We start from the raw sequence: 57,293 nt of genomic DNA on the forward strand, positions 1-57,293 counted from the left end.
CAGCGAAGCACGGAGTTGTCGGTCTGATGCGCACCCTCGCCAATGAGCTTGCACCGCAAATGATCCGGGTGAACACAATCCACCCGACCGGCGTCAACACGAAGCTGATCAACAACGATCACGTCCGCGAGTTCCTCGAGGCGCACCCTGGGTGGGACGCCAACATGGCCAACGCGCTTCCGGTGGACATGGTCGAGCCCGAGGACATCAGCAATGCCATCGTGTGGCTGGCATCCGAGGAAGCCCGCTACGTCACCGGGGTCAGCCTGCCGGTCGACGCCGGTTTCGCCGGACGCTGACACCCGCATTGCGCGGTGCACCAGCAATGTTCGGGGAGCCAGGCGAGCCGCACCATTCGTCACCGTCGGCGGCCGCTCATGCGGCGAGGAGTTAGTACGAGGTCCCGCCCCGCCGCGTGAGTGGGCGACAACAGCGGTCGGTTAAGAGCGTGTCTCATGTGGATGAAGTGGCGTATGGGACATAATGTGACGCGTGTTAGATGGGTTGTCACTGCGGTTGGTGCCGGATGCGTTGTGGGAGATCGTCGAACCGTTGATTCCGCGATTCGCCGCACGGCCGCAGGGAGGTGGCAGTGCGCCGGTGGAGGATCGGGCGGTGTTCACCGCGATCGTGTACGTGCTGACCAGCGGATGTGCGTGGCGGCATCTGCCGCCCTCGTTCGGGGTCACCGTTCCTACCGCGCACCGAAGATTTACCGCCTGGGCGGAGGCCGGGGTGTTCGAGAGACTGCACCGCGAGGTGCTCGACCGGCTCGAAAGCGCCGGTGAACTCGACTGGACGGCCGCGATCCTGGACGCCGCGAGCGTCCGGGCGAAAAAGGGGGATCGCTGACCGGGCCGAGTCCGGTCGATCGCGGCAAGAAGGGGTCGAAGATCCACGTCCTGTCCGAAGCCAACGGCATCCCGCTGGTCGTCGATGTGTCCGCGGCGAACACCCACGACAGCACCCTGCTGCAACCGATGGTCAGCGCGATCCCGGCGGTGAAATCCCGACGCGGGCCGCGCCGTCGCAAACCCGGAAAGCTTGGCGCCGACAAGGGCTACGACTACGACAAGCACCGCCGGTGGCTGCGCGAAGAGAGAATTGTCCCACGCATCGCCCGCCGCGGAATCGAGAGGAACGACCGGCTGGGCCGATACCGGTGGAAGATCGAACGCACCATCGCCTGGCTCACCGGCTACCGACGTCTGACCATCCGCTACGAACGCCACGCCGAGCACTTCGCCGGATTCCTCCACCTCGCCGCGGCACTCACTTGCTTCAAGAAACTTCCCACATGAGACAAGCTCTAAGCCCATCCGGTCAATGCCTGGAATCGAGCGCACCTCACCGGTTCGTCAGAGAGAGCAGATGCGGTTATGCCCGAACACCTTCAGCGCGGCGATTTGTCGACCACGACCGGACGGGACCGCCCCGTTCTGCATCCCGGCCCTTTGCGGCGCGAGCAGGATCAGGCAGCGATAGAAGCCGACGTACGCAACTACCGACAGCTACATCGGCAAAAGAGACAAACCGCCACGACCCGCCGCCCTAGGGTCGTCCGCGATGAAACCGAAGTGTTCCTGGTATTCGCCGACATCTGGGCACCGTTCGGCGGGCCGCCCGAGGCGGAGCTGTTCGTCACCTACGGAATCACCAGGGCGACTTTCTTCGAGCGGCTCTGGCAGATCATCACTTCCATGAAATGCGATCGGAGTGTCGCGCAACGGCTCTCGGCCGCCTACCCGCCTCCGCCATCCCTGTAGAAGGGCCCACCGGGGAGCGGGTGCACGATCCCCGGGCGGGCGGACAAGGTGAGCGGACAGGGCAAGCGTGACCACTGAGTTATCGGTACAGTCGGCGCGACTGGGTGCCCGTCGGCAATCGCTGGCTTTCCGGCCGGAGTTGTGGGCGGGTTGCTCGAACACCCGCGACGTCATCCGGCGTCGGCCGTCGCCACCAACTCGTCGATCGCTTCGGGCGCCAAGGCGTCCTCGATGACCGCCAACGCGGCCCCGCGCAGCCCGGCGTCGTCGCCGAGACGCGCGCGGGTAATGACCGAGGCGCGAGCGGAGGACGGAAGTGCCGTCTTGTAGATCGACTCTTGCATCCCGACGAGGAACTGGTCACCGGCATCGACCAGGTATCCCCACACCGTCACGACGTCGGGGTTGAGGAGATTGATGACCGACGCCATGACCTCACCGACGTGACGGCCGGCCTCGCGCACGGCTTGGCCAGCCGGAACGATCCCGGCATTCGCCAGGTCAGCTACGTCGCGGGCGGTGTGCGCCTCGAAACCCTGCTCCACGAGGGCAGCAGCCAAGGCTGGTCCACCGGCAATGGTGTTGAGGCATCCCCGGCTCCCACATGGGCAGGGCCGGTCTACGCCCGCGATCTTGGTGTGGCCGATCTCGCCCACCATTCCGGTGGCCCCGCGCACCACGTTGTGATTGATCACCAGACCGCACGCGACAACAGTTCCGACCTTCAACGACACCAGCACGTTGGCGTCGCGCCATCCCGTTCGGTGCTCTCCGATCGCCATCAGGTTGACGTCCCTGTCCACGAACGACGGTGCATGAAAGGCCTGCGACAGGCGTTCCGCGAAGGGGAAGTTCACCCACTCGCGACTCCCACCCGATCGGTTCGATGCAGGGGCCGTGGAGATTTCGACGTCGCCTGGAAGTCCCAGCCCCACGCCGTAGACATGGCCGGCGGAAATCTCGAGTTCCGCCAGGGCATCACCGAAAACAGTGCAGACCATCTCGACCAACGCGTCCGGGCCGCGGGAGACGTCGAATTGGACCTGGGTGCGCCAGAGGATCTCGGCGTCCAGGTCCGTGATTGCGAGCATCGTTCCACTCATACCCACTTGGGCCACCAGGGTGACGCCGGCGGCCGCGTTGAACGCCAACAGGCTCGCGGGCCGGCCTCGACCCGGTGAGGTCTCGCCCCCGGTCGTCAGCAGCCCGATCTGCTGGAGAATGTCGAGTCGATCGTTGACAGTCGACCGGGCCAGGCCCATCGTTTTCGCCAACTCGGTGACGGTCTCGACCTTCCCGAGCCGGACCAGGTTGAGCACCTCGCCGGTCCTCGCCATCCGGCCGCCGGACCGTTTCGCAGGTGGCGACCCGTTACCCCCGCCCGGAATGCGTCGTTTTGTGCGCATCGCCGGCGACTCCTGCAGGGATCCGCCACCCCCATTTAGCGTCATGCGATCAGCATATACGCCGACGCGAGTACTCATCTAGCCTGTTGACGAAACAGTTCGACATGATTATGGTTGTTTTCGACATATATTGTCATCGTGGGCTGCCCCCGTGCGCCACCACTTTCGCCGCGCCGTGCTGCCGCCGGGTCCGCTGACCGTCGTTCGAGCCACCGGTGCGGACCATCACACAGAGGAGATCTAGATGAACGTCCCCCATGCGAACGAACTCTTTATCGGTAGCCGTTGGGTGGCTCCACAGAGCAGTGAACTCGCCGATGTCGTCGCGCCCTTCGACGGACGGGTGATTCGCCAGCTGCCTCGCCCTACCGTTGACGACGCAAAACTCGCCGTCGCACAGGCCCACGACGCCTTCGACTCCTGGGCTGGGTTGACCCACGACGCGAGACGCGAGATCGTCGCGAGGTTCTGTGGCGCGCTGGACAAGCGTCTCGATGAGATCGTCCGAGTCTGGGCACTCGAGGCCGGTATGCCGTTCCGCAACGGCGACGAACTCACCAGGGCCGCCTCGGATCTGTGGAATCGGGCGCTCGACGAGTCCCGGACCGCTGCGTGGATCGAGACTCGGGAGACCTCGATGGGACGCATCGAGGTCCGCCAGGAGCCGATCGGACCCGCCGTGGGGATTGTGGCGTTCAACGGCCCGCACATGCAGTTTGCACTCGCAATCATCCCGGGCCTGCTGGCCGGGAACACGATGATCATCAAGCTGCCGCGCGAATGCCGGATGCTCGGTTACCTTTTCGCCGACGCGGCCGCCGACGCCGACTTCCCACCTGGCGTTCTGAGCATCCTCGCCGGCGACGCCGACGTCAGCCAGTACCTCGTCGAGCATCCCAGGATCGCGGCCGTCCACTTCACCGGTGGCACCGAGGTCGGTATGTCCGTCATGCACGCGTGCGCCGACCGCGTCGCCAACGTCGTGCTGGAATTGGGCGGAAAGTCCGCCGCGATTGTCGCCGCCGACGCCGACCTCGACATTGCAGTCCCAGCCCTCGTCGACGCGATGGCCCTCTACAGCGGCCAGATCTGTGTGGCCATGACCCGACTCCTCGTCGCCCGAGAGATCCACGACGACGTCGTCGACGGACTCGTCGCCGGCCTGAAGGCACTGAAGATGGGCGACCCCGCAGACCCCGAAACTACCTGGGGTCCCCTCGCGGCAACGCGTTTCCTGAACCGCGCCGAAAGCTACATCGAACGGGCCGTGGCAGGAGGCGCGACCATCGCCACCGGCGGTGTCAGGCCCCGCGGCTTGGAAGGCTACTTCCTCGAACCCACCCTGCTCACCAACGTCACCAACGACATGGAGGCTGCCCAGAACGAGATCTTCGGTCCGGTCTTCTGCGTCATCCCGTTCGACACTCTCGATGAAGCCATCGCCATCGCGAACGACTCCAGGTACGGACTCTCCGGGTCGGTGTTCACCACCGACGAGCAGGCGGGCCTGGACGTCGCCCGTCGAGTGCGATCCGGTGTCTTCGTCATCAACGCCACCTTCCCCTGCCTGGCGGCACCCTTCGGCGGGGTCAAGCAGTCGGGATTCGGTCGCGAAGGCGGTCCCGAGGGACTGTTTTCGCTCACTCAGAGCAAAAGCATCACCCTCTCCAGCGCAGGAGACGCGTCCGCTTAGCGGTACAGCATCCTGCAGTCACCGGTGGGCCGCCGAGCGACACGCTTGGCGGCCCACCGTGTGTCGGCGGCGTCGTGAGCGAACATCACCGCTTCGTCTCCCATGTCACATCGAAACGGAGATGTGATAGAGATCTCGCGAAACCATTGACGTCGACAATCGACGTCAATAAAGTGAAAATCGACATTAATCGAGGCGGCGGTCAGTGCCATCGAAACGACCGGCAGCCGGGCCCACAGTTCTTCCCATCACACATCCCAGAGGTGCAGCATGACCCCCGCGTCCGCACGTAGCCGGAACCCCAAGCCGGAACATCCCTCACAGCCCAGCCGCCGCCGATACGCGGTGGTGGCCGCCGCACTCCTCGTTGCGGGCGCTGCCACCGGGTGTACCTCGAACTCGGCTTCTAGCGCCGCCGGCGCGGACTGTGACACGACCTCGTACGACGCCGCGATCGCGGCCTATACCAGTGGCGGCGTCATCGGTAAGGGCCCCTATGGTGAAACCTCCGCCCCGGCAACATCCATCGAACTCACCGACGCCGAGGTGGCCCAAATCCGCGCCATGAACGCCACCGCGGCGGTTGTCATGCATTTCTCCGGGGACAGCTGGAGCAACGCCCAGGTCGAGGCGCTCAAGGCCGAGTTCGACACACTCGGCATCAGAATCGTTGCCCAGACCGACGCCCAGGCGGATCCCGCCAAACAATTTTCTGATATCGAAACCGCGCTCTCGGCCAAACCGAACGTCATGGTCTCGATCCCGTCCCTCGACCCCGTTGCACTCGCGCCCGCCTACCGGAAGGCTGCAGACGCCGGCGTCAAGCTCGTCTTCATGGAGAACCCGGCCAAGAACTTCCAGCCGGGACAGGACTACGTCTCCGTCGTCGCCACCGACAACTACGGGGCCGGCGTTCTCGGGGCACACCAAATGGCGAAAGCGCTCTGCGGCAACGGCGAAGTGGGTGTGATCCACCACGGCGCCCAAGCCCCGACGAATGTCCTGCGCGAACAGGGCTTCACCGAAACGATCGAGAAGGACTACCCCGACATCACGATCGTCGAAAACAAGGGCCTGCTGGGACCGGACTGGAAGGGCGAGGGCAACTCGAACGTCAACGCGTGGCTCACCAAACACCCGCAGCTGGGAGGAGTGTGGTGCTTCTTCGACGCCCCCTGTGAGGGCGCCATCGACGCCGCCCGCGCCTCGGGACGCGACGAACTCGCCGTCACGACCGTGGACTTGGGAAACAACGTCGCCATCGATATGGCCCAAAACGGATTCGTCACTGGGATCGCCGCCGCGCAACCCTACGACCAGGGCGCCGTCGAGGCGAAACTCGCAGCCTACGCGCTGCTCGGCAAACCAGCCCCAGCCTTCGTCGAGCTCCCCTCCCTCCCCGTCACTCGCGACAATCTCGTCGACTCATGGACGTCCCTGTATCACTCAGACGCCCCCAGCGACCTCCAGCAGGCCCTGGACAGCGGCCGATGAACACCTCGCGGGATGCATCAATCGCGGTCTCCATGCGGGACATCTACAAATCCTTCGGCAAGGTGGAAGTCCTGCGCGGCGTCGATTTCGAATTGCGCCAAGGTGAAGTCCACGCACTACTCGGTGGCAACGGCGCGGGAAAATCGACACTGATGAAGATCCTGCAAGGCGTTCACCGCGCCGACGCCGGGGACATCATCATCGACGGGCAACCAGTGGACTTCCACTCACCGTCCGATGCGACAGCAGCCGGCATCGGCATGGTCTTCCAAGAGTTCAGCCTCATCCCGAGCCTCTCGGTTGCGCAGAACATCTTCCTAGGTCACGAGCCACACAGGTTCGGACTCATCGACGACCGAAGCCTGAACCGACAGGCGAGGGCGCTGCTCGACCGCATGGGCGCCGATATCGACCCGCGCAGCCTGATCGGAGATCTCCCTGTCGGGTACTGGCAGCTCACCGAGATCGCCAAGGCACTGAGCATGCAAGCACGTGTCCTCGTGATGGACGAGCCCACCGCCAGCCTTCCGTATTCCGAGGTAGAAGCCCTGTTCACCCTCATCGGCAGGCTCAAGACACAGGGCATCTCGATTGTCTACATCAGTCATCGAATGGCCGAGATAGCACGCGTCGCCGATCGCCTGAGCATCATCCGCGACGGCCGCCGGGTTCTCACCGACGACGTGTCCGCAGTCCCGCCCGAACAAGTGGCCGAATCCATTGTCGGTCGCGAGATCCTGCACGGTTTCACCAGAACCACGCGCGACGCCGAGACCCGTCGTGAGATCACCCTCTCCGTCGAGAACCTCAGCGCGGGAACCCGTCTCGACAACGTCTCGTTCGAGGTGGCCGCCGGCGAGGTCGTCGGACTCGCCGGCCTGATCGGAAGCGGACGAACGGAGTTGGCACGATGCCTGTTCGGCATCGATCGAAGCGACTCGGGGCGGATAGTGGTCGACGGCATACCCATCCGGCCACGCCGGCCACTCGACGCCATCAAATCGGGTGTCATGCTCGTGCCCGAGGACCGTCAATCGCAAGGCCTCGTACGCGAGCATTCAGTCCGGACCAACCTGCTGCTACCCAGCCTCACCCGGCTGACCCGGGGACCGTTCATCGATGACAGCCGAGGCCGTGATCTCTGCGCGGACCTCGCGGAAAGGCTCGGGATACGCACCACCGCCATTGACCAGCCAGTCGGCCGGCTCTCGGGCGGAAACCAGCAGAAGGTCGTCATCTCCAAATGGCTGGGCCTCGGCGAGGTGGGAGTCCCGCCGCGGGTATTGATTCTCGACGAACCCACCACGGGCGTCGACATCGCCTCCAAGACCGACATCATGCAACTGGTGCTCGACCTCGCCGACGCCGGCACCGCGATCATCCTGATCTCGTCCGAGCTCGAGGAGCTTCTCGCCGTCGCCGATCGTGTCCTCGTCATGCGACAGGGGCGAATCGACGCCGACTTCGACCGCGACAACATCCCCGACGAAGAGTCGCTCCAGCTCGCCATCCAAGGAGTGTGAACCCCTATGCCCACCAAATCCGCCACCGCGAAAGCCACGTCACCCACCCCCAGGTCCCATCCTCCGGAGGGTCCGACCACAGACACCGCGGCGCTTCCCGACCCCGGACGGCCCAGCTTCGCCTCACGATTCGGCAACCTCGAGTGGCGCGATTTCGCCATCTATATCGGTTTCGTCGTGATCTTCCTGCTGTTCGCGGTCTTCTTGCGGGACGACGGCTTCCTGCTGACCAACAACTTGCTCAACATCGTCAGACAAACCGCGATCATCGCGGTCATGGCGGTCGCCGGCACCTTCGTGATCGCCGCCGCCCAGATCGATCTCTCGATCGGATCCGTTGCGGGACTGTCGAGTGTGGTCACTGCCATGACCATCTCGTCGACGGGCAGCGTCCTGCTCGGAGTCTTAGCAGGGCTCGGCACCGGTGTGGTGGTCGGCACCATTAACGGAGGCCTCGTTGCCGTCCTGGGCTTGCCGTCCTTCCTGGTGACGCTCGCGATGCTGGGCATCGCGGCGGGAGTGGCGCAATGGATCTCCAACTTCCAGCCGGTGCCCATCCTGAACAAGGCCTTCACCGATCTGTTCGGCTCCGGAGACTTCGGACCAATTCCCTCACTCCTGCTCTGGGCGGCGCTCTTCGTCCTCGTCGGTGTCGTGGTGATGAACAAGACGACATTCGGACGGCAGGTCTTGGCCGCCGGCGGCAACGAGACCGCAGCACGCTTCACCGGCGTCCGCACCAAGCGGATCACCTTCTACGTGCTGCTGATCTCGGCCATCGTCGCGAGCATCGCCGGAATGCTGTACGCCGGACGCCTTCAGTCGGGTCGGTACCAATGGGGCACCGGCGACGAACTCTCCGTCATCGCCGCCGTTGTTCTGGGAGGAACGAGCCTCTTCGGTGGATACGGCCGCGTCATCGGTTCGGCGATCGGAGCAGTCTTCATCGGCCTCATCAACAATGGGCTGATCCTCGCCGGACTGGACGTGAGCCAGCAGATCATCATCCAAGGCATCATCATTATCATCGCGGTCGCCCTCGCGAAGAAGAAGTAACCCACCCGCCCCAAGCACTCCGGACGATCGCGATCAACGGGTGGTTCATCAGAGATCACCACTACACCGTCGCCGATCTCACCCGTCAAACAGACGCGAACGCCATTTGACGGCAACATCATTAGCGAACACCCCACGATAAGGTGATGATCATATGGACGCGGATGTTCTGATCGAGATGACCGCGCTCTCCATCGCTCGACCCGGATCGGGCGCGAGCCCCGAGGCAATTGCCGCATGGCACGAAGCGCAATCACGCCACTACGAGTACAACTCGGTGCGAGCCGGACCAGACGCAGCCCGGGACAGCGCCCGCGCCGCACGAGCACACCAGCGGTCACTGCAGTTGCTCCGCGACTCGCCGCCGCAAGCCCCGCCGAGCCGTCGGAATCACCAGCGTCATGACATCGCACCACCTCGACCTCCACAGCGTCGCTGCGCCACGCGCCGGGCACCGGACCGCAGTCTGCCGCAATACCGCGAACAACGATGGAACTCCGAGGTGCGGACGACAGACGACGCTCCCAATTCGACTAGATCGCACACGCCAGGACTCGTCGGACGTCTCAGTCGGGTGTCCTCCCCGAGACGTCCGACGCCGGTGGGGACCCGCAGAACCGACGTATGCGGGTCCCCACCAACCCCTCCCCACGCCATGAGCCGATTGGGGAGGAACCGCGCCCGCGCGTGTGGCCATGGAGAGCGACCACATGAACTCTAAAGAGAGAATTGGATGAATTTCGATGTGGATGAGGAGATCGGCACCACGAAACGCGAACACGCGGATCGTGCCTGTGTCATCGGCGCGCTTGTGAAGCGTCCATCGAAACGGGATGCGGTGGGGCTCTACCTGGTGCGGTACCGATATGAGCAGGATCCAGCCCGCCGAGCCCACGCCCTGGACGCCCATGTCGAGTATCTGAAGCGAGAGGCTGAACGTGGCACAGTGATCGCGGCAGGGGCAGTGCACGATGGAGACTTCGGCTACGTACTGATCCGCTGCGACAGCATCCGAACTGCGACGGTCATCGCCGAAGCGGACCCGGTCATCGCCCTGGGCGGCGCCTCGTTCGACGCGCCGCTCGAATGGGTCGTGGACATCGGGCTGCCACCCATGACGGAAACAGCGGCAACAAACCCATGAAGTTCTCACGTTGGCCGTGAACGGCGTCGCAGCCTGACACAGGCGAAAACGTCGGTATCGCCTACTGGATGCCACTGAAGAACCCATACCAACCCTCACCGTCCCGAGCCAAGGATCCGGCCGTGTCTCTGGCCGCGATATCCTGGGATCGGGCATCAAAGAGGTGAGTGCGTGGTCGCAAATTCGGGGATTTCCCCAGTCGAGCTGATATCGCTCGAACGTTTCGCGCCTGTCGCCGCGTCGGCGTGGCGACCGCGCGCGGGTGGAATCGATGCAGCCGATGACCGAAGCTGACCCCGTCAGGACACAGCGTGAGGATGCCCCGCAAGTCCCGGCGGAGCTGACAGCAGCTGGCTTCGACGACGCACACGAGATCGGACGCGGCGGATTCGGCATCGTCTACCGCTGTGTCCAGGCCGAGCTGGACCGCACGGTAGCCGTGAAGGTCCTGACCGCGGAACTCGACGACGAGAACAAGGCACGCTTCCTGCGCGAGCAGCGTGCGATGGGTCGGCTGACCGGGCACCCCAACATCGTCAACGTCCTGCAGATCGGCGCCACCGCGAGCGGGCGCCCCTACATCGTGATGCCCTACCACCCGCAGGATTCACTGGAAACACGTATCCGTGGTGTCGGGCCGCTTACTGTGGACGAGGCGCTTCGTCTGGGTGTGAAAATGGCCGGCGCTCTCGAAACCGCGCACCGCCTCGGTGTAGTTCATCGCGACGTGAAACCCGCAAATATCCTTTTTACCGACTACGGCGAGCCGGCACTGACCGATTTCGGGATCGCACACATCTCCGGAGGATTCGAGACCGGCACCGGCACTGTCACCGGATCCCCGGCCTTCACCGCCCCTGAGGTACTCAAAGGGCAGCCGCCGAGTCCCGCCTCGGACATCTACGGACTCGGTGCCACATTGTTCTGCGCCATCACCGGTCACGCAGCGTTCGAACGGCACAATGGGGAGCAGGTGATCGCACAGTTCCTGCGGATTACCACCCAGCCGCTTCCGGACCTGCGCAAACAGGGACTTCCCGATGACGTCTGTTCGGTCATCGAAATGGGCATGTCCACTCAACCGGCTGACCGTTCGCCCTCCGCCGCTGAGTTCGGCGACGCGCTACGACAGGTTCAACGCGGTCACGGGTTCCGTGTCGACGAGATGGCCCTGCATACCGTGGCAGGCGCCGCCGAGCCCGGCGCAACCGGTACACACCCACGCACAGCCGAGGGTGCCGGTTCGACGCCGCCACCGGTTCGGGGCAAAGCTGGGAATCTGCCCTTGGAATTGACCAGTTTCGTCGGCCGTCGCCGCGAGCTGTCCGAGGCCAAACAGATGTTGCCCGACTCACGCTTGGTGACCTTCACCGGGATCGGTGGTGTGGGGAAGACCAGGCTGGCTTTGCGGGTGGCCCGGGAGGCGCGGCGGGCGTTTGCCGACGGGGTATGGCTCATAGAGTTCGGTGAACTGCGGAGCGCAGCACTGGTAGCGGACACCGTAGCTGTGGCGTTGGGGTTGCGGGTTCAGTCCGCGCGACCACTTCACGAAGTTCTGGTCGAGTATCTCGGCCCATCTCGGCTGTTGCTGGTGCTCGACAACTGCGAACACCTCGTGGATGCAGTGGCTGCACTGGCCGAGACCCTGCTGCGCGCCTGCCCGGGGCTCCGCATCCTGGCGACGAGCCGTGAACCCCTCGGCATCGGCGGCGAAGCCGCACTGCGAGTGCCGCCGCTCGCGGTGCCCGACCCCGACCACCAGCACCCTCTTCGTGGGCTGCCCCGCTACGACGCGGTAACGCTGTTCCTGGAACGGGCGAAGGCCGCCGTGCCGGGATTCGAACTCACCGATGACAACAGAATTGCGGTCGCCCGGATCTGCCACCGACTGGACGGGCTGCCGCTGCCCATCGAGTTGGCGGCAGCGCGGTTGCGGGCGCTGTCCGCCGAGCAGATCCTGGACCACCTGACCGACCGGTACCGGCTCCTATCCGTCGGCAGCCGGGGCGCGCCGACGCGCCAGCAGACCCTTCGACTGTCCATTGACTGGAGCTACGACCTATGCACCCCACAGGAACAGCAGGTTTGGTGCCGATTGTCGGTCTTCGCCGGCAGCTTCGAGCTGGATGCGGCAGAATATCTCTGCGCCGAGAACCTGACACCGGCGGATTTGCTCGATGTGGTCGCCTCACTGGTCGACAAGTCGATCCTGATCCGGGAGGAGCCCGATCGTGTGGTGCGGTACCGACTCCTCGAGACCCTGCGTGACTACGGCCGCGAGAAAGTCCGGGAAACCGGTGAGCACTCGACACTGCGCCTCCGGCACCGCGACTGGTACGAACAGTTAGCGTCCCAAGCAGAGCGCGAGTGGATCGGTTCACGCCAGCTCGAATGGATAGGCCGCCTGCACCGGGAGCAGCCGAACCTGCGTGAGGCTCTCGAGTTCTGTCTCGCCCCCGAACGAGGTGAAGCCGATGCCGAGGCCGGACTGCGGATCGCGAATACCCTGTACCCGTTCTGGCTCGCTCGTGGCCTACTCAGCGAAGGCCGCCGCTGGTTCGATCGGGTACTGGCCGCTCAGAACGGTCAGCCCACCCCGGAGCTGACCAAAGCCCTCTACACCAACGGCGTGCTGGCCGGAATGCAGGGAGATCTCCAGGCCGCCGCGACCGCGATGGATCAGGCGCAACAGATCGCCGAACGGCTCGGCGCACCCGCCATCGGTGTAGTCGCCGAGTACAGCGCCGGTCTGCTGGCCCTCTACAGCGGCGATCTGCACGGCGCCGTTACCCACAATGAAGCCGCCCTCCGAGCACGTGATACCAACGGTGATCTCTTCCGCCAGGTCGGCAGCCTGATCGGGCTCGCTCTCGCCCTCGGATTGCTCGGTGACTCGACGCGGGCGATCGAATGCCACGATCGAGTGCTCGCGATCACCGAACACCGCGGCGAGTCGCTCCACCGGGGAAGGTCCCACTGGGCCTATGGTCTGGCGCAGTGGCAAGAGGACAAACCCTCGCCAGCAACAACAGCACTCGAGCAAGGCCTGCGGCTGTCCCGCCTCGCCGACGATCCTGTGGGCTCCGCCCGTTGTATGCAGGCACTGGCCTGGATCGCCGCCAGTGGAAACCGAGCCGAGCGCGCTGCCGTGCTGACCGGCGCCGCCGACGTGTTGTGGCAGCAGATGGGCGTTCCCGCAATCACCTTCACCAAGATGCAAATCTACCAAGACAATTGTGTGCACCGAGCGCATAATGTGCTCGGTGACAAAGCATTCGAGTTGGCGTTCCAGCACGGAAACACTCTCAGTTTCGACGCCGCCGTCGCCTACGCCCTCGGCGAACAACCCGCGAGGTCGCCGTCGCCCACGGGAGCTGCGACAAGCCTCACCCGGCGTGAGCGGCAAGTCGCGGACCTGGTGGGCGAGGGGCTGACCAACAAGGCGATCGCCGCCAGGCTGGTGATCTCGCAACGCACCGCGCAGGGGCATGTCGAGCACGTCCTGGCCAAGCTCGGGTTCACCTCGCGAACGCAGATAGCCGCGTGGGTCGTACAACAGGCACAAAGTCCGCAGGACTGAGGCTCCACAGCAATTGTGCCTTCACTGGGCGCCAAGCAGATCGAACGGAGCCGGGCAAACGCTGGCGGCCTCCGTATCGCGGCGCTGCCGATGCCAACAAAGATTGTGCACAGAACTTCTGGCCACAGGGATATCCGAAGACCTCTGCACCCGCCGCACTCACAGGAAACTGCGCAGTCGACTTCTCCTGACATCGAGCGAGGGTTGCGTCCATGAAGATGCTGGACGGACCGGATCCGAATCTGACCGGCGTGTCGTAGCCCAATGAAGGCGGCCATCGAGCGGGGATGACAGCTCCGCAGATCTCCAGGCACTTGGCAAAGCTGAGATCAGTAGGCGCTATCCGCTCGGAACGGAGCGGAAGGTTCGTCTATCACCGGATCGATGTACAAAATCTTGTCCACTCGGAACCGAGCTTCTCCGGGCCAATGTCAGGTAAAACGGGAACGGGTGGGTTTTCACGTCACCGCGCCGCAAACACATAGTCATCTAACGGCTGTTCTGCAGGGGGAGCGCCAGCTCATGATCGCTGTTCGTTGGGATCACTTCCCGATGGTGGAGCAGCACGACGGAGCTCGCCGGTGGCTGCAATTCACCGCGAATCTTGGGCGGTCGACGAATACGGTGGACGCTTACGGTCGTGCGGTGGAGGATCACTTGAGGTTCTGTGCTCGGGTGGGTGCCGATCCGGCGACGGCACGGTCCGATGTGGTCGCCGCGTGGACCGGTGATCTGCATGCGCGTCCGAATATTCGCTGCGGGGGAGTGGGATTGGCGAACGCGACCATCCAGCAACGTGTGATCGCGGTGCGCGGGTTCTACGACTTCCTGGTCGAGGAGGAGATTCGTGCGCGCAATCCGGTGCGCCGAGGACAGTCGGGCCGCGGTGGTAAACGGCCCGGCAAGGCCTGGTGCGGCGGGTCGACTGCCGTGATCCCCGCCGGTGTCTCTCCCTGCCAGCCCGGGCCGGCAATGAGATAGCTGCCGCCGCCGTTGCCGGTGGTGCGGCTTCCGAGGTGGTGGAAGTTGAAGGTGTAGAGGTCGATGAGCTGAACCGAGAAGTATCGGCTCTCGTCGATGACCGGCACGGTGAGCACGACCGGCTCGGCGCGAAGGTCCAAGCCGGCCATGGAGTAGGGGGTGTCCGAGTTCCGGGTCTGGACCGTCTTGTCCTCCGGTGTGAAGACACGTCCGATGTTTCGGATCTGGTTCCAAGGCGCCTTGAACTCGGGGTCGGCGCTGTCGACGAAGTAGGAATACTGGACACGGTAACTGTCGACCATCGGGAACCCGTAGATGTACGCCTCCTTGGCGATGGAGCGCGCCTCGTCGGATGTGATGGAATGGGAAAGTTCTGCGTTCATTGCATTCACCGTCCGGTTGTTGCCTGAGCATTGATGCCGTCATTGCGCGGGAGGTTCTCACCCGCTCGCCTTCCAAGAGTCTTGTTGACGCGACCTCGCGGTGATCCTTGTTCGGCTCGTGCCCGCGCTGAGCGTGGTGTGTCAGCTGAGCGCCTTCGCCTCGAGGACGTCGAACTCCGCCCGACTGATGGTGGAGCAGTCTCTCCATGCTCATCGCGACTCGATCCTCGGACACACTTCTCCATTGTGTGCTTGTGGCACCCGGAAGTTTGGCAGATCCCTGCGTCCGTCCGTCGATGGGACCCACTGTGAAATCCCGGGTCAACCGCTCCAAAATATCTGTAGTCGTGACTATAGACATTGAGGTGTGCCTGTTGTAGAGTTTCTGTCGTCGCAAGGAAAGAGTTCACGAGGTGCGGGAGAGAATGAACTACCCGCAGAGAAGTACCGCAAGACCAGGATGTGCCGGGCAAGGGTTGATGTGAGTGTGTAAGGCCCCGGCATATCCGGCGGCTGCCGGGCGGCACGAAGGCCTGACAGCCGGATGAAGTGCAGTGAATAAGGAAGTGAAACCCGCTCCGGCCCCCGGTGCCTCACGGCGCCGGGGGCCCTGTCCGTCTGAAAGGGGTCACCCCATTCCGGAAGATTCGCCCGACCGTCGCGCGGCCGGGAAGCTCGACGACGAGGACTACCCGGCATACAGCATGGGTCACGCCGCCGAGATCCTCGGCGTGACACAGGCATTCCTGCGCAGCCTCGACGCCGCGAAGCTGCTCACCCCCGGACGCTCGGAGGGCGGCCACCGCCGCAACTCCCGATACCAGCTGCGTCTCGCCGCCCGAGCCCGCGAACTGATCGACCAGGGCACCGCGCTCGATTCCGCGTGCCGCATCATCATCCTCGAAGACCAACTCGCCGAGGCCCGACGCATCAACGCTGAACTCCAGCACACCCACCGCCCCAAGTCGGATCAGCCCGGCCCCGCATCCGGCTGAACCACCGCCGCCCCTTCGGAACACCAGTCGAGGTCCATTCCGCGGAAGCCGTCCATCCGCTCGGCGACCTCACCTCGGATCTTTGCGAGAACGGACAGCCCGCATCAGCCCGGACCAAACCATTCGAGGCGTCGGCGTGCAGTCCCGCTAAACCATCGGTGACCGGTCAGCCGTCATCCCCATGCGGGTGGACCGGTGCGCACCACGACATACGTCAGCTTCTGCGATCGTGGGACATGCGCGGTGGCGCCATTGAGCAAGGATCACTGCCGCCGCGGACCGCACGCGCCTTGGTCGGCGTCCTCCGACGCTTCACCCAGACGTCCTCGTTCGGCTGACTATTGCCCGAACGTGAAGCGCAGGTTCCGCTCGCTGGCCACCAGCGGTCTTGGTACCTGCTGGTTTGCCCACCCGCGCGGAGTAGAACGGGAAGATGGGAAGGCAGGCAGCCGTCGTGCTCGACGTGCTCGCGCTGGTAGCCGTCGTGGTTGGCGTGGATGTCCTGTTCTTCAGGCACCACTTCTGGGAGCGGCTGCTGGTGAACGTCGGCATCGTCCTGGTGTTCGCGGCGTTCTATTTGAGGTTCCTGAAGGGTTCATGAGCGCAGCCGCCGCAATTACAACCCGAAGTAGCGCACACCTATCCAGGGCAGATAGACCGGTGCACCGTTAGCCCCCATTGGGCCAGGCCGAACGAGGCTATAGCCCCGGCTCCCTCAGTCACGCTCGCCGGCGGCGATCTGGTCGGTTTTCCAATGACGCGTGACGTCCTCGACGAGGGATCGCGAACGCGAGCAGTTCGCCCGACTCCGCCCCACTAGGAGTTCTTGAAGAGAGAGTTCTTCGTCGAGGAAGCCGGCACGACCTCCAGCCGCTGTAGCTCAGCACCGGCACCGGTGACGTCACCGTCAGCTTGGTCGAGTATTTGCAGGCCTTTCTCGACTGCGCGCCAGTCCGCTGACAGGTCGAAATATCCCAGGAGATCAACGACCTCGGCGACCCACCGTTTCGCGCCGCGTCTGTCACGTCGCAGCTGGGCGTAGTAGGTCACCATGGCGTCGCTCACCGACTTCTTGCGCTGCCCCCACTTCTCGCCCTTCCGGGCCGCCTCACTGGCCAGTTGCCACAGCTGTGCAACGTCGACGTGCCGATCCAGCACCGGTTCCCTCACACCTGGCACAGTAGCGATCCAACAGGACAGGTGATAGCGAACTGCTGCATGTAGCCGATCGGCTATCGGCCCAGCGCTTGGCGCGCCCCGATGCGACAGTCGGAGCAAGATCGAATCGAACCCGGCACATATCGGCGGCTTGCACACCGAAACCGGACGGGTTAGTCATGTCGTATGACCGAGAATCCGGGACCCGCGGGGGTTTGAATGTCGGCGACAAGGTCAAGGTTCATGCTGAGGGAACCTCGGTGTTCACGATCGTGAGCATTGACGGCGACGAAGCTCTGATCGAGTCGGTTCTCGGCGCCCAGGGACTTACCCGTTCCACTGCAAGCTCGAACGCCTGGTCCCGGAGGAGTCCTGACACAGTAGAAAATGCACCCTGAACTGCTCAGATGACATGTCCACTTTCGGAGATGACCCTCACTGGTTCATAGCGGCCCTGACCGGCCTCGCCGAGGTCGCGCACCTGCGCACCGTGGTCGAGGCCCTCGCCGCCACCGTCACCAAACACGAAGAGCAATTGCGTCGACTTCGCCGCAGTGTTAGCGGCGCTCGTTCCTCGTCCGGCACGTTGTGTGCGCGCCACTTCTTCACAGCCCGATACAGCCACTGCCCCAGCTGCTCGCCTGGGGCCTATCCGAAATTCGGTGGATCTGATTCTGGTGCATCGGTGAGGCGTCGCCCGCGCGCGTGGGGTGGGGGAGATGGTCAGGGTGGGGGTGTGAGGTGGTCCCATGCGGTGCGGACGGTGTGGAGGGCGGCGGGTGCGGTGATGGTGAGTCGGGTTTGGCCGGCGAGTTGTGTGTTCCATTCGTTGTCGCTGGGCGGTGTGGTGAAGACGTAGGTGCCGGGGTTCTTTCCGGTCGGTCCAAACTTGCGGAACAGTGCGGCGGTGTCGGGGTTGATGGCGCCGATGTTGGTCAGTGCCCAGAGGTCCCAGAGGTCGCGGGCGGCGGCGCGGTCGCACCAGGTGGCGGTTTTGGAGGCGGCGAATGCGGGCAGGGTGGGCACGAGGAGCCGGGCGGGTGGGGCGTCGCTGTAGCGCTGGATGAGGGTGCGGGGTTCGGTGGGCCAGAGGGTGCGGTCGGTGGAGGCGAGGAGTTGGATTTTCACCGCGAGTCCGCCGGTGGTGTGGAGGGTGGCGGCGTCCACGCTCGTGCCGGCGCTGAGCGGGGGTGCCCATTCGAGGCGACCGTAGGCGCGTTGCACCGCTCTCGGGAGCGCCTTGTCGAGGTCGGCGGCCAGGGTGCTGCGTCGTGGGTCGAGGGCGATGAGGTCGATGTCTTCGCTGAGGCGCCCGTCGGGGAGGTGTGTTCGGGCGAGGGCGGTGCCGCCGATGAAGTGGAGTCGGTCGGCGAAATGGTCGCTGAGGTAGCCCAGGAGCAGGGAGATGAGGTGGTCTCGTTCGACCTGTTCGGGGGCGACGCCGAACTGGTCGGCGACGCGGTCGCGTTCGTCGAGGTTCACGAGGCTGCCTGCACCCAGATTTCGGCGCGGGCGAGGGCTGCGGTCAGTCCCTGCTCGCCGGCGAGGGTGGTGAGACGTTCGCGGTCGCTGCGCCGGTAAAGACTGGCGACGGCGGCGGGGATTTCGTTCTCGGCATCACCAAGCGCCGGCCACCGGGCCAGGTCGAGGAGGGTTTGTTCCGGGGTGGTCACCAGCGCCGGCCCGAGCGGGGTGTCCAGGCGTTCGGCGTCGAGTTCGGGGGTGTCGCGTCGGAGGAAACGGATGGTGGCGGTCCGGTCGGTGAGGGTGATGGTCCGGTGCCGACGGGGGACGGCGACGACCGCGGTAGCCAGCGCCCGGGGGATTGCGTGGTGGAGGCGGGCGGCGCTGATGCCCATCACGATCGCATGATCGGGTCCGTAGATCGCGGCGGCGATTCCGGCGGCGGTGGCTTCGAGGTTCGGAGTCCACGGGCGCCCGGCTTGTTCCGGCGGTGTGACGATGTAGTAGCCGGGGGCGGCGCGGTGCAGGACTCCGCGTGTGACCAGGCGGGCGAGTTCGGGGCGGGGGTGGGCGTAGACGTCGGTGGCGTCTTGGGGGCGGAAGGTGCGTAAGGGGCGGCGGGCCAAGGCGGCGGGTACGGCCGTGCTGTGTGCCGGAGCCATGTTGACACCTCCTCCATGCGCATTTCGTAGGGTTAAAGCCTACGAAACGCGCAGTGCGAAAGCAAACGGGTCAGGGTCGGCCGCGGGTGCAGGCCCTTGCGGTAGCCCTCACGCCGCGTACTCGCTGACGGGGAGAGTTCGGAGGCTCTGCATCGTCTCGCAAGGGGCCAACGTCGTGGGCGCTGTGCACCCTCCGCGGCGGCCCGGCCGCCGCCCGACCGGAAGTGGGGCACGAGCAGGGTAGATCGGTGCTGCTGGGCGGGTGAGCGGCGGACATCGGGGTGTCCGTGCATGCGGGACGCAGCGTTCCCTCGACGCGGCGGTGTCCGGTCAGGATCCACCTGCGGGCAGGCGATGGTCGCACTGTGCCCATGCTGTCCGCGCAAGATTTGCTCGCGTCCTCGCCTCAGCTCAGGCCTTGGGGGACGATGCGGAACACCGGGTAGCCGGTGGCGATGGCCTCGAACGCTGCGATTGGGGCGTTGGGGTCTACCGGGATGTGCCCGCCCACTCGTGGCGACCTTGCAGTAACGCTTGATAATTGGAGCGCGGTGTGCGACCGGAACCTCGTCCAGCCGGACGGCAGTGCGGTCCCGCTGCAAGAGCACCGCGCGGTGTTCCGCAGCGCGGACATTGCGTACCCAGTTGGTGTCCTCGCCCAGCACGGACACCAGATACCGCTCGCCTTCCAGGTCGGCGATGATGATCGGAAGTCTCACGGGTTTGCCGGACTTGCGGCCGATGACCTCGAGGGTCGCGACCGGCCATGGAGTCCGGCCGGTGGCGAAGACTCGTGCCCACATAGCGTTGATGGTCCGCGCCAGAAGGTTCGGCCGGCCATTGCGATGGAGCCATCGAGTGAAGCCCGCGATAGGCACAACCCTTCCTTCGTCTCGTACTCGACCTCCATCGGCCGGTCACGACAACAACCACATCCGCCGCAAGACCGTCGCTGCATGAACGACCAGACTCGGTGGCAGGGGCCCATGCCTTTGACCTGAACTCGGCGGAGTCCTGTCAGACGAGGATCCCTCATTGGCGCATTCTTTCCCCGCAGGTTCTGCCAAGGTGGCAGCGTATGTGTCTATTGGCGAACAAGTCGGCAGGAGTGTCCTGCACGGACAGGTAAGTGTGCGGAGCCAGACCGCTCACCGGGTGTTCGCGGTGACGCAGCGTCTTGTAAGCAGAGAGCGAGTAACCATGAACTCACCCTCACTGCCGGCGCTCGCCGGCGTGGAGCACCGGTTCGTCGATGTGGGCGGCGGTGTCACGATTCACGTCGCCGACGCTGGACCGGCCGACGGGCCGCCGGTCATGCTTGTCCACGGTTTCCCGCAGAACTGGTGGGCATGGCATGAACTGATCGGACCACTCGCGGACGACGGCTACCGAGTGTTGTGCCCAGACCTGCGTGGTGCGGGTTGGAGCTCGGCTCCCGATGATCGCTACTACAAGAACGACATGGCAGATGATCTCGCGATCGTGCTCGACCGGCTCGGCGTCCCGTCGGTTCGACTGGTCGCGCATGACTGGGGTGGTCCGATCGCGGCGTTTCTGATGCTGCGACATCCGCAGAAGGTGGCCGGCTTCTTCGGACTGAACACTGTCGGGCCGTGGATCAAGTTCGACCTGACGGTGGTTCGCCAATTATGGCGGTTCTGGTACCAGATCCCGATTTCTCTTCCGGTGATCGGACCGCGCCTTCTCAGCGACCCGAAGGGGCGCTTCTTCAGGATGACGGGCCGGTGGGTCGGTGCCGGGTTCTTCCTCGACGACGTCGACTTCAGGCTCTATGTGCGTTGCATGCGCGAGCCCGGTCATGCGGTCGCCGGCTCGCGCTGGTACCGCACATTTCTGACACGAGAAATGATCCGTGCCCGCGAGTTCGCGAATACTTCCGTCGATGTTCCGATGCGGTTCCTCCACGGAATGGGCGACACGGCAATCACTCCCACGCTGCTACGCGGGTACGCCGAGCACGCAGCCGGGTTTCAGCTCGAGACGGTCGACGGCGTCGGTCACTGGATAGTCGATCAACGACCCGAGCTGGTGCTGGAACGGCTTCGGACATTCCTGCACGAAACTTGACTATTGGCTCGGCAGTCCCGGGCTCATCAACCGGACCATCGCGACCAGCGATCGATGTATCCCCAGTTGACGATGGGCAAGTGAGGCCGGTGACCGGGCTCTGCGTTTCAATGGTCGGCTGCGGAACGCCTCGACGAGATTCTCCATCCGACGGGTCGACACCCCGAGCAGGTAGCAGGTGGCCACTACCGAGGTCAGCGCCTTCTCCGCCCGTTTGCGACGTTCGAGCAGCCAATCGGGGAAGTACGAGCCGGACCGCAGCTTGGGGATGGCGACGTCGAGGGTGCCGGCGCGGGTGTCGAAGTCGCGGTGCCGGTATCCGTTTCGGCTTTTGGTGCGCATTGGGCTACGACACGCCGGTCAGGTTCGGATTCGGTCCGTACACCATCTTCATGGACGCAACCCGAAAATGTTTGTAGGCCGGTACTTCCTGTGGTCGAGTTCGGCAAACACTGCACGCAATGACCGGCCGCGAGAAATTCTGGGGGGTGCGGTGTGTCGGGTAGGTCGTTCGACTTTCTGGTCCCAGAATTGCGGGCATGGTCGAGATCGTTGCTTCCCGCCGCCGAGGGCGGCCCAGCAAGGGACCCCGTGCTGTGGTCAAGGCGCTGGTGCCACCGGAGCTCAAAGAAGCAGCTGCCAGCACCGCGAAGGCACGTGGCATGACCGCGAACGACTACATCGCGGCGCTGATCGCGGCCGACACCGGCCTGACCGAGCTGATGGCCTCGATTCGAGAGAAACAGGCTGCCACACCAATCCGCGGAACCCCGCAGAGTAGGACCGTGACGGATCACCGGTCTGGGCCGTGAGTGGCGACCGGTTACTCGTCGCGATAGTGAGAGTAGATCGTCCGCCGTCAGCGATGATCTCAGGACTCCGCCGGAACGAGGAACGTCAACGCGACACCGAACGCCCCGACGGATCAGTGCACGTTACGCACTATTTTTTCACGAAGGTCACGAAGGGACAGGCCGATGACCCGCACCATCGCACTGGTCAACCATAAAGGTGGTTCCACCAAAACCACGAGCGCGGTCAACCTCGCCCAGGCCCTCGTCGAAGCCGGCTACACCGTCCGCGTCGTCGACCTCGACCCACAGTGCAACGCCACCACCTGGCTCGGCGCCACGCCCGAGGCCGTCGACAACGATGTCCTGTCGGTACTGATGATGGTGGCGAGTATCGAAGACGCCACCACCATCACCGCGTCCGGGATCCACCTCGTGCCTGCCACCAAGGAACTCGATTCCGTCGGTCCCTACTTCCTCAAGAAGCCCGGTGCCCACGGCGTCCTGCGCAAAGCCCTCGCCGGCGCCCCTGAAGTCGACTTCAATCTCCTCGACTGCCCCGGCGACTTCGACCACCTGACCATCAGTGCGCTCGTCGCCTGCACCGAGGTGCTCGCCGCTGTCATGACGGGAGCGATGGAACTCGAAGCGCTCATGCGGATCGAGAATTACATCACCGAGCAGGTCGAGTTGCTCAACCCCACTGCACGGCTCAATCACATCCTGTGCGGCCGCGTCGAACTCGGCCAGGTCATCGACCAGCAGGTCCTCGCCGCGCTCCGCGAGAGCTACCCCGATCAGACGATGCGCACCATCATCCCGAAGTCCGTCCGTGTCAGCGAAAGCTACAGCGCCGAAGAACCCGTCGTCAGGTGGGCACCGTCCTCCTCCGCGGCACGCGCCTACCGCGACGCCGCCCGAGAACTCGTCGAAAGGGCCATCTGATGAGCGCGACACGTAAACCCGGGCTCGCCAACAACCCCCTCGAACGCCGCCCCCAGCCCCGCGCGGGCGTCCATCAGGGCGGGACGTGCTCGAGCACTCGTCGCAAGGACCTCTTGATCAGCGTGACACGTAAACCCGGACTCGCCAACAGCCCCGTCGAACGCCGCAAGCGGCGACTGCCGAACCTCGTCGAGCAGGGCGTGGACGTCGCTCGAGAAGCAGCCACTATCGCCGAACCCCAACCGGGGCCGGTGGTCCTCGGCGAAGAAAAGAAGACCACCACACGGGTCCCCGCAGACAAGAAGCAGGAATCGGTCTGCATCAACCGCGCCAAGGTCGAAAACGGCATGAATGCCGTCGCCGCGATCGGCCATATCGCCGGCGCCCCCGACAGTTGGTCCGACCTCGTCGACGAAGCCCTGGCCCACTACCTCGCCGTTCTCGAACGCAAATACAACAATGGCGAACCCTTCCCGCCGCGCAACACCGAAGTCGTCCGGGGACCAAGCATCAACTAGCACCCGAGTTCACCGGGTCGGCCGCGCCGTGCTCGACGCCCCGGTGGAGCATCGGGATACGGCGGCTAAGGATCTCGACGAACTGGCGCCTCCTCGCGTCGCTGCAGCTGGCGTTCGAGCACCGCCAGGTGTGCACGAGCTGCTCCATGCTGTGCTGGTGCAGGCCGCAGCCGCGAGCTGCTGGATCGTGGGGTCATCCACCGCTGCGGCCGTACCGCCGAGCTTGTCAGCGCGCCGGGAAAGCGAGCGAGCCTCGCGCAGGAGCGCGGTGATCGCTTTCGCGGACGGAGGATCAGGACTGTCCACGTCATTGTCTGCCATGCCGTTGATTCTGCGCTGCACCACAACACCGATCGAGCCACGACATCAGTGCTGTTTGCGGATCCGCTAACGCGAGAGCGACCGGGGCTGAGGATTCCGACACGTTCGTGAGAATCACCCGCCGCCACGTGTTGAGAACCCGCAGGCCGGATCCACGAAGACATGACACCGAGTCGTGGAACCTACCCGGTTTGTAGGTTCTCGTTCCCCGGGTCTCCGGTGTGACCGGGTTTGTCACCGGATATCAGTGGCGGTCGGTCACTGCCGAGGCATTTCCTAGACTCCCGGTGGTGCATCGACGACGGGTCCGTTGTCCGCATCGCCGATGCGGCCGCGCCCACGGCCTCGAGGACCGCTGTACGGGGCATCTTCGCAGACAACGGCGACGGCGGATTCGTCGGTCTTTGTCAGCCAGAACTCGACGAGGCGGCCGGGTCGCCCACGATGCCATCGATCTCGTGCCCATCCTGTCTGCGTAGAAAGGTGAAGTCCACACCGGGTAGGTCGTCGTTCCCGTCCAGCGTGAAGTCGAACACCGCCGCGTAGAAGTCCCGCGCCGGACCGGGATTCGGTGTCACCAAGTCGTTGCGCAACAACGTGTTCGGCTCGTTCACGAGCTCGCAGCCGACATGCGCCCGCCCCTGCCACGGACCGAAACTGCGCACCGGACGGATCCCGCACCATCGCCATCCGACCCTGGTCGGCGATGTCCATGGGCTCCATCAGCAGCGTGCCGATCTGTTCGTCTTTCAGCTCGGTGCCGATTTGAAGGTGCGGACGGACGCCGATCTGGTGTTCTTCAACAACCCGAGCACCCCGGAGGGTGCGGGTCACTCTCGCCGGCGGGCGGGTGACGCTGAGCCTCCTTGGCCGGCTGCGGCTCCACACCGGCGGTGAGCTTGCCATGGGTGGTGTCCTTTTCGTGCTGGCCGATGTAGTCCAGCTGCACCGTGGACAGGTCGATCGGATCCTTCGGCACGCGGTCGGTCAGCTGCGGGGCGAGGTGTTTGAGATAGATCGCCAGCTTCTCGAGCCACGGATCTTCGTAGGCGAATAGCTGGGAGAGGAAGTCGTACTGCTTGATGTAGGTGCTCACGTCCTTGCGGAACATCGCCAACTCTTCGATGGCCACGGCGTCACCGTCGTCGACGGCGTCGCGTTACCGGACGTCGTGCCGGTCGACGGCGGGCTTGATCCACCGTTCGAGGGCGTTGTTGCCCTTCTTCGCCAGGTAGTCCTCGACCAGGGCGTTGACCTCGGAGGCCTCGTAGATCCCGAGGACGGAGATTTTGCGTTCGGGGCGTGGACGATGCTCGGGTCGGTCACGTCCGCGAGGTGAAGGCGGTTGACGCTGGCGGTACACGGGGTGGCGGCGGGCTCAACTGCAAGATCGATATCTCGCTGGGAGTCTTGGCTCGCAGTTTTTCGATGCGTGGCGGCGGCCGGACGACGCCCTTTGTCAGCTGTGCCAGCTCGGTTGGCGGCCGTCCGTGTCGGCGTCCTTCTCTCACCTTGCCGACCGCACACTTTAAAAGTACATTGAAAGTATGTCTGTGGGTGAGGTGCCGTTCTCGGATATCCAGAACAAGGGGAAGGCGACGTTGTCGGAGTGGCAGCGGTCGGGTGCGCGGCCGCTGCGGGTGACGCGGCGCGACGATGAGGATCTGGTGTTGATGACGGCGGTGCGGGCGGATCAGGAGCGGGAGGTGCTCGCGGCGGCGACGGCGATGGTCGACGCCCTGCTGCACTCCGATGACGGTGTTCTGGTCCGCAAGGTCGTGGCGGCGGCGTTTCCGTGGGTGAGCTACCTGTCGGGTGAGGAGGTCGCCGATTTCGTCGACGAGCTGATCGCGTCGCTGCGGGCGGGTTCGTCGCTGGATAATCCGGCTCCGCCGGCCCGCACGATCGAGACGTGGCGGCACACGGCGGAGGTGTATGCCGATCCGGATCTTGCCCGGATCCTGTCGGCGCCGTCCGCCGGTGACTTCGGGGCCGTGCCGGTGCCGGAGCTGTGAGCCCGAAGCGGGGTGAGCGGGTTGCGCCGCCGGCGGCCGGGGAGCTGTGGGAGCTGCGGTTCGCGACCGGCGAGGCGGCGAAGGGGTGGGACGAGCTGTGCCGGCAGGCGCCGGCGAACACGCTGGTGGCGTACGAGGAGTTGCGTCGCCGTGCGGTCGTGGGGGAGTCGACGACGCGTCATCACCGGTTGAAGGGCAGGCTCGCGACCGGGGTGCACAACGGCGTCGAGATGGAACATCTGGTATGTGATGGACATCGAGCACCGCACGTTGTGGCTGAAGCATGCGGGCACAGGGCACCCCAAACGGACCGAATAGTGTTGCCATTGTGCTGAATGGCACTGTCACGTTGTTGAACGCGGCAAACTGGGAGAATGCGGCGGGACCACCCCAATGCCATCGTACAAAGGCCACCGCTACCCGGGCGAGATCATCAACCACTGCGTGTGGTTGTACTTCCGGTTCCCGCTCAGCTTCCGTGAAGTCGCGGAGATGATGCTCGAACGCGGTGTGGTGGTCAGCTACGAGACGATCCGGCGGTGGTGCGCCAAGTTCGGGCAGACCTACGCCAACCAACTGCGCCGACGGTGAGCGCGGCCCGGTGACAAGTGGCACCTCGACGAGGTCTTCCTCCGTATCAACGGCACCCAGCACTACCTGTGGCGGGCGGTCGACCAGGACGGCAACGTGCTCGACGTGCTGATCCAGTCGCGCCGAACGCGGTGGCAGCCAGAAAGTTCTTCCGCCGCCTGCTCAAAGGACTGGAGTATGTGCCGCGGGTCTGGTCACCGACAAACTGGGCAGCTACGCCGTCGCGCACTGCGAGCTGCTGGGCTCGGTCGAGCATCGCCGCTCGAAGTATCTGAACAATCGAGCCGAGAAATCGCACCAACCGACCCGGCAACGCGAGCGGGCGATGAAACGGTTCAGATCACCCAGGCATGCGCAACGGTTCCTGTCCGCGTCCAGCGGCATCTCACCGCATTTCCGGCCGGGCCGGCACCGGCTCTCGGCACCCGAATGGCGTACCGAGATGGCCGACCGCTTCGCGGTCTGGCGGGAGGTCACCGCGACCGAGGTCGCCGCCTGAAAGATAACAATCCGACAGCCTTCCGCAACTCCGAAACAAACTGCGCCGCTGTCCTTTTCAATCAACTTGACAGTGCCCACCACCAACCCGATTGACGCCGGCACGGGTTCGTCGAGGGTTTTGGCGCACCCGCGCGACGACGCCCGTTCCGGCCTGGCCATGGAATGGCGAGCGCCTCGGAGGCGTTGGCGATGAGTATGAGCGATCAGCCAGAACTCAGCCCCGAGGGGTGGGTACGTGACCAGACCGAGAAGATCCTGGAACAGGGTACGACCGACGGCGTCCAGGTGTTGGACCGTCCGATCGTCCTGTTTACCACCACCGGGGCGAAGTCCGGCAAGAAGCGCTACGTCCCGTTGATGCGGGTCGAGGAGAACGGCAGGTACGCGATGGTTGCGTCCAAGGGCGGCGCACCCGGCCACCCGTCGTGGTACTTCAATGTGAAGGCGCACCCGCAGATCTCGGTGCAGGACGGGGCGACGGTTCGCGACCTCACCGCGCGTGAGATCGACGGCGCCGAGCGCGAGCACTGGTGGGAGCTGGCGGTAGCCGCTTTTCCGCCGTATGCGGAGTACCAGACCAAGACCGAACGACGGATCCCGGTCTTCGTGCTCGAGTGACCTGCCGTCGCGGCTGAAGGACCGTCACTCCCAACGCACTCCGCGGCGCGAAGTGCGTTGGGAGCGGTCGGTTCAGCCGAGTGCGGCCAAGCGTGTCCAGGTGTCGACGACGGTGTCCGGGTTCAGCGACATGGACTCGATGCCCTGTTCGAGCAACCATTCGGCGAGATCGACATGGTCGCTGGGCCCCTGCCCGCAGATGCCCACGTACTTGCCGCGCGCCTTGCACGCCGAGATCGCCGCTGCGAGCATGTGCTTCACAGCGGGGTCACGTTCGTCGAAGGAGTCTGCGACGAGCGCGGAATCGCGGTCGAGCCCGAGCGTCAACTGCGTCATGTCGTTCGATCCGATGGAGAACCCGTCGAAGTGGTCCAGGAACGCGTCGGCGATGACCGCGTTCGAAGGCACCTCGCACATCATGATGACCTCGAGTCCGTTCTCGCCGCGGCGAAGGCCGTGCGAGGCCAGCAGCGAGATGACACCTTCGGCCTCGGTGAGGGTTCGGACGAACGGGATCATGATCTTGACGTTGGTCAGGCCCATCTCGTCGCGGACGTAGTTCAGTGCGGCGCATTCCATGGCGAAACAGTCGGCGAAGTCCTTCGACAGGTACCGCGACGCGCCGCGGTAGCCGATCATCGGGTTCTCCTCCTCGGGCTCGTAGAGTTCGCCGCCGACGAGCTTCGCGTACTCGTTGGACTTGAAGTCCGACATGCGCACTATCACCGGATGCGGCGCGAAGGCTGCCGCGATCGTCGCGACGCCCTCGGCGACCCGGTCCACGAAGAACTCGCGGGCGCCCGGATAGGCGGCGATCGCCTCACCGATCTGCTCCTTCAGCGGCCCGTCGAGGGTGTCGAAGTCGAGCAGGGCCTTCGGGTGGATACCGATTTGGCGGTTGATGATGAACTCGAGGCGCGCGAGTCCGACACCACTGTTCGGCAGGCGGGAGAATGCGAACGCCTGTTCAGGGGTACCGACGTTCATCATGATCTTGGTGCTGATCTCGGGCATCGCCTCGATCGAGGACTCGGTGACGTCGAAGTCGAGCAGCCCTTCGTACACGTAACCGGTGTCGCCCTCCGCGCACGAGACCGTCACCTCGCGACCGGCGGTGAGCGACCGCGTGGCCCCACCGGTACCGACGACGGCGGGAATGCCCAGTTCGCGCGCGATGATCGCGGCGTGACAGGTGCGGCCACCGCGGTTGGTGACGATGGCGCTGGCACGCTTCATGATCGGCTCCCAGTCGGGGTCGGTCATGTCCGCGACGAGCACCTCACCGGCCTGGAACTCGTGCATCTGTTCCACCGATTCGAGCACCCGGACGGCGCCGGCTCCGATGCGGGCGCCGATCGCCCGGCCTTCGACGAGGACCGTGCCGGTCTCGTTGAGCCTGAACCGCTGCTGGCCGGTCACCGCGGCCCGCGACTGCACGGTCTCCGGACGCGCCTGCAGGATGTACAGCTGGCCGTCGACGCCGTCCTTGCCCCACTCGATGTCCATCGGACGCCCATAGTGCTCCTCGATCAGCAGCGCCTGGCGGGCGAGCGCCTCGACCTCGGTGTCGGTGAGGCTCAGCAGTCGCCGATCCACGGGCTCGACGTCGACGAACTCCGTCGTCCGGCCGACCGAGCGGTCGGCGGTGTAGACCATCTTGGTCGCTTTCGATCCGACGCCGCGCTTGAGAACCGCAGGACGGCCCGCGCGCAGGGCAGGCTTGTACACGTAGAACTCGTCGGGGTTCACCGCACCCTGGACGACGGCCTCACCCAGGCCGTACGAGGAAGTCACGAACACAGCGTCGGCGAAGCCCGACTCTGTGTCGATGGTGAACATGACCCCGGACGTGCCGATGTCGGAGCGCACCATCTTCTGCACGCCCGCGGACAGAGCGACGGCGTCGTGGTCGAACTTGTGGTGCACCCGGTACGCGATGGCGCGATCGTTGTACAGCGATGCGAACACCTCGTGCATCGCCTGCAGGATCGCGTCGATGCCACGCACATTGAGGAAGGTCTCCTGCTGCCCGGCGAAGGACGCGTCCGGAAGGTCCTCGGCGGTCGCACTGGACCGCACGGCGAACGACGCGTCGTCCGATCCGCCCGACAGCTCCGCGTACGCCGTCCGGATGTCTGCCTCGAGATCGGTCGGGAACGGCTGCTCCATGACCGCCGCGCGGATCTCACGGCCCGCCTCGGCCAGCGCCTGCACGTCGTCGGTGTCGAGGGCGGCGAGCCGCGCGCTGATCTTCTCGGCCAGGACGGTGCCCGCAGCGCTCGGTTGATTCACGAATCGGCGGAACGCGTCGGCGGTCGTCGCGAAGCCGTTGGGGACCCGGACCCCGACGTTGGTCAGGTTGCGGACCATCTCGCCCAGAGACGCGTTCTTGCCGCCCACCTGCTCGAGATCGGCGAGGCCGAGGTCGGCGAACCATCGGACGTTGCTGTTCATGGACGGGCTCCTCAATCGTGACGGTGGGCCCTGCGTGCGAGCACTTGCAGGATGAGTGTGGACATTTCTTCGACGGATTTGGCCGACGAGTCGATGACGGGCAGGTCGTGCGTACGGTACAGCTCCTCCGCACGCTTGAGTTCGTAAGCGCACTGGCGCAGCGACGCGTACGTCGAGTCTGGGCGACGTTCCGTCCGGACCGCGCTGAGACGAGCCGCGGTGGTGATTATCCCGAAGCAGCGGTCCTGCAGATGCAGGATGGGGCGTGGCAGATCGGTGCTCACCAGATCCTCGTCGACCAGAGGGTAGTTCGCGACACGAAGTCCGTGTTGCAGTGCGAGGTACATGGTCGTCGGGGTCTTGCCGCAGCGCGACGGCGCAACCAGGATCACGTCGGCCTTGTCCAGCGTGCGGACGCTTTGGCCGTCGTCGTGTTCGATCGCGTATTCGACGGCCTGCATACGCGCGTTGTAGCGCTTGACATCGCCCACGCCGTGCAGGCGCGCGGGGGTCCGGGCGCCCCGGGTGCCGAGGATGGACTCGACCTGCTGCATGTGCATGTCGAAGAAGTCGATCACAGGTGCGCGGGTCCGCTGCAATTCGTGACGGACGTCATCGAGCGCGGCCGTGACGAACACCAGGGGTGTCATGCCGCGGTCCATCGTGGCGTCGATCCTGCGCACGACCTCGCGGGCGTCGTCGGGCGTGGTGATGAACGGGATCAGTGTCCGCTCGAACCGGTGGTCGGGAAAGTGCAGGAGCAGGGCGTTGCCCATGGTCTCCGCGCTGATCCCGGTGCTGTCCGAGAGGAAGAAAACCGGGATCGTGTCACCGGCATACATCTCAGTCACCGGTCCATTCCTATCGTCGCCGTCACACGGTGGGCTCCATCTTTTCCTAGACGCTTTTCGAGCTGTCAGGCAGGTCGCGTAACGGGCCGTTGATGAGGTGTTCACGGAGGTCGCGGAGCATCTCCACGTCGCGGACGCTGCACCTTCACCGCTACGCAGCGATCTCGACGACCTTCGCCCGCTCGGGCGGCCGGTCGGAGACCTGGTGAGGACGGCACTCGTTCCACGAGCTCGGCCGCCGGAACGGCTCGACCACGGTCCGACACCCCGGCGGCATCGCCGGCCACGGTGTCTGTCCGTCGGTCAGGGCGACGATCACGTCGGGTCGACCGGCGCCGCGGGCTACCCGGTCGAAGCCGGCGCGAAGGTCCGTTCCGCCGCCCCCTGCCAGCGGTATGTCCTCGGCCGGCACGGGGGGTGCACGGCTACGCTCGGGCCTGCAACTGTGTAGCCGAGGGTGACGAGGAGACGTCCGTATGTGCCTGGTCCTGTTCGCCTGGCATACCCGCCCCGATCTTCCCCTCGTCGTCGCGGCCAACCGCGACGAGTTCTACGCCCGCCCCATCGAACCGCTGCACCGTTGGGACGACGCGTCGTCGCGGGCCGCGATCTGCTGGCAGGCGGGACGTGGATGGGCATCTCCGACGCCCTGCGGTTCGCGGCCGTCACCAACGTCCGCGACGGTGCCCCCGCGACCGGGGCCCGGTCCCGCGGGGCACTGCCTGTCGACTACCTCCGCGGCCGGTCGGGGTCGACACCACCGCGTTCTCCACCCTCCCGTCGGACTGGACCGACGCGGCCCCGGAAAGTGCCCTCGTCGGCAGGGTTATGGTTTCCGTGCTGGTCGGCACCGTATCGGTGCTCTTGGTGAACCGCCCGGCGTCGTCGCGCTGAGCAACCGATGCACCCATCGGGGTGCTCCGTTGGGCGAGGGTTCCCTTCAGGATGGGTGCCTCGAATGCCCGTGGCACGGCAGCCGATTAGGTGTCGCGGACGGTCGGGTTGGAGAGGGCCAGCGACCCGGCCGCAACAGGTGTACGACACCTGAGTGCGTGACGGACGGATCCAAGTCCGGCAAACCGACGAACAGCGGACGCTCCGCACCAACCCTGTTGCCAGTGGCAACGAGTGACGGTGCGAAGTCGGCGGTCTGGACTCCGCAGCGCGGACGAATCGGCTACGCCGACTGACAGATCGACCGGAAGGCCGCTCCAGGTGCCATTATTCGACGCGTCGTGACCGTGCGCTGCGGTAGACCCCGGACCAAATTTGATCGGGTGCGTCCGTACGGGTGGAGGGCATCAATGGTTGCGTAGCGCGTCGATCAATTCACTCTTCCGTTTCGACGAATACCCCGACAAACCGACCTCTTTCGCCTTCTTCTTCAGCTCGTCCACGGTCCAGTCCTCGTAGGACGACGACTTGCCGCCTTTACGGCCGGTGCCGGATCGGCCACGGTTGGCGGCGGAGTTCGCGATCCGCGCCGCCTTCTCTTTCGACGCGCCATCTTTCCGTACTTCCTGGTACACCTTCTCGTCCTTGATCGATGCCCGCGGCATGGCGTTTCTCCTCTCGAGTGGCTACTCGGTGGGCACCCGCATTCACCGGGCCTGTACCACACCGGATACCGGTTCAGTGTGAAGGGCATAACGAGTGGCGTATCACCGTGCCTCCGGTCGCTGCCAGAGGTGAAATGGTGAGGTCGGCGTCATCGACTCCCAGTTGTCGAGGACTCCTGACACGGAGGGGTCGGCGTGGGGCTGGCTGAAGCGGCGCAGGCGCTCTCCGAGGGTGGCCAGCCTGCCCTGGCGTCGGCTCCCCGGGACACCACCGTCTACAGCGCGGGCACCATCGCGATGGAAACCGGATCCCGGCATCGGCCCGCGCCGCTTCGGGGCGCTGGTGCGGGTCGCCGCACGCCGACTTCTCGCCAACCCCGACCGGTGCCGCAGGCATCGCCATCCGCGTATGTAACTGTGAGGACATCGAGATATGTAGATCGGTGGCAATCCGGCGCCATTGACGATCGAATCACGGCCTTCGGTTTGGAAGGTTTTTCTATGGCAGCCGGATGAGTGCAGAGAATTTTTGTCGACCGTCACGTAATTCCCCAGGGGTGTCCGTCACGTAATTCCCCATGCTCGGGCGTGCTGAGTCGAGGGTAACCCGAGCGGGTGGGGGTGCGGATCAGGTTGCGCCGGTGGTGCGGTGTCCGGGTCGTTTGCGGGGTCGGTAGGACGGTCCGTCCATCAGGGTTTGGTGGCTGGTGTTGATGAGCCGGTCGAGGAGCGATTCGGCGACGACCGGGTTCGGGAATAGCGGGTACCAGTCCTTTGGGGCGCGGTTGCTCGTCAGAATCAGCGGTTTGCCGGCGATCGCCCGGTCCGAGACCAGATCGTAGAGGTCGTCTGACTGGGTGGTGGTGTGCTCGCGCATCGCGAAGTCATCGATGATCAACACCAGCGGCCGGGTGTATTCGCGCATCCGCTGACCGATGGTGCGGTCGGCATGGCCACCGGCGAGGTCGGCGAGCATGCGGGAGCACTTGACGAACCGCACGTCCCCACCGCGGCGGGCGACATGATGCCCGAGTGCTTGTGCCACATGGGTTTTGCCTACTCCAACGGGGACGTAGAGAATGACCGACTCGCCGGCGTCGAGCCAGCGCAGGGCGGCCAGGTCGCGCAGCATCGCCGCCGGGAGTTTCGGGTTCGCAGTGAAATCGAAGTCCTCGAAGGTGGCCTGTTGCTCGAACCTCGCCCGCCGCAGCCGGCGGGCCAGCGCCGCCGTTTCCCGGCGGGCGATCTCGTCCTCACACAGCACTTGGAGGAATTCGAGGTGTCCGAGCTGCCCGTCCCGAGTTTGGGCGAGCCGGGCATCGAGCGTGTCGAGCATCCCGGTCAACTTCAATGTCTTGAGTGCAGCACGCAGGCTGGGATCATGAATGGTCATCACAGAAACCTCACTGGTTCAACGTGATTGCAGGACAGTCGGGTGGAGTCGCGGTCAGGCGGTGCGTTCGGCGTCGAAGGCTGCGGGTCCGCGCAGGAACGCCGGCGCCGGCGCGGCGGCCGGGGCGGGCCGTCCGTCATGTTCGGTGCCGGCGGCGAGGATGCCCTTGACGGTGCGGTAGCTGGGGTCACCGACCTCGAGGGCACGGGCGCACGCCGCATTCAGCCGCCGATCCTCGTAGCGATCCCGCAGCCGGACGATGCCCTGGATCGCCCGCAGCCGGTGCAGCGCGTTGACCTGCGACAACTCGCTGACCACGGCGACCGCGGCCGGGCCGATCTGCTCGGCCTGCGCCCGGCACCAGGACACCGTCTGCAGCGTGTAGGCGATCTTGTGCGGCGGGTAGTGCTCGGGGTTCGTCGACCGCCCCGACAGGTGCAGCACGTGGGTGGCGACCACCTGCTCGGTGTGGAAGATCTGCACCACGTCTCCGCTGGTGCGCACCAGCACCTGCTGGCCGATCAGCCGCCAGGGCACCGAATACAGGGCCTTACCGGCCTTGACATGACAGTCCGGGGCGACCTTCCCGACCTGATAGAGGACCGGCTCGAATGGTCGCAGTGGAAGCGTTGTGAGACGGTGCTTTTCGACGGACTCGAACACCGCCATCGGTTGTGCTCCGTCGAGGCCGCGGTGCTGGTGCCGGCCGTAGACGTCGGTGCACCAGGCCAGGGCCGCGTCCTGCATCTGCGCCAGCGAGGTGAACTCCCGGCCCTTGAAGAACGAGTCGCGGATATAGGGCATCGGACGCTCGATCCGCGGTTTGTCCTTGGGTTTGCCGGCGCGAGCCGGATCGATCAATAGCCCGTAGAACGCGGCGAGCTCTGCATAGGCGCGGTTGATCTTCGGGTCGTACAGGTCCGGCCGGTCCACCCCGGTTTTGAGGTTGTCGCACACCATTCGAGCGGGGACACCACCGAAGAACTCGAACGCCGCGACGTGCGAGGCGCCCCACGAGGACTGGTCCATCCGCAGCACCGGTTGCACGAACAGCATCCTCGAACAGGTCAGGATCATCGCGAACGCCCACACCGCCACCCGCCGGTCGGTGGCCGGATCCCGCCACATCCCGAGCTTGCCGTAGTCGACCTGAGCCTCGTCGCCGGGCGGGACCGGGCCACTCAAGCCAGGTCGGCCGGTCCTTATGGTGTCGGCCAGCCGCAAAACTGACATAAGCCACGGAGGCGAAACAACGGTAGAGCGAACCGGCCAACACGATCCATCGTGACACCTCTGGGTACTTCCTCGGCGCTCCCATCATCCTTCCGTGTGATGAGACCTCTGTCAGAGTCGGGGCGCAACACGTCTCACGCTCCGCTTCTCTTACCTGCACAGGCTGGGCAGCCTGTGGGTTGGCGACGATTCGTTCGGCTGTAGGGAGGAGCCTGCCAGCGGTGCTTATTGTCGACGGAGCAGATCCACCAGATCTTGTCGCGTCCCGCCGTGGGTATCTCGGCCGGTTGCCGTCCGGTGCGAGCGACGTCGACTTGGGCCGCCAGGTGAGGATGCGTGGTGGCGAGGTTGCGGCCCTTGTTGAGCGTGGTCGCGGTGCGGGACTCTCCTGTCCGCTTCCAGCCGCACTGGACGCAGGAGAATCGAACGACGGCGTCAGCAACGCGCTTCTCCACGAGGCCCTCGCATGTCGCGCAGGACCAGACACATCGATCGCCACTGCGTGGAAAAAATTCGGTCGGTCCGACTCCAGGGTTGCTCAGATTCTTTACGAACCGACGAGCAACGTCAGGGTATGTGTCCGCCAGTGAGCATCCTTCGGGTGGCCGGGCTCGCTTCCGTCCGCGTGCCTGTGATGAACACAACGGACACACCTCCGACCCGCCGGAACGACTCGCCACTGTAGCTCTCCACTTGTCGGTTCCGCACCACCGGCACCGCCACAGGCAGTAGTCGGTGCTGGTCGGGGCGAGCAACTCTGGTCCGATCGTCGGTCGGTCGAGGTTCGCTACGAATTCAGCGGAGAGAGTGGGCGACTTCGAGGCGAGCGACGGAGACGGTGGAGCTCCCATTACCGCGATCCACGCATGTCCGGCAGCGGCTCGTGCTTGTCGTACAGCCTGAGAATCAAGCGCTTTCGGTGTCACTCCGAGGCTCCGCAGCTGCGAGCTCAGCGCTATCCACCACGATTCCGGGTCTTCGGTCGCGTGAGTTACCGGCACACAGGCTCCGCCTGCATCAGGCAACGATGTAGGCCGGACGCGCACGTAGTGGTAGTCGCCCATACGAGCTGTCTTCGCTCTATCCGACTTCAGCGAGCGAGTGCGAGAATGCCAATACTCAGGGTCGAGATCGATCATCAAGTCGAGTTCGGGTAGGTAGAGGTCGATCCGCTCGGTGTAACGGCGTCCCCGATGTGTATGCCGCAGTGGATGGTCGTAAAGAACCTGCAGTCCGGTCGCTGCCGAGATCAGGTGTCCGACTTCGAGTTCAAATCTGCTGCGGCGCTGACGCTGTGAGCATTCGGGACATCCGGTGTTTTGTGTTGAGCGTTGATCGACAACGGTTTCCCAGGTGCGGTGCCCGAACTCGCATTGCCATTCGATCCGGTCGTCGCAATATGCGGGCGTCGTCTGAGCCGATCGTTCGGGGCGGCTCACATTCCTGACAAACTGGGCCACCAGATCGGGGCGCACGAGGGCTAGCATGCTCGCTCTTTTGTTCACGCTGCGACGTGTGCCGCATGGTTTGCAGCCAGCGCCCTTGACACGGTTGGCCACGATGGCTGTCCATTCGTGACCGCATTGGCTGCAGACCCACCGGCACCGGTCGTGCACACTCGGGCCAACGCTGAAAAGGTCTCGCCCGGTCGTGAGATTCTCCCGGAATTCGCTCAGGAGATCCGAGGCCACCGCCGCCGCCGAGACTGTGGGAGCTGATCTGGCGAGGAATCGGCACTTGGAGCATCCTTCGTCTACGGCGCGGGCGACCCTTGTGCGCCATTCGTGACCGCACCTGTTGCAGCGCCACCGGCAGGTGTCGCTTGACCTGCTGGTGAGCTGATCGACGTCCCGTTCCGGATGGGAATGATTGCGTAGAAGCTTGAGTGTTGTTCGCTCGATGACGTCGGCGAGGGACGGCTGTATGCGGCCGGCACAGTTCGGGCAGCCGTTACCGTCCACTGCAACCTTGTTTGCTTGGGCGGGCCATGTGTGGCCGCACTCGAAGCATTCCCAACTGAAGTAGTCGGCTGTCCCGGCGGTGACATCGATCCCACGCGGAGGGTGGGTCAGGTTGGCGATCGGACGGAGAGAACGACCGATGAGTGCGTCACGGAGGGGAGGGTGGCGCCGCCTTTTCGCTGGTCGGCCGTTGGAAGCTCTATCTGAGTCTCTGTCTTTGAATGCGAACTCGCACTCAGTATTTGGGTCCTGATCGATGTCCAACTCGACCTGGGCGCCCGGAGGTGTGGGGGACACATGCACGTTGTGCGTAGGCCGGATAGCGTTGTGCGGTCGGTGTTGCTCTTCACCGGCAGTCGGTCTGCCGCTTATGGAAGGCAACGGTATCCGTTGCTGCAGTGGAGACATCGCCGCTGGGAAGCCGCCGGCTTGGAGACAGTCCACGGGACACCGAAGGATCCAGCGTTGAACCACGCCTCTTGCCAAGCGCGTAGATACCATTCGCGGTCGGCCACGCTCCTGGGGCGAACGGGGGTCGTTCACTTCACTCTGGGGGTTCTGTGCATTTTTCTCACGTGCCTTGCGCTCCTCACGCCAGTCACGGTCGTAGGCATCGAGCATGACTCTCCTCCTTTCGTCCTGGCATTCCGCCTCAGGCCAGCCCCGGGTCTGGCGTCTGCAGTCGGCAGACTAGGTGATCCCTCCGACAACCGGCTTATCGACTTGGTGGTCAGGCCCGGAGCGTGCCGTCTGTTGGCCCTGCCGCCGATGTTCAGGGCTCTTCTCGGGTGGCTTGAATTTCTCCATGGGCCGTCGCGCTCGTGCCTGAGGTTCATTTCAGTTCGGGCGATGCACCCGATGAGTGGGGGACGCGTCGTCTTCCCAGCTGGATGGGTATTTTTTCCGGGTCGACAATGGCTTCTGAACGCACCGCCCATGTCGCCGGCCGCAGTGAGGCCCGGCAGGGCCAACTCCAAGGGTTTCGAACATTGCAATGCATCGCTGTATTGTCTCCACGAATGCCGCTTGCCACACACGACAGCCATGCTCATGGGCATTACATCACTCCGTTGTAGGGGCTTTCCCGGGAAGACCCACTGCGTGGTGCGGTGTCGCAGGCGTGCCTGCAGGGTGCACCGCGGGAGCGCAACCGAACTACCACCCGCATCGCCAACGGGCGATGAACAGGAAGGACTCTCCATGGCTAACCCACATCGATTGACCACAGATCAGGTCCTCGCGTTGATCAAGGAGGAGACCGGTTCCGAGCTGTCCGCCTCGACGTTTCGTGGGTACGTCTCCCGTGGGCAGGCTCCGGCGCCGGTGGAGAAGATCGGCCGCACCCCGCTGTGGAAGCGCTCGGAGATCGTCGAGTGGGCGAACAACAGGCCCGGGCAAGGAGCGCGCACCGACATCCCCAAACCACGCCGGCGCCGCGCCGAGTGATCACACTGCATTTCCGCGAACACCTAGAGGTGTCATGAACTGGCGAAACGGCATGACCCTCCTCTGGGGCCAGGCCGTGAGCGCTGTGACCGTTACGATCGTCCCCGCTGCGGGGGGGTTCGGCTTCGCATATCAACCATCAGAGGAACGGAACATATGGCAGCTGGTGAGGTCACTCAGGCGGAGAAGGACGGAGCCGAGAAATACAGCCGCGCCGTCTTGGCGGCGTATGACACCTTCGTCCTGAAGTGGAGCAACACCTACGCCTGACGCTGTCCCCGAGAAGGGCTCCTCACCCACTACGACACCCACCTGGGCGGCCGGCACCTCGATATCGGTCCTGGCACCGGCTGGTACCTCCACCAGGCCACCTATCCGGCCGCGGCGCCCGAGATCACGCTGATGGACCTCAATACCAACACCATGGCGATGACCGCTGGAAGGCTCGCCGACCGGAACATCACCCCGGAGGTCCACACCGGAAGCATCCTCGCTCCCATCGACCCCACTGTGGGTGTATTCGATTCCGTGGCAGCGAACTTCGTGATCCACTGCGTCCCCGGAACCTGGGCGCAGAAGGGGAAAGCGTTCGGGCACATCGCCCAGGTCGTCGCCGACGACGGGGTGTTCTTCGGCTCCACCATCCTCGGGACCGGAGTACGGCACAACCTGTTCGGCCGTGCCTTGTGTGCCCTCTACAACGGACCGATCAAGGCCTTCGACAACACCACCGACGACGAGGACGGGCTGCGTACCGCGCTGTCGGCGGCATTCGAGACCGTCGAGATCACCGTCGTCGGAACGGTGGCGGTTTTCGCTGCACACCGGCCGCGGCGCACCCCGGCGCAGTAGTGACGACAAACGGCCCTCCCCAGTGAAACGCACGCGCACCGACCCAGCCTCACTCGAGGCATGTCGCTGTCGCAGTTTGAGCTCGTTGGGGGTCTCAGAGGACGCCACCGTGAGGCTGCGCGGACCAGTGCGATGGAACGGCTGACCGGTGTCGTGCGGATTGCGAGGGGCGGCTGATCGGCGGCCCCCCTGTGGACTGCATGGGATCCCGTTGGGAATCCGTCACCGTCCTTGGCACGGTCCTTCCCTGCCACCCCCGCCGTTTCGCCTACCCTGCCTATCGCAGTACCGGATGACGATCGGTGACCGGCACGGTAGATGGTGACCTTGACTACCGTTGTGCGTGTGGCCGACGCGATAGGACCAGAGACGGATTCCCAGTGGGAGGCATCCGAGCTGGCGGACACCGCCGAGGCGGAGTCGAGGTGGATCGACCAACGTCTGGCTCCCTTCCGTGCCCATACTGTGGGCTCGATAGTCCCGACTGGGTTCGAGTCGTATTGCCGGATCTTCCACCCCGCGTGGACCGCGTACGCGCCTGACGGCTCGGGTGAACGGCCCCTCCGCTGGAACGAGGTCGCGGCCCTGAGCGGTGCTGTATCCCATCCCGCGATGGAGTGGGACTCCATCGTTCGGGGCGTCAGTGAGTCGTCGCGAACGTGAGCAGATCCCCTGCCGTTGCGATCCCGGTCGGTGGACATGCGACGGGTTAGGCTGCGGAAGTGTCGAGAGCAGTGTGGTGGGCTTCAGCTGTGGCCGCGTTGGCGTTCACCGCGTGGGTGGTTCCCTCGTTGTCGATGGCTGAGGTGTCGTTGTCGTGCTCGAAGATCGGCGAGAGCCAATCCTTCTTTCGGTGCGATGACCGTATCGTCCACGTCCTGGGGGTATGGCCGCTGGTCGGTCTGGGACTGTTGCTCGCGACACCGCCTGTGGTGGCGGCATTAGCGATGCGAAAGTGGGTTTCCTGGGTTGCCGTCGCGGCACTCTTTGGTTTGTCGATCGCAGGGCTGATGAATTGGGCGTCTACCTCTTACTGGGGATTACTTCTCTTCGCTGCTGTTCCCTTAGCGGTCCTTGGATCAGTCGCCGCGATGTTCCAGCGAGCTGTCCCGCGCCCAGGGACGTCAGGACGTGGTGCTGCCGCAGCGGCGTAAGGGGGCCGTGCTGAAGACTGCACGCCGTAAGCCGATCGGTCACCGGTCATCGATGCGGAGCGGCCGTCGCGGTCGAGTTCGGACGTGACCTGCGGTTGGTGTCCGTGACGGGTGGGCATGATAGGGCTGAGTCGGCCGCTACAGTCTGCGGGTCTGTCGGGGCCAGCGACGTTGCTTCGTGCGGGGCGCGGACCGCGGCGCCTGCGTCCTCGACCGGCCTCCTCTGGGTTGAACGAGAAAGGGCGGCAAGTTTGCCACCTCGTCCTTCTTAGGCGTCGACGAACTCCTTCGGCTGGGTGTTGCGGCGCAGCCGCCTGAGGACCACGGCATTCGTTGTGTAGATGAGGGCCACGACTGTCAGGACGATGGTGGGGAGTAGTAGTGCGACCGTCAGGCCGATCTTCAGAAGTAGCGCGCCGCTGACCGCGCCGAGGAACATCGAGAGGACGGCGGCCGCCCGTCGACCTGTGGCGATTCGGGATGCGCCCCCGTGGAATCGTCCTGCCTCACTGAATAGTAGAGACAGGGTGGACGTGATCACCACGGTGGAGATGTCGGGGACACCCACCCTCCGGGCGGCGAGGGCCTGGAACCCCATCAGGAATCCGATGGTAAAGGTCGCGGTGTGGAGAAGCGTGCCAGTCATCGGCAACCACACCAGCAGGGCGGTGATGGTCAGCATCCCGACCGCGCAGACCCCGAAGACCGGGGCCACCACCGGATCGGGGATGCTGCCTTTGGGATGTCGTCGTGCGATCAGCCCCAGCAGCCACGAACCGGTGATGAACCCACCGAGTGCCATCAACGGGCCCAGGAACGAATGCACACCCTCGCCCGCGATCGACAGTGCGATGAGGATGACGTTGCCGGTCATGTTGGCACCGAAGACGCCGTCCATCCCGAGGTAGGTCGCTGCGTCCAGGGCGCCGGTGCCGAAGGAGACCGCTGTCATCGTCCAGAGTGCCAAGTTCCGGCGCTGCATCAACTCAGTTCCCCTTGCTGGGTCAGGCCGTCGGAGCGGGGATCGGACCCGATTTGGAATGAGTCGTCTGCGGGCGCGCGTCGGACTACCTGCAGGTGTCCTACCGAATCATCGAGTGTCTGAAGCATTTTCAGGTGGAAGCCGGCATCGTTGAGGTCGAATACTGCGGGAGCGGGGACGCCGCGTTCCATCGAGATCGTCGACGGTTCGTCGGGTGCGGCTGCGCCGGCCTCCATTTGCCCGACGATCCAGCGAGGACGGGCGGTGGCCTCTGCCGGTGTCATACCGAGCGCCAGGTTCAACGCGAGGTGGGTGTGGACTTGCGGCTGGGCGCGGCCGCCCATCGTGCCGTGTGCCCCGACGAGGTTGCCGTCTTGTCGCACGAGTACCGGCATGAGGGTGTGTGGTGGTCGGCGGCCCGGGCCGAGTTGGTTCGCGGAGGCAGGCTCGAGGCTGAACGATGCTCCTCGATTGTGGAGCAGGATTCCTGTGGTCGGGTCCAGGACGCAGGAGCCGAACGCGTGGAATGCGCTCTGGATGAGCGAGACCCAGTTGCCTTCGGTGTCGGCGGTGACGATGGCGACGGTGTCGCCGGACCGCCGGCCGTAGGTCCGGGACTGCGCGGCCGCGGCGGGTGCGCGTTCACCGAGTCCGAATTCGGCGAGCGCCTCGGTGGCGTCGTCGCTGAGCAGTTCGGTGACCGGGACGGCCGCGTTGTCGGGGTCTCCGAGGAGACGGTCGCGGTCGGCGGCGGTCCGGGTGAGGATTCTGGCCACGATCGAGGCGTCTTCTCCGATGGGGTCGGGGATGCGACCCAGCCGGCGGGCGACGATGTCGAGTGCGGACAGACCTTGGAGGAAGAAGGTGCCTTGGCTGTTTCCCCCGGAGCTCAGGTACTCGGCGCCGTCGAAGGTCGTGGAGCATGGGTTCTCGACGGTGGGGAGGTGCTGCCTCAGGTCGTCGGTCGTCAGGTCGCTCCCGAGTCTGCGAAGGGTGTCGATGACGCTGGCGCCGATAGCACCGTGGTAGAACTCCGCGGTGCCGCGTTCGGCGAGCGCGGTCAGGGACTCGGCCAGACGTGGCAAGTGCATTGTTTGGCCGTCACCGAGCAGTGTGCCACCGGGGAAGAAGACGTGACGGGCGCCGTCGTCCTGCGCGAGGAGTGCTCGTTCGCGGACCAGGTCGCGGTGCACCCCCGGGGCAACGGCCACTCCTGCGGCCGCCGCGGCGGCGGCGGGACGGATGGCGTCGCCGAGACTGCGGCGCCCCCACCGGTCGGCGAGGGCCTCCCAGGTGCTGAGCAGTCCCGGGACGGTGACGCTCTTGGCGCCGGATACGGGAACGAATCCGTCCGGGCCGACGTAGTCGGCCGGATCCAGCGACATCGCCGACCGGCCGGAGCCGTTGACGACCTCGACGTGGCCGTCGGGGGTGCCGACCATGGCGATGGCATCGCCGCCGATGCTGCACTGGTTGGGGTAGACGACGGTGAGCATGGCGGCGGCGGCGAGGGCCGCGTCGATGGCGTTGCCGCCGTCGGCGAAAGCCTGGTGCGCCGCAGCGGTGGCGTCGGTGTGGGGGGTCGCGACCGCACCGGCGGCGAGATGGTCACTCATCGAGTTCTGTTCTTTCTGCTATGGGATGTCGGAGGTCCATCGGCCGACGCCGATGTTGTCGACGATCTCCTGAATGTGTCCGGTCATCGCCGCGCCCGCGCCGGTGGCGTTGTGGGCGCGGATGGCCTCGTAGATGCGCCGGTGGGCGGCCACGGATCGTTCGATGCGGGTGGTGGTCTGTAGTGCCGACTGCCGCGACGGCGCCATCCATTCGTTGGTGATGTCCATCAGTCGCGACAGCATGGGGTTGTGGGTGAGTTGGGCGATGACGACATGGAATTCCACGTCCAGGCGGATCAGCAGGTCGACGGACGGATCGGGTTGTCGCAGTTCGCGTTCGGCGAGTTCGACGGGGCGGAGCAGGGTGACCAGTTCGCCTTCGAGGGCGCGTCCGGCGGCTCGTTCGGCGATAGGCGGTTCGATCACGGCCCGAAGGTCCATCACCTCGCGGAGCGCCCGGTGCGAGGAGTCCATCACGCCGAGCATTCCGGCGTGCAGGTCCGGTCTGGTTTGCGCTTCGACGATGGTTCCGCGGCCGGGCTTGCGGCTGATCAGGCCCCGCAGCTCGAGATCTCGTAGGGCTTCGCGCACCGACGTCCGGGAGATCCCCACGCTCTCGGCGAGTTCCCGCTCGTTCGGCAGCTTCGCGCCGGGTTCGAGCTCACCGTCGGTGATCATGCGGATCAGCCGTTCGCTCAACCGCTCCGACAGTGAGCCGCTCGGCATCGCGAGGTTCTCCCAGGACGTCACGTCACCCTCCCGCTAGTGTGATGGTCCGACCAAGCTACCAATAAGGGGGCGCTCCGCGACGCGGGGTCAGTCGTCGATCTCGACGGTCACCCAGTTCTCGAAGCTGCTGCCGCCGGCCAGGCTCATGACGCCGATGGTCGCTCGGCCGCCCAGGCCGGCCTCGGGCCCGAAGACCTCGACGAACAGATCCGTCGACCCGGACGACACCTTGTGCACCTCGGTGAAGTCGGGGGCGGAGGTCACGAAGCACAGCGAGCGGATGATTCCCTTGACCCGGTCGAGCGAGCCGAGCGCAAATCGGATGCCGCCCAAGCAATTCAGCGCGGTCAGGCGCGCGGCCTGGTATCCCTCCTCGACGGTGAGGTTGTCTCCCAGCCTGCCCGGGTAACGCACGGTTCCGTCGGTGGTGTCCGGTGTGTGCCCGCTCAGATACAGCACGTTGCCGACGATGTGGTGCGGCTTCATGCTCCCGTAGGTATCGGCTCCGTAGTACCCGCCGGTGCCGTAGTCCGGAATCTCCAAACCGAGTTCCCGAGCCCGGGCTTCGTAATTCTTCGTCATCGTGCTCATTCTGCGTCTTTCCGTGGTAGTGCCGCGCCGACGGCATTAGTATGATGGTCCAACCAAGTTGTGGAAAGCGTCCCACGTCACACCCCCTTCGTCAACCCGTCGGGTGTCGTGCGGCGTCTGCGCAGCTCAGCTGGGTTCCAGGACGCTATGGCCTCTGACTAGGTGGGCTTCGGGCTGGCAGCGGAGGCTCGTTGTCGTGGTGTGCTCGGGCGGCTACCACCATCGTGCGGCGGGCATCACCATGCGATGGAGTCGGGGACGAATTCTTGACATATTCCGAAAGCTCGGCCTAGCGTTCATATCTCAGGGATCGGAACGCCGAACGATTCCTTCCAACCAAGCCACCCAGAATCTCAAACCCGGGTGCGAGACGTGCATGGTCCATGTCGTGCCGTTCAGCGTCTGAACTCCCGGTTGCTGCTTGGAAGGATTTGCAATGCTGGCTGTAGGCCGGAATTTGGCGCCACTCGAGGTCAGTCTCACCGACGACCCGCAGGTCGTGAAGGACGCCGCGACCGAGGACTACACAACCCACGTTGTGCCGCTGTCCTGGCGGAGCAGCAAGAAATCCCTGTCGATGTCCTGGTACTCCCTGGTCAGCGGCATGTTCTACCTGGTCACCGCGGCGACCCTCGCGGCCGTCGTGGGCACCACGAACACCGTGATCGGCATCGTTCTCGCCTGCGCGGTGTTCGGTCTGTTCGGGTCGATCATCTCCCGATACTCCACCAAGACCGGCCTCACCGTCGCGCTGATCTCTCAACGGCTCTTCGGTGCGTCCGGATCGATCGTGGCTCCGCTGATTCTCGCGGCCACCTCCATCTATTACGCGGTCTTCGAGAGCTCGATGATCGCCCACGCATTCCACGCGTCCATCGGGTTCTTCGACATCAGGATCTGGTACGCGATTGCCGTGGCGATGAACCTGCCCTTGGTGATGGGCAGTATTCGCCGCTGGATGGACAAGTACAACGCCATCCTGCTGCCCATCTACTGGGCTGGATTGATCCTCGTCGTCGTTCTCATCGCCCGGGGCAACGACACCGCCGGCTGGCTCGCTCATGCACCCGAAACCTCGATCCCGCTCTCCGCTCCGGGATGGCTCTACGCGTTCTTCGTCTACCTCGGCGTGCTGGTGCTGATGATGTTCACCATGGACTTCGCCCGATTCGGCAAGCCCCAGGACTCCCGCACCAATGGCATCGTCATCTTCGGCCCGGTGTTCTACCTCTTCGTCTACCTCGCCAACGGACTGATCGGGATCTACATCGCCTACGCCGCCGGCCTGTCCGGCGAAGTATCCTCCACCGCCATCGTCGACACCATGATCGCTGTTCTCGGCGGATGGGGTCTGCTCCTGGTCTGGGTCACCCAGGCCCGCATCAACACCGCCAACTTCTACGAGGCCTCCACCAACCTCGAAGGCCTCTGGACCCGGCTGTTCCGCATCCGCCTGCCCCGCGTCGCGGCTGTCCTGATCTGCGGTGCCATCACCTACCTGTTCATGCTCACAGATGTGCTCAGCTACCTACTGGTCGCCCTCGCCTGGCAAGGTGCCTTCATCGCCGCCTGGGTCGCCATCCTTCTCGTGCACATCTTCCTCAGCCGGGCCGGCGACCGACACGGCCTGCCCGAATTCCGACCCGGCCGGCTGGCCAGCTTTAGCGCCGGCGCGTGGATCTGGTTCGCCAGCGCGATCATGGGCATCGTCCTCTATCAGTTCGGCGGCAGTGTCGGCGCGACCTGGTCGACACCCACCACCTTCGTGGTCGCCGCCGCCTACGCATCAGCGTTCACCCTGCAGACGAAGAGCGTACTTCTGCGTCGAACAGATGACCCCCGCGACGAAGTCGCCGACATCTGGGAAGCGCGAATCAAGTGCCACGTCTGCGAGCACAGCTATATCGCGGTGGAGATGGACCGCGACCCCAGCGCCACCGGCAGCCCCGCCATCTGCACAGCATGCGCCAGCCTGAGCACCGCCCACCGACGAGCGTGCCTCGCCGAGCACACCGCCGCGGCCACGACCTCAATCCGCACCTAGTCAGAACCCGGGCGAAGGCACGCAAGGCAATTGATGTGGCGGCGGCGAGCGCCGCCGCCACATCTCTACATGCGTCCACCGCCCTACCGACCCGAATAGAGTTCACGATAGCCGGAACTGATCGCACTGGTCCGGCACCGTATGCGGAACCTGCATCGGGACGAGATCGGCACCAGCGCATATCCTGCGGCAGCCGGACGCTCGTTCCGGAAGCGGATCGCTGACCGGCGCGGACTCCTGCTTTATCGTAAATGACCTCACGGGGCGTTGTCCGGTTCTGGAACGCTGCCTACGACTGTGTTGCCTGGAGCCGAGGCACGCGTCGGGCAGAGCTCACCGATCAGACAAGTCACGGAGTCGTCGGTGCGGTCGATCCAGACGGCGTTTCCATCCCGGACGTCAGGTTTGAGAAGCAGCAGCGGGCTGCGGCTTGCTTATCGGCCACAGGACGAACTCGTATCCCGAGAGCCAGTCCTGAACTGCCTCGGCAATCTCGGCCGTCGCGGTCGCAACGTCTGTCTCGTAAGGGAGGCTGAATCCGAATCCGCTTGGAATGTCCGCACCGTCGGTCCGGGCCTGGACCACATTGAGTCCGATCGTCCACGCCGGGATCTCGTCCGTGGTGTCCTCGATCGTCCACATGAGTGAGCTGTACTTGTCGAACTCGGCAAAGCTCGACGAAATGAGTAGGTGCGTCGGTGTCATCGTCGGCATTGAGGTTAAGTCGGTACCTAGGCTTTCGCGGCACCGGTGGTTGAGGCCACGCCTTTGTCGCTTGGTACCGCAAGTCTTTCGGAGCTTCTGCGGCGGATTGCTTCCACTCGAAGTCGATCAGATCGCCAACACTGAGTTCGAAGGCGTCTTTCCTCTCGATTGCGGTGGAGGGTAGCCAACAGCCACCCGGGGTCTGGGACGAATCTATGACACCCGATCTCGATTGACGGTCCCAACTTCGCACGGTTCCGCGGGTACTCATTTCCCCATCATCCCCGTCCGCGGGCCAGCCCCTCACGAATCCCGCAAGCCGAACGCTCACCGGCACCCCGATAGCCGGCCCCTGACTGAAACTCGCTGACCAGCACTCGTGCCGTTAACCCCGTCCGGTGACATTCCCATCGCCGGGGCGCTCACCGGGTCACTCGCGAGTGGGGTATCTGGGCGAACGCGGACCGCCCCGAAGTCCTCGAAAACCTGTCGGTAATCGCCCAGGAATACTTCAGGTTTGGAATACCGCCATTACCGCCAGTCTTCGTGCCCGAATCGTAGAGACGCCGTCAGCTGAGGAGGAGGAGTAATGATGTCGCTGCAGGAGTTCGTGTGGTGGTTGCGGGGGGACTCGGTGTGGTACGTCCCCATTCCGGGCTTTCGGGAATGGATGGGCTTCAGGTAGCGCGTGGTGCGCGCGAAGGGAAGCCGCTGTCGCCTTCCCCGGTGACAGCGGCTTCGTTTCCTTCCCAGGAACGCTGCGCAATGCAGGTCTTACCCGGTCAGGAAGACGGTGTCGGTCATATCGCCTCTCGGCAAGTGGTCGCTCGCAGCGACTTTTCTGGTGTGGTACCCGGGGTATGTCCCGCCACCGTCAGCCTCTTCAACGACCGGGTGCCGGGTGATATTCCGGCCCGTGCGGGCGCCGGGTCGGAACGGCGGCCACCTCCCGGGGTTGGCGGGAGTAGGTCATGATCCGAACAATGCTGGGATGCCCCAATACCAATATCCGAATTCGCCTCCATACATCAACATCCACTCCGAGATCTTCATGACTAGCCTCCCGTCGGCTCCAGGCGAAGGTCCTTGAGTTCGATCATCGTTGCGTCGGCAGGAATGTAGAGGTACCCCGTCGCACCGGGAACAGGACACCCCAGAACGGCCACAGCCAGGGCATATGGAAGGGGGAGAAGCGCCCCGGATCGCAGACCATGGCACGTTCCTTCGGCAGGTTGGCCCCGACCCACCCCCGAGGCTAGTGCGCCGGTCGCCGCGCTCGCGTCGGTCATGGCGTGTTAGATCAGGGCAGAAGATGTGACCAGGAGGGATGAACGTGTGCGGCCGCTACGCCAGTACCACCACGGACAAGGAACTGCGCTCGATCTTCCACGTCGAGGTCGTCGGTGACGAGCTGCGCCCGTCCTACAACATCGCCCCGACCCAGCAGATCCGGGCGGTCCTCGAACGGGCGCCCCGGGACGAGCCGGACGCGGCCCCGATGAAACAAATCAGGACGCTGACCTGGGGATTGGTGCCCTCATGGTCGAAGGAAGCCAAGCTCGGCCGCCTGATCAACGCACGCTCGGAGTCCGTGACCGAGCGCCCGTCGTTTCGGGCCGCGGCCTCGAAACGGCGGTGCCTGTTGCCCGCCGACGGCTACTTCGAGTGGGAGAAACGCGACGGCAAGAAGATCCCACATTTCCTGCACGGCGACGGGGTGCTCGCGATGGCCGGCCTGTACGAGCTGTGGCGCGACCGTGAGCTGTCGGAGGACGACCCGAATGCCTGGTTGTGGACGGCGACGATCCTGACCCGGCCGGCCACCGATGCGCTCGGACGGATCCATGACCGCTGCCCGGTGGTGCTGCCGGAGACGTTCCAGGAGCACTGGCTCGACCCGACCCTCACCGACAAAGACGACGTCCAAGCCCTGTTGGCGTCGGTGCCCGACCCGGTCCTGCAGACCTACGAGGTCAGTACCGCGGTGAATTCCCCGCGCAACAACGGCCCCCACCTGCTCGAACCCGTCTCCTGACTCCACAATGTGGATCACATTTCCCCGACCCGACGGGAGCTCCGGCGACTTGCAACCTAACAACGCGACGTTGTAAACGTGTGGAGCATGGCGGAGGACGCGCAGAGCAGCATCGACAACCAGGCCGAGCCCACAGACACCGTGGTGCCGCAGCACACCGAGAACGGCTTCGGCACCTACGAGTGGGATCCCGAGCGCGGAATCGTGTTCCGCATGGACCTCGACCAGTTCGGCACCATCGGCGGCGTCCCGGTCAGCCAGTACACCCCGCCGCCCCCGACCCCGTACACACCGCTCAACCTCTCCTGAAGCATTCGCACTCCCGCGACCCGCAGCGTCCACAGGTGCTGGGGCGCACTGTATTTCGCAGACACCGGCTCGCCGCGACGCAGTGACCGATTGCGGCGGCGGCGAGTGCCATGGGGTGCGAATCGAGGCCCCCGGACGTACCGGAACAATGGCCGGTGATGAGCGAGACAAACATGGGCCGCGTACCGGTGGGGGATCCGATCCCGCTGCGGTTCGATCCGACCACCAAACAACGCCTCGAGGAGTTGGCCGCCGGCATCGGCCCGCGCCGCTTCGGGGCGCTGGTGCGGGTCGCCGCGCGACGACTGCTGTCCGACCCCGACCGGGTGCCGGAGGCCCTGGCCCAGGCTCGCCGGGCATCCGCCGACGCCCGCCGCATCCCCTGGGCGGAGAGACCGCTCGACCTCGACCCCGCCACCAGCACTCGCCTCAACCAACTCGCCCACGAGTTCACACCGACCGGAGCGCGATCGTCCGCGTCGCATTGCACCGCTTCCTCACCGCGGCAGGACGGTTCCGGCACCCGGTGCTCCGCGAAGACGCCCGCACCGATCTGACCTGCCGCACCCGCGTGTACCTCAACCGCTCCACGCTGGTCCGGCTCGACCGGCTGATCGGCCGCAACGGCGACGCCTGCACCGCCGCAGCGATCCGGGTCGCGGTACGCCGACTCCTCGACGACCCCGGAGACCTCGCCGCCGACCTGGCCACGATCGCCGCCGCCCGTGACCTGACCCCGGAAACCCTCGGCCCGCGCACGAACGTGCACTTCGACGACGACCTGCGCCAGCAACTCGACAACCTTGCCGAACGGCTCGACTCCGACCGCGCCGAACTGATGCGGTTGGCCGCCCGCCAGCTTCTGGCGAACCCGCGGGACCTCGAGAAGGCGGTGACCGAGGAGATCTACCGTGGGGACGCCAACCGGGCCAAGCTCCTCGCCCGGAACACCCGCCGCCGGCAGACCGCGGCCGCCGACCAACCGGCCCACGCGCCCACGCGAGCACCGAGTCCGCAGGGGAACCCGTTCGGCCGCCGGCACGTCTTCCGGTTCGACGAGGACACCAAACGCCGCCTCGAGGAGCTGGCGGACGAGTACGGTCCCCGCCGGATGTCCGCGCTGCTCCGCGTTGGGATCCGCAGACTCATCGAGAACCCGGCGGCCGCTAAGGCTCTCGCGCAGGCACGCCGCGTCGCCACCCCGCCACGCACAGCCCGGGTCGACGTCGCCCTCGACGACGAACTCCTCGCGCACCTCGACGCCTTCGCCGAACGGCTCGGCTCGAACCGCCAGGAGTTGGTGCATCTGGCGGCCACACGCATCCTCCGCTTCCATCACAACATCGAGAACCGGATGCTCGACGAGATGTTCCGCGCCCCGAACAATCGGAAACACCTGCTCGCCAAACATGCCCGCCGTGAGCGGATTCGTCGGATGGGCCGCGGCACCGGCACCTGACCTGCGAGAATGGGCGGTGGGTCGGGCCCCGCACCACCGGAGGACCCATGTCTTTCGTTTCTGCGCCTCGCCGCCGTCGCGTCCACCGCAGCCGCCGCCCTGTCCCTGACCGCGGCGCACGCACACGCCGCCCCAGCTCCGAGTGGGTGCGACATACAGTTCGTCGCGGTCGGTGCCATGTCGACCTGTGCACCCGGATCGGTGAATACCCACCAATTGGAACTGGTGTGCGTCCCGTTTACCAATCTGGTCTATCCCGTCAACACCATCACCGTGTGGGGGCCGGAGGTGCCCACCTTCTTGCCCTCCATCGCACTGTGTCCGCCGCCCATCTACTTCGCGCTCGGCCCCTGGGGGACACCCGGGTGCACACCCGATAGAACCAGCCCCGCTGCTCTCGCGCCGTACAGCCGGCAGGTGACCTGCGGAAATGACACGTCCCCGGGGTCGGTCAATCGGCTGCGGCCGCCAGTAGGGTTCTGCCTGCGGTATCGAGACGTGAGAGATCGGGGAACTGTGGCGCGCAAGGTAGTTGTCGAACTCGTCGACGACATCGACGGAACCGTCTTCGGTGAGGACGGGGAGAACATCACCTTTTCCGTCAACGGGGTGGACTGCGAAATCGATCTGAAAGACAAGAACGCCAGCAAGTTTCACAAGCAGATCGGATTCTTCATCGAGCACGCCACCCGGGTCGGTGGCCGCAAACGACGCTCGGATCGTCTTGTGGCCGCAGACGCCCCACCGCGGCGACGCGGGAACGGCAAGGAGATCCGCGCCTGGGCGGTCGAACAGGGCTACGAAATCTCCTCGCGCGGGCGCTTTCCCGCCGAGGTCGAGCAGGCGTACCAGGACGCCCACTGATACCCGTCCGTTCTGAGCTGCGACACGGACTGGGCATAGCGTGGATTCGTGATCCGCGCTTCATGGCCAGAGCTACCCGCCCCGAGACGCTCACGTTGGCGGATCGGAATGATGGCGGTTGTAGCTCTCTAGTCTGGCGTTCTCGCTCTGCTTGTTCGTCACTTCGCTCACTGCACTCTTGAGCCACCACCGGAGATTCCGCCTTCCGACCAATCGCGCGCCATCCCCGAACCGGCTTCGTTCCTGCGACGTGAACGGAACCGGATTGCCCTCGAGCACAGGCTCTTGTGTCCAACGGTGCGGCGACCCGTAGATCGCATTGAGGGCGTCGCGGTCATTTCCCAGCTCTACCAGCTCATCTTCGGAGATTTCATGATGATGGAGCGGATCGGGTGCACCATCACTTCCTGCTCTACGATGGCGCTCCTCGTAGAGCCTGACCAGCTCGCCAGCAGCCTCTCCCACCTCGGAATGTCCCCGCAGACGTTCGATAAGGAAGGGCAGTACAGGGATGAGGGCCCTTCCTTCTGCGCGGTCGATCCAATCCACTTCCCAACCGAGGGTTCCGTCGGGGCCTGTCCTTGGCTCCCCGAAGAGCTGACGTGCTCCATCGACCGTATAGCCCTGGTCGTACAGTTCTTGGGCAGTGATCCACGGCTGCTCGGGAATTTCACTCCTGTTCACCTTTGTAACGAGCTTCTCAGTCGGACAGTTGCGCGGTGCTTGGTGCGAAGACAGTGAATCCGCTAGGTGACGGTTTCTCCAAGGACCCCCGCACGCGTTCGGGCGTGTTGCAAAGATCCGGCCAAGGTCCGGACGTCACCGTCGATTGCTAATTCAGCGTGGGTAGCTAGTCTGACGGCCGGAACCGTTCGCGCAACCGGGAGCGCGGGTATGTGCTTGCCAGACTGAGTAGCTCATCTTGGGCACAGGTTGATTCAGGGATGACCTGCCACAATCGCTCGATGAACCGGCGTGTTGTGAGTCCGAAGCGGACGAGGATTTCCTCCGCGGGAGCGCCACCGTATGGTGCCCACATGATGGGGAACTCGATGATGAGGTCGGCCTCGGTGTCAGGATGTTTGCGTTTGCGTTGGGCTTTGATCCATGCGGCGTGACGCCCCTGGCGCCATTGACGGTACTGACGGTACTGACGAGAGTTCATGGGATATTCACACATCGAATCGGGCGTCGGGATGCCTTCGGAACTGTCGACATCTTCGCCGCAGCGAGGGATATGCTGCCGCGTGCCCGTTGGCCCTTCTGACCGTGAAAATAGTTGTCGCACGCCGCCTCGTGTGCTCAGGTGACCTGCATGCCCGGCCACAGTCCGGAACGGAGGAGTTCTTCCTTGAGCAGTCGGGTCGTCACCTTGCCATACGCTGAGGTGGGCAAGGCGGCGACTACTTCGATGAGCTTGGGGACCTTGTACCGCACCATGTTCGTTCTGCACCATGCCATCAGGTCATCGCTCGTTGCCGTTGAGTCCGGGCGGAGTACGCATAGCGCGTATCCGACCTCACCCCAGACTGGATCGGGGGCACCGACGACCCCGACCTGGTCGACGTCGGGATGTTTGAGGATCTTCTCCTCCACTTCCCGGGGATCGATGTTCGAGCCACCCGAAATGAACATGTCGGATGCGCGGCCGGTGATGTAGAGCAAGCCGGACTCATCCTGGTAGCCGATGTCACCGGTGCGGAACCACCCGTTCCGAAATGCTCGCTGGTTGGCGAGGTCGTTGTCCAGGTAGCCAGAGAAGACGGCTGGTCCACAGACACAGATCTCGCCTCGCTGGCCCGTGGGTTGTTCCCGCCCGTCGTCGTCCTGGATGCTGATGGACATGCCAGTCCGCACATATCCGGCGGTCCCGATACCGTCGTGGGTCGGAGTTCGTCCGTGCAGATGCGGTGGCAGCACTGTGATGTTGCCGGTGACTTCACATAGGCCGTAGTACTGGACCAGCACCTCGCCGAGGACCGCGAGGGCCTCATGTTGGGCGTTCGACGCAATCGGTGCGCCGGCATAGATGACGTAGCGCAGGCTGTCGGATTGCGTTTCGCCGGGTACGTGGGCCTGCACGAGTTTGTTGAGGATCGTGGGCACGGTGAACAGCGTTGAGACTCTGAACTCTCCGATCAATTCCCACGCCTCGACGACGTCCAGTGTGTCGCGCGGAGTGAGCACGATTGATGCACCGCGGGCGACGTGAGTCAGTACGTGGACACCGGCGCCGTGTGAGAGCGGCGCGAGCACCAGTGTCGAGTCCGATTCCGTCAGATCGGGCATCAGATCGCAGATGTGATTGGTGATGACGAACGCCATTTGGTCGTGGTTGAGCACTGCGGCCTTGGGTCGACCACTAGTTCCCGAGGTGAAGAAGTACCAGGCTGGTGTGCCGACATAGACCGGTGCATCTTCGATGTGTGCTGCACCCGAGTGCCGGTCGATGAGGTCGGCGACGTGGGTCGCGTCCACCGTTGCGGATGCGGGGTCGTCACCTACCGTCCAGATCGGGAAATCCTGTAGTGCGTTCGCGTGGTCGCCGTAGCTCTGGTGACAGATCACAAGGTCAGGTGCGACGACCTCGCTCAGACTCGCAACATCTTCCGGAAGTAGCTTGCAGTTTGTGGGAACGATCACGGCGCCGACGCGCCAGGTCGCGAACATCACCGTCAAGTAGTCCAGACAGTTCGGTGAGTGGATCATCACCACCGACCCCGATCCGAGCCCATTTTGGCTCATTGCTGCGGACAGTGCCGACACCCGACGGTCGAGCTGAGCCCAGGTCCGTCCTACTTGCTCGCGGGCGATGGCTAGATTCTCCGGCAGCCGGCGGGCGGTCTGTGTCAGTAAGGTCGCGAGGTTCGTAGTCCGTTGGCGGACAATCGTGTTATCGATACGAGAAGAGTTCATCGCTCTTACCATCTTTCCAAGATGCTCGCGTAGTTCGCGACTGCTGTACCGCCCATGTTGAAGACACCGCCGATGTCGGCGACGGGCAGCTGAAAGGTTCCGGCCTCCCCGGCGAGCTGCATGGCAGCGATCGCATGCATAGACACGCCTGTGGCGCCGACCGGGTGCCCCTTGGCTTTCAGTCCGCCGGACCGATTGACGGGCAGCTTCCCGTCGGCGACGGCTAGTCCTTCCTCGACGACGCGGTGGCCCTGTCCTGGCTCGGCCAATCCGAGCATCTCGTACTCGATCAGTTCGGCGATCGTGAAGCAATCGTGCGTCTCGATAAAGTCGAGATCGAGCAATGCTGTTCCCGACTGCCCCAGTGCCCGGTTCCAGGCTCGGCGCCCGCCCGCGAACTCGATGGGATCACGTTTCGACAGTGGAAGGAAGTCGTTCTCGTGCACCCGAGATCGAAATCCGATTCGACGAGGTGCACTCGACGCTCGGTCGGCGCTGGTGATGACCAAAGCCGCCGCGCCATCCGAAAGCAGTGAGCAGTCCGTACGTCGCAGAGTCCCAGCGACATAGGGATTGTGGTCCGACACCGCGTTGCAGAAGTCGAATCCGAGGTCTTTGCGGATCTGAGCGAACGGATTCGTCACACCGTTGCGATGGTTCTTCGCCGCGATCGCCGCCATGGACCGATGCGGGTCTCCGTACCGTTCGGAGTAGGCGTCGACGATACCCGCGAAAACGCCGGCAAATCCGCCGGTCACATCAGATTCCTCCGGGCGGTAGCATCCGGACAGCAGGATCTCGCCGGCATCGGCGGTCGTCACCCCGGTCATCTTCTCGGCGCCGATGACGAGGGCGACCTCTCCTCGGCCCGACTCGATGAAATCACACGCCGCGTAGACCGCTGCGCTGCCTGTTGCACAGGCGTTTTCGACTCGTGTCGAGGCGGTGTGGCGAAACTCCGGTACGGCGAGCGAAACGAGGGAACTGGGAAAGTCCTGCCGGGAGAAACCATTGTTGTAGACACCGACGAAGATGCCGTCGACGTCGGCCGCTGCCACTTGTGCATGCACGAGCGCATCGGGGACGACCGATCCGATCAACTCCGTCAGATCGAGATCGAGTTTTCCGAACTTCGTGTGGTTCCACCCGATGATCGATGGGTGTGTATACATAATGCTCCGATTCTGTGATGGTCTGTTAGACATCCCGATCGATCGCGCCGGGGTCTGGCGCCGCGAGCTCATCGGCTGGGCGGCTACGGGAAGTTCCCACGGCATTGCATGGCTTCCGCAACCCGGCCGACGCCGATGGCATGGGCCGCTCGTCGCATGGTGATCGAGCGAGACTGGCTCAAGGCGAACACGGACTTGTACGCCGTTTGCATGACGTCCGACAATTTGAGCTGCACATCGAGGTCGCTCCACGAGTAGGACTGGACGTTCTGCACCCACTCCAGGTACGAGACGACCACACCACCGGCGTTGGCGAGGATGTCGGGGATGACGAGCGTTCCGCAATCCTCGAGCACGCGATCCGCTGCCGGTGTCACGGGACCGTTAGCGCCTTCGACGATGACTCTTGCGGAGACCATGTCGACGTTGGAGTCATTGATACTTCCCTCCATCGCCGCCGGTACCAGGACGTCGACATCCAGGCTCAGTAACTCGGCGCGCCTCAATTCATCACCTTGTTCGCTGTCGCGGACAGAGACGGCGTCGGACGCCATCTCGCTGATGAGCAGCTCAATGTCGAGCCCGTGCGCGCAGTACCTGCCTCCGCCGACGTCGGTCACAGCAACGACCTTCATGCCCGCTTCTTGCAGGTAGAGCGCGGCCAGTGCGCCGACCTTGCCGAACCCTTCTACGGCAACCGTTCGCCCGTTCGGGTTGATGCCGTGGCTGTCGAGTGCCTCGAGGGTCGCGATCGCGACTCCGCGTGAGGTGGCGCCGGCCCGGCCGGAGGTGCCGCCGATGCTGATCGGCTTGCCGGTGACCACCCCAGGAACCGAGTAGCCGGCGACCTGTGAGTAGGTGTCCATCATCCACGCCATTGTCTGTTCATCGGTGCCGACATCTGGTGCGGGGATGTCGATCTCGGGTCCAATGAAGGCCCGGATCTCGCTGGTGAAACGTCGGGTCAGCCGTTCGCGTTCCGCGGCACTGAGCGTGGAGGGGTCGATCCGGACTCCTCCTTTCGCGCCACCGTACGGGACACCGACGACCGCGCATTTCCACGACATCCACATCGCTAGTGCCGTGACCTCGCCTAGGTCTACTTCGGGATGGAATCGGATCCCGCCCTTCGCGGGTCCTCGCGCTGCATTGTGCTGTACGCGAAATCCTTCGTAGACCTCCAACGAACCGTCGTCTCGCAGTAGGGGAACCGACACCATCAGAGATCGACGCGGCTCAGCGAGTACTTTATGGGTGCCTTCGTCCAATTGGAGG

48 protein-coding genes and 9 pseudogenes (2 of these 57 only partly in view) are annotated in these 57,293 nt (G+C 64.7%); 30 read left to right on the forward strand and 27 right to left on the reverse strand.

What is annotated here, in order from left to right; genetic code table 11:
* The 3 genes from OYT95_RS41290 to OYT95_RS41300 all read left to right on the forward strand — a co-directional run.
* Positions 1-299, forward strand: partial view of a mycofactocin-coupled SDR family oxidoreductase gene (locus tag OYT95_RS41290; RefSeq protein WP_268792392.1) — the 3' end only. It extends 514 nt beyond the left edge of the window; the window shows 299 of its 813 coding nt (coding positions 515-813); the start codon falls outside the window, past its left edge; its stop codon occupies positions 297-299.
* A 193-nt stretch (positions 300-492) separates the two neighbouring features.
* Positions 493-1,301 (forward strand): IS5 family transposase gene (locus OYT95_RS41295; RefSeq protein WP_268792393.1). Its coding sequence is split into 2 segments (ribosomal slippage): positions 493-835 and positions 835-1,301, totalling 810 coding nucleotides; the frame shifts between segments, so codons are not numbered across the junction.
* 78 nt (positions 1,302-1,379) lie between these two features.
* Positions 1,380-1,766: a hypothetical protein gene (locus OYT95_RS41300; RefSeq protein WP_268792394.1), complete on the forward strand. Its 387-nt coding sequence runs from the start codon at positions 1,380-1,382 to the stop codon at positions 1,764-1,766.
* Between the two features lie 170 nt (positions 1,767-1,936).
* Here the strand turns inward: OYT95_RS41300 and OYT95_RS41305 are convergent, their stop codons facing one another.
* Positions 1,937-3,217 carry an ROK family transcriptional regulator gene (locus OYT95_RS41305; protein WP_268792395.1) on the reverse strand — a complete coding sequence of 427 codons (1,281 nt, stop codon included), beginning with the start codon at positions 3,215-3,217 and terminating at the stop codon, positions 1,937-1,939.
* A gap of 199 nt (positions 3,218-3,416) precedes the next feature.
* Between OYT95_RS41305 and OYT95_RS41310 the strand changes: the two genes are divergently transcribed.
* The 7 genes from OYT95_RS41310 to OYT95_RS41340 all read left to right on the forward strand — a co-directional run bounded on the left by OYT95_RS41310 (position 3,417) and on the right by OYT95_RS41340 (position 14,643).
* Positions 3,417-4,865, forward strand: a complete 1,449-nt coding sequence (locus tag OYT95_RS41310) for an aldehyde dehydrogenase (RefSeq protein WP_268792396.1) — start codon at positions 3,417-3,419, stop codon at positions 4,863-4,865.
* A gap of 270 nt (positions 4,866-5,135) precedes the next feature.
* Entirely contained in the window at positions 5,136-6,359 is a 1,224-nt protein-coding gene (locus tag OYT95_RS41315) for a substrate-binding domain-containing protein (protein ID WP_268792397.1), read from the forward strand.
* Complete coding sequence (locus OYT95_RS41320) at positions 6,356-7,882, forward strand: sugar ABC transporter ATP-binding protein (protein ID WP_268792398.1); 1,527 nt, start codon at positions 6,356-6,358, stop codon at positions 7,880-7,882. The genes OYT95_RS41315 and OYT95_RS41320 overlap by 4 nt, the downstream gene beginning before the upstream one ends.
* A 6-nt stretch (positions 7,883-7,888) precedes the next feature.
* Positions 7,889-8,938 carry an ABC transporter permease gene (locus tag OYT95_RS41325; RefSeq protein WP_268792399.1) on the forward strand — a complete coding sequence of 350 codons (1,050 nt, stop codon included), beginning with the start codon at positions 7,889-7,891 and terminating at the stop codon, positions 8,936-8,938.
* A 733-nt stretch (positions 8,939-9,671) separates the two neighbouring features.
* Positions 9,672-10,082 (forward strand): YciI family protein, encoded by a 411-nt coding sequence (locus OYT95_RS41330; protein WP_268792400.1) that lies wholly within the window; start codon positions 9,672-9,674, stop codon positions 10,080-10,082.
* A 280-nt stretch (positions 10,083-10,362) separates the two neighbouring features.
* Positions 10,363-13,662: a protein kinase domain-containing protein gene (locus OYT95_RS41335; protein WP_268792401.1), complete on the forward strand. Its 3,300-nt coding sequence runs from the start codon at positions 10,363-10,365 to the stop codon at positions 13,660-13,662.
* Positions 13,663-14,214: 552 nt separating this feature from the next.
* Entirely contained in the window at positions 14,215-14,643 is a 429-nt protein-coding gene (locus OYT95_RS41340) for a site-specific integrase (protein WP_268793288.1), read from the forward strand.
* Here OYT95_RS41340 and OYT95_RS41345 read toward each other — a convergent pair.
* Positions 14,586-15,026 (reverse strand): annotated as a pseudogene (locus tag OYT95_RS41345) (DUF1254 domain-containing protein); the annotation flags it as partial. The gene OYT95_RS41340 and the pseudogene OYT95_RS41345 sit on opposite strands and share 58 nt — an antisense overlap.
* Before the next feature lie 554 nt (positions 15,027-15,580).
* Here OYT95_RS41345 and OYT95_RS41350 point away from each other — a divergent pair.
* Positions 15,581-16,021 carry a MerR family transcriptional regulator gene (locus OYT95_RS41350; protein ID WP_268792402.1) on the forward strand — a complete coding sequence of 147 codons (441 nt, stop codon included), beginning with the start codon at positions 15,581-15,583 and terminating at the stop codon, positions 16,019-16,021.
* A 433-nt stretch (positions 16,022-16,454) separates the two neighbouring features.
* A complete protein-coding gene (locus tag OYT95_RS41355; protein ID WP_268792403.1) occupies positions 16,455-16,622 on the forward strand; it encodes a hypothetical protein in 168 nt (55 codons plus the stop codon).
* Positions 16,623-16,837: 215 nt separating this feature from the next.
* On the opposite strand, the gene OYT95_RS41360 is transcribed toward OYT95_RS41355, so the two are convergent.
* The 5 genes and pseudogenes from OYT95_RS41360 to OYT95_RS41380 form a co-directional block, all read right to left on the reverse strand.
* A complete protein-coding gene (locus tag OYT95_RS41360) occupies positions 16,838-17,191 on the reverse strand; it encodes a hypothetical protein (RefSeq protein WP_268792404.1) in 354 nt (117 codons plus the stop codon).
* A gap of 423 nt (positions 17,192-17,614) precedes the next feature.
* A pseudogene (locus OYT95_RS41365) lies at positions 17,615-17,827 on the reverse strand (hypothetical protein); the annotation flags it as partial.
* A 75-nt stretch (positions 17,828-17,902) separates the two neighbouring features.
* The gene (locus OYT95_RS41370; protein ID WP_268792405.1) at positions 17,903-18,661 is read right to left on the reverse strand and encodes a nucleotidyl transferase AbiEii/AbiGii toxin family protein; all 759 of its coding nucleotides are present in this window, start codon (positions 18,659-18,661) and stop codon (positions 17,903-17,905) included.
* Positions 18,658-19,305, reverse strand: a complete 648-nt coding sequence (locus tag OYT95_RS41375) for a type IV toxin-antitoxin system AbiEi family antitoxin domain-containing protein (protein WP_268792406.1) — start codon at positions 19,303-19,305, stop codon at positions 18,658-18,660. The genes OYT95_RS41370 and OYT95_RS41375 overlap by 4 nt, the downstream gene beginning before the upstream one ends.
* A 32-nt stretch (positions 19,306-19,337) precedes the next feature.
* Positions 19,338-20,108 carry a nitroreductase/quinone reductase family protein gene (locus OYT95_RS41380; RefSeq protein ID WP_268792407.1) on the reverse strand — a complete coding sequence of 257 codons (771 nt, stop codon included), beginning with the start codon at positions 20,106-20,108 and terminating at the stop codon, positions 19,338-19,340.
* Between the two features lie 397 nt (positions 20,109-20,505).
* On the opposite strand from OYT95_RS41380, the gene OYT95_RS41385 reads away from it, so the two are divergent.
* Positions 20,506-21,393: an alpha/beta fold hydrolase gene (locus OYT95_RS41385; RefSeq protein WP_268792408.1), complete on the forward strand. Its 888-nt coding sequence runs from the start codon at positions 20,506-20,508 to the stop codon at positions 21,391-21,393.
* 131 nt (positions 21,394-21,524) lie between these two features.
* Here OYT95_RS41385 and OYT95_RS41390 read toward each other — a convergent pair.
* A pseudogene (locus tag OYT95_RS41390) lies at positions 21,525-21,732 on the reverse strand (transposase); the annotation flags it as partial.
* Between the two features lie 200 nt (positions 21,733-21,932).
* Here OYT95_RS41390 and OYT95_RS41395 point away from each other — a divergent pair.
* The 3 genes from OYT95_RS41395 to OYT95_RS41405 all read left to right on the forward strand — a co-directional run bounded on the left by OYT95_RS41395 (position 21,933) and on the right by OYT95_RS41405 (position 23,647).
* Positions 21,933-22,205, forward strand: a complete 273-nt coding sequence (locus tag OYT95_RS41395) for a hypothetical protein (protein ID WP_268792409.1) — start codon at positions 21,933-21,935, stop codon at positions 22,203-22,205.
* Positions 22,206-22,370: 165 nt separating this feature from the next.
* A complete protein-coding gene (locus tag OYT95_RS41400) occupies positions 22,371-23,129 on the forward strand; it encodes a ParA family protein (RefSeq protein ID WP_268792410.1) in 759 nt (252 codons plus the stop codon).
* Positions 23,129-23,647 (forward strand): hypothetical protein, encoded by a 519-nt coding sequence (locus OYT95_RS41405; RefSeq protein WP_268792411.1) that lies wholly within the window; start codon positions 23,129-23,131, stop codon positions 23,645-23,647. The genes OYT95_RS41400 and OYT95_RS41405 overlap by 1 nt, the downstream gene beginning before the upstream one ends.
* A gap of 734 nt (positions 23,648-24,381) precedes the next feature.
* Here the strand turns inward: OYT95_RS41405 and OYT95_RS41410 are convergent.
* The 3 genes and pseudogenes from OYT95_RS41410 to OYT95_RS41420 all read right to left on the reverse strand — a co-directional run.
* Positions 24,382-24,703, reverse strand: a pseudogene (locus tag OYT95_RS41410) (VOC family protein); the annotation flags it as partial.
* A 64-nt stretch (positions 24,704-24,767) separates the two neighbouring features.
* Positions 24,768-25,100 (reverse strand): hypothetical protein, encoded by a 333-nt coding sequence (locus tag OYT95_RS41415; RefSeq protein WP_268792412.1) that lies wholly within the window; start codon positions 25,098-25,100, stop codon positions 24,768-24,770.
* A 27-nt stretch (positions 25,101-25,127) separates the two neighbouring features.
* On the reverse strand, positions 25,128-25,331 hold the full coding sequence (locus OYT95_RS41420) for a hypothetical protein (protein WP_268792413.1): 204 nt from the start codon (positions 25,329-25,331) through the stop codon (positions 25,128-25,130).
* Between the two features lie 184 nt (positions 25,332-25,515).
* Between OYT95_RS41420 and OYT95_RS41425 the strand changes: the two genes are divergently transcribed.
* The 4 genes and pseudogenes from OYT95_RS41425 (at position 25,516) to OYT95_RS41440 (ending at position 27,693) form a co-directional block, all read left to right on the forward strand.
* Positions 25,516-25,983: a hypothetical protein gene (locus OYT95_RS41425; protein ID WP_012686967.1), complete on the forward strand. Its 468-nt coding sequence runs from the start codon at positions 25,516-25,518 to the stop codon at positions 25,981-25,983.
* Positions 25,980-26,301: pseudogene (locus OYT95_RS41430) on the forward strand (hypothetical protein). The gene OYT95_RS41425 and the pseudogene OYT95_RS41430 overlap by 4 nt, the downstream one beginning before the upstream one ends.
* A gap of 75 nt (positions 26,302-26,376) precedes the next feature.
* Positions 26,377-27,073 (forward strand): annotated as a pseudogene (locus OYT95_RS41435) (IS6 family transposase).
* Positions 27,074-27,270: 197 nt separating this feature from the next.
* Positions 27,271-27,693 (forward strand): nitroreductase family deazaflavin-dependent oxidoreductase, encoded by a 423-nt coding sequence (locus OYT95_RS41440; protein ID WP_328286597.1) that lies wholly within the window; start codon positions 27,271-27,273, stop codon positions 27,691-27,693.
* 72 nt (positions 27,694-27,765) lie between these two features.
* Here OYT95_RS41440 and ppsA read toward each other — a convergent pair whose 3' ends face one another.
* The 3 genes from ppsA to OYT95_RS41455 all read right to left on the reverse strand — a co-directional run bounded on the left by ppsA (position 27,766) and on the right by OYT95_RS41455 (position 31,410).
* A complete protein-coding gene (ppsA, locus tag OYT95_RS41445) occupies positions 27,766-30,147 on the reverse strand; it encodes a phosphoenolpyruvate synthase (RefSeq protein ID WP_128642479.1) in 2,382 nt (793 codons plus the stop codon).
* A gap of 11 nt (positions 30,148-30,158) precedes the next feature.
* A complete protein-coding gene (locus OYT95_RS41450; RefSeq protein WP_128970186.1) occupies positions 30,159-30,989 on the reverse strand; it encodes a pyruvate, water dikinase regulatory protein in 831 nt (276 codons plus the stop codon).
* A 160-nt stretch (positions 30,990-31,149) separates the two neighbouring features.
* Entirely contained in the window at positions 31,150-31,410 is a 261-nt protein-coding gene (locus OYT95_RS41455; RefSeq protein ID WP_442972581.1) for a VWA-like domain-containing protein, read from the reverse strand.
* Between the two features lie 64 nt (positions 31,411-31,474).
* Between OYT95_RS41455 and OYT95_RS41460 the strand changes: the two are divergent.
* Both OYT95_RS41460 and OYT95_RS44915 read left to right on the forward strand, forming a co-directional pair.
* Positions 31,475-31,743 (forward strand): annotated as a pseudogene (locus OYT95_RS41460) (NRDE family protein); the annotation flags it as partial.
* A complete protein-coding gene (locus tag OYT95_RS44915; RefSeq protein WP_442972582.1) occupies positions 31,682-32,188 on the forward strand; it encodes a Rieske 2Fe-2S domain-containing protein in 507 nt (168 codons plus the stop codon). The pseudogene OYT95_RS41460 and the gene OYT95_RS44915, both read left to right, overlap by 62 nt.
* A 111-nt stretch (positions 32,189-32,299) precedes the next feature.
* On the opposite strand, the gene OYT95_RS41465 is transcribed toward OYT95_RS44915, so the two are convergent.
* The 4 genes and pseudogenes from OYT95_RS41465 to OYT95_RS44920 all read right to left on the reverse strand — a co-directional run bounded on the left by OYT95_RS41465 (position 32,300) and on the right by OYT95_RS44920 (position 37,765).
* A complete protein-coding gene (locus OYT95_RS41465; RefSeq protein ID WP_268792415.1) occupies positions 32,300-32,557 on the reverse strand; it encodes a DUF7218 family protein in 258 nt (85 codons plus the stop codon).
* Positions 32,558-33,185: 628 nt separating this feature from the next.
* Positions 33,186-33,950 (reverse strand): IS21-like element helper ATPase IstB, encoded by a 765-nt coding sequence (istB, locus tag OYT95_RS41470; protein ID WP_268792416.1) that lies wholly within the window; start codon positions 33,948-33,950, stop codon positions 33,186-33,188.
* Between the two features lie 54 nt (positions 33,951-34,004).
* A pseudogene (gene istA, locus OYT95_RS41475) lies at positions 34,005-35,129 on the reverse strand (IS21 family transposase); the annotation flags it as partial.
* A gap of 188 nt (positions 35,130-35,317) precedes the next feature.
* Positions 35,318-37,765 carry a zinc-ribbon domain-containing protein gene (locus OYT95_RS44920; protein WP_442972583.1) on the reverse strand — a complete coding sequence of 816 codons (2,448 nt, stop codon included), beginning with the start codon at positions 37,763-37,765 and terminating at the stop codon, positions 35,318-35,320.
* A gap of 579 nt (positions 37,766-38,344) precedes the next feature.
* On the opposite strand from OYT95_RS44920, the gene OYT95_RS41480 reads away from it, so the two are divergent.
* On the forward strand, positions 38,345-38,590 hold the full coding sequence (locus tag OYT95_RS41480) for a helix-turn-helix transcriptional regulator (RefSeq protein ID WP_061043485.1): 246 nt from the start codon (positions 38,345-38,347) through the stop codon (positions 38,588-38,590).
* 156 nt (positions 38,591-38,746) lie between these two features.
* Positions 38,747-39,442: pseudogene (locus OYT95_RS41485) on the forward strand (class I SAM-dependent methyltransferase).
* A gap of 1,422 nt (positions 39,443-40,864) precedes the next feature.
* Here OYT95_RS41485 and OYT95_RS41490 read toward each other — a convergent pair.
* The 4 genes from OYT95_RS41490 to OYT95_RS41505 form a co-directional block, all read right to left on the reverse strand.
* Entirely contained in the window at positions 40,865-41,548 is a 684-nt protein-coding gene (locus OYT95_RS41490) for a YoaK family protein (protein WP_268792417.1), read from the reverse strand.
* A gap of 29 nt (positions 41,549-41,577) precedes the next feature.
* On the reverse strand, positions 41,578-43,194 hold the full coding sequence (locus OYT95_RS41495) for a gamma-glutamyltransferase family protein (protein ID WP_268792418.1): 1,617 nt from the start codon (positions 43,192-43,194) through the stop codon (positions 41,578-41,580).
* A gap of 18 nt (positions 43,195-43,212) precedes the next feature.
* The gene (locus tag OYT95_RS41500; RefSeq protein ID WP_052032959.1) at positions 43,213-43,944 is read right to left on the reverse strand and encodes a FadR/GntR family transcriptional regulator; all 732 of its coding nucleotides are present in this window, start codon (positions 43,942-43,944) and stop codon (positions 43,213-43,215) included.
* A gap of 66 nt (positions 43,945-44,010) precedes the next feature.
* A complete protein-coding gene (locus OYT95_RS41505; RefSeq protein ID WP_268792419.1) occupies positions 44,011-44,505 on the reverse strand; it encodes a RidA family protein in 495 nt (164 codons plus the stop codon).
* Positions 44,506-44,950: 445 nt separating this feature from the next.
* Here OYT95_RS41505 and OYT95_RS41510 point away from each other — a divergent pair, with 445 nt between their 5' ends.
* Positions 44,951-46,558 (forward strand): purine-cytosine permease family protein, encoded by a 1,608-nt coding sequence (locus OYT95_RS41510; RefSeq protein WP_268792420.1) that lies wholly within the window; start codon positions 44,951-44,953, stop codon positions 46,556-46,558.
* Between the two features lie 399 nt (positions 46,559-46,957).
* Here the strand turns inward: OYT95_RS41510 and OYT95_RS41515 are convergent, their stop codons facing one another.
* Positions 46,958-47,263, reverse strand: a complete 306-nt coding sequence (locus OYT95_RS41515) for a hypothetical protein (RefSeq protein WP_268792421.1) — start codon at positions 47,261-47,263, stop codon at positions 46,958-46,960.
* Between the two features lie 1,333 nt (positions 47,264-48,596).
* Between OYT95_RS41515 and OYT95_RS41520 the strand changes: the two genes are divergently transcribed.
* From OYT95_RS41520 to OYT95_RS41540, 5 genes are all read left to right on the forward strand, one after another.
* Positions 48,597-49,298: an SOS response-associated peptidase gene (locus tag OYT95_RS41520; RefSeq protein WP_268793289.1), complete on the forward strand. Its 702-nt coding sequence runs from the start codon at positions 48,597-48,599 to the stop codon at positions 49,296-49,298.
* Between the two features lie 87 nt (positions 49,299-49,385).
* Positions 49,386-49,607: a hypothetical protein gene (locus tag OYT95_RS41525; RefSeq protein WP_268792422.1), complete on the forward strand. Its 222-nt coding sequence runs from the start codon at positions 49,386-49,388 to the stop codon at positions 49,605-49,607.
* Between the two features lie 158 nt (positions 49,608-49,765).
* Positions 49,766-50,164 carry a hypothetical protein gene (locus OYT95_RS41530; protein WP_268792423.1) on the forward strand — a complete coding sequence of 133 codons (399 nt, stop codon included), beginning with the start codon at positions 49,766-49,768 and terminating at the stop codon, positions 50,162-50,164.
* Positions 50,134-51,066, forward strand: a complete 933-nt coding sequence (locus tag OYT95_RS41535) for a CopG family transcriptional regulator (RefSeq protein WP_268792424.1) — start codon at positions 50,134-50,136, stop codon at positions 51,064-51,066. Before OYT95_RS41530 ends, OYT95_RS41535 begins: the two co-directional genes overlap by 31 nt.
* A 516-nt stretch (positions 51,067-51,582) precedes the next feature.
* Positions 51,583-51,930, forward strand: coding sequence for a histone-like nucleoid-structuring protein Lsr2 (locus tag OYT95_RS41540; protein WP_268792425.1), 348 nt, complete (start codon positions 51,583-51,585; stop codon positions 51,928-51,930).
* A gap of 90 nt (positions 51,931-52,020) precedes the next feature.
* On the opposite strand, the gene OYT95_RS41545 is transcribed toward OYT95_RS41540, so the two are convergent.
* The 4 genes from OYT95_RS41545 to OYT95_RS41565 form a co-directional block, all read right to left on the reverse strand.
* Positions 52,021-52,614 carry a hypothetical protein gene (locus tag OYT95_RS41545; RefSeq protein ID WP_268792426.1) on the reverse strand — a complete coding sequence of 198 codons (594 nt, stop codon included), beginning with the start codon at positions 52,612-52,614 and terminating at the stop codon, positions 52,021-52,023.
* A 618-nt stretch (positions 52,615-53,232) separates the two neighbouring features.
* Positions 53,233-54,858, reverse strand: coding sequence for an AMP-binding protein (locus OYT95_RS41555; protein ID WP_268792428.1), 1,626 nt, complete (start codon positions 54,856-54,858; stop codon positions 53,233-53,235).
* Positions 54,852-56,018 (reverse strand): acetyl-CoA acetyltransferase, encoded by a 1,167-nt coding sequence (locus tag OYT95_RS41560; protein ID WP_268792429.1) that lies wholly within the window; start codon positions 56,016-56,018, stop codon positions 54,852-54,854. Before OYT95_RS41560 ends, OYT95_RS41555 begins: the two co-directional genes overlap by 7 nt.
* A gap of 83 nt (positions 56,019-56,101) precedes the next feature.
* Positions 56,102-57,293, reverse strand: the 3' portion of a protein-coding gene (locus OYT95_RS41565; protein WP_442972584.1) for a Glu/Leu/Phe/Val family dehydrogenase. 110 nt of this gene lie beyond the right edge of the window; only the last 1,192 of its 1,302 coding nucleotides appear in the window; the start codon falls outside the window, past its right edge — the gene reads right to left on this strand; the stop codon is at positions 56,102-56,104.

The organism is Rhodococcus sp. JS3073, from assembly GCF_026810085.1.
GTDB lineage: Bacteria > Actinomycetota > Actinomycetes > Mycobacteriales > Mycobacteriaceae > Rhodococcus_F > Rhodococcus_F wratislaviensis.

Bases quoted from the DNA above. Each gene is read 5' to 3' on its own strand.
- OYT95_RS41300 (WP_268792394.1), top strand. From the start codon at position 1,380: ATGCCCGAACACCTTCAGCGCGGCGATTTGTCGACCACGACCGGACGG.
- OYT95_RS41305 (WP_268792395.1), bottom strand. From the start codon at position 3,217: ATGACGCTAAATGGGGGTGGCGGATCCCTGCAGGAGTCGCCGGCGATG.
- OYT95_RS41310 (WP_268792396.1), top strand. From the start codon at position 3,417: ATGAACGTCCCCCATGCGAACGAACTCTTTATCGGTAGCCGTTGGGTG.
- OYT95_RS41315 (WP_268792397.1), top strand. From the start codon at position 5,136: ATGACCCCCGCGTCCGCACGTAGCCGGAACCCCAAGCCGGAACATCCC.
- OYT95_RS41320 (WP_268792398.1), top strand. From the start codon at position 6,356: ATGAACACCTCGCGGGATGCATCAATCGCGGTCTCCATGCGGGACATC.
- OYT95_RS41325 (WP_268792399.1), top strand. From the start codon at position 7,889: ATGCCCACCAAATCCGCCACCGCGAAAGCCACGTCACCCACCCCCAGG.
- OYT95_RS41330 (WP_268792400.1), top strand. From the start codon at position 9,672: ATGAATTTCGATGTGGATGAGGAGATCGGCACCACGAAACGCGAACAC.
- OYT95_RS41335 (WP_268792401.1), top strand. From the start codon at position 10,363: ATGACCGAAGCTGACCCCGTCAGGACACAGCGTGAGGATGCCCCGCAA.
- OYT95_RS41340 (WP_268793288.1), top strand. From the start codon at position 14,215: ATGGTGGAGCAGCACGACGGAGCTCGCCGGTGGCTGCAATTCACCGCG.
- OYT95_RS41355 (WP_268792403.1), top strand. From the start codon at position 16,455: ATGGGAAGGCAGGCAGCCGTCGTGCTCGACGTGCTCGCGCTGGTAGCC.
- OYT95_RS41375 (WP_268792406.1), bottom strand. From the start codon at position 19,305: ATGGCTCCGGCACACAGCACGGCCGTACCCGCCGCCTTGGCCCGCCGC.
- OYT95_RS41380 (WP_268792407.1), bottom strand. From the start codon at position 20,108: ATGTGGGCACGAGTCTTCGCCACCGGCCGGACTCCATGGCCGGTCGCG.
- OYT95_RS41385 (WP_268792408.1), top strand. From the start codon at position 20,506: ATGAACTCACCCTCACTGCCGGCGCTCGCCGGCGTGGAGCACCGGTTC.
- OYT95_RS41395 (WP_268792409.1), top strand. From the start codon at position 21,933: ATGGTCGAGATCGTTGCTTCCCGCCGCCGAGGGCGGCCCAGCAAGGGA.
- OYT95_RS41400 (WP_268792410.1), top strand. From the start codon at position 22,371: ATGACCCGCACCATCGCACTGGTCAACCATAAAGGTGGTTCCACCAAA.
- OYT95_RS41405 (WP_268792411.1), top strand. From the start codon at position 23,129: ATGAGCGCGACACGTAAACCCGGGCTCGCCAACAACCCCCTCGAACGC.
- OYT95_RS41425 (WP_012686967.1), top strand. From the start codon at position 25,516: ATGTCTGTGGGTGAGGTGCCGTTCTCGGATATCCAGAACAAGGGGAAG.
- OYT95_RS41440 (WP_328286597.1), top strand. From the start codon at position 27,271: ATGAGCGATCAGCCAGAACTCAGCCCCGAGGGGTGGGTACGTGACCAG.
- ppsA (WP_128642479.1), bottom strand. From the start codon at position 30,147: ATGAACAGCAACGTCCGATGGTTCGCCGACCTCGGCCTCGCCGATCTC.
- OYT95_RS41450 (WP_128970186.1), bottom strand. From the start codon at position 30,989: ATGTATGCCGGTGACACGATCCCGGTTTTCTTCCTCTCGGACAGCACC.
- OYT95_RS41465 (WP_268792415.1), bottom strand. From the start codon at position 32,557: ATGCCGCGGGCATCGATCAAGGACGAGAAGGTGTACCAGGAAGTACGG.
- istB (WP_268792416.1), bottom strand. From the start codon at position 33,950: ATGACCATTCATGATCCCAGCCTGCGTGCTGCACTCAAGACATTGAAG.
- OYT95_RS44920 (WP_442972583.1), bottom strand. From the start codon at position 37,765: ATGCTCGATGCCTACGACCGTGACTGGCGTGAGGAGCGCAAGGCACGT.
- OYT95_RS41480 (WP_061043485.1), top strand. From the start codon at position 38,345: ATGGCTAACCCACATCGATTGACCACAGATCAGGTCCTCGCGTTGATC.
- OYT95_RS41490 (WP_268792417.1), bottom strand. From the start codon at position 41,548: ATGACAGCGGTCTCCTTCGGCACCGGCGCCCTGGACGCAGCGACCTAC.
- OYT95_RS41495 (WP_268792418.1), bottom strand. From the start codon at position 43,194: ATGAGTGACCATCTCGCCGCCGGTGCGGTCGCGACCCCCCACACCGAC.
- OYT95_RS41505 (WP_268792419.1), bottom strand. From the start codon at position 44,505: ATGACGAAGAATTACGAAGCCCGGGCTCGGGAACTCGGTTTGGAGATT.
- OYT95_RS41510 (WP_268792420.1), top strand. From the start codon at position 44,951: ATGCTGGCTGTAGGCCGGAATTTGGCGCCACTCGAGGTCAGTCTCACC.
- OYT95_RS41515 (WP_268792421.1), bottom strand. From the start codon at position 47,263: ATGACACCGACGCACCTACTCATTTCGTCGAGCTTTGCCGAGTTCGAC.
- OYT95_RS41525 (WP_268792422.1), top strand. From the start codon at position 49,386: ATGGCGGAGGACGCGCAGAGCAGCATCGACAACCAGGCCGAGCCCACA.
- OYT95_RS41530 (WP_268792423.1), top strand. From the start codon at position 49,766: ATGAGCGAGACAAACATGGGCCGCGTACCGGTGGGGGATCCGATCCCG.
- OYT95_RS41555 (WP_268792428.1), bottom strand. From the start codon at position 54,858: ATGGTAAGAGCGATGAACTCTTCTCGTATCGATAACACGATTGTCCGC.
- OYT95_RS41560 (WP_268792429.1), bottom strand. From the start codon at position 56,018: ATGTATACACACCCATCGATCATCGGGTGGAACCACACGAAGTTCGGA.